Origin of the sequence: Streptomyces sp. AK010 (assembly GCF_014207295.1) — a bacterium.
In the GTDB taxonomy this organism is placed as follows: Bacteria; Actinomycetota; Actinomycetes; order Streptomycetales; family Streptomycetaceae; genus Streptomyces; species Streptomyces massasporeus.
The window spans coordinates 1-57671 of record NZ_JACHCX010000030.1 but is presented as its reverse complement, the minus strand read 5'-3'; the positions used below and the strand labels follow the sequence as shown (position 1 = coordinate 57671).

Here is a 57671-nt window from a genome sequence, read left to right as displayed (position 1 = left end):
CCTTTCCCGAACTCAACGCCCTCGCCGAGCAGGACGCCGCTGCCGTGGCCGGCACCCGTGTCGTGCAGCGCGCCTTCGACCGACTGCTGGGGGAGAACGGCCCACTCGCCCGGACGCTCGCCCGCCCGGGCAGCGACCTCAAGTCCGCCGGCCGCCGACCCGCGCCCCGCACCGCCCCGCCCCCGCAGCTGAGCTCCGCCCGACTGCGCAGCGCCGTCGCCGACACCTCCACCCGTGCGGTGCTCGCCGGAGCCGTCCAGTCCCAGCTGGAGTCCGTGCGGGTGTGGCTGAGGCGGCTGACGAAGCTGGAGATGGTGCCGTTCGGGCACCTAGTACCTTATGAGGAGTTCCTGCCGCAGGAGTCGCTGAAGTTCTTCCACGTCGACCCCGGATGGATCCACGCGGCGGTCGACGGGGCGCTGAGCGTCGGCGTCGGACACGCCCTGGATGCGGAGCTCAACGACCTGGCGCGGGAGATGCGCGGGATCCCGCAGGCCGCCTCGGGGGTGATGATCCGGTCCGAACTCGTCGCCCACTGGCCCCACACGCGTTACATCGCCTTCAGCAAGGACGAGGTGATCCATCCGCTGCGGCACCAGGTCCTCGGCGAGGACCTGCTGATCCTGCTGTACGCGAAGGTCGTCGACCGGTTCGCCCTCGCCGAGCCGGCGCAGGGCCTGCACTTCGGGCTGAACGAGGACACCACAGAACTGCGCTCCCTCGTCGATCCGGTCGGCCAGGCGCTCGGGGACTTCCCCACCAGCGGCGGCTACAGCCAGTTCCTACGGCCCGGTGGGCGTGACGTCCTGGACATCGAGAACCGTCTCGCCCCGGCACTGGCCACAGCCCACGGGGTGCGAGAACTCTCCTCGGCCCAGTTCGCGCTCCAGATGGTCAGGGCGCCGCTGCTCCAGGAGTTCCGGCCGAAGGAAGCCCACTCCGGCGAATCCACCGAGCCCACCGAGCCCACCGAAGGGACGCTGTAACCCATGGCGCTGAACGACACCTTGGTGGTGCCCGTGGAGGTCGCCGCCTTCGCCGTGAACCCCCAGGTCCGCGACACCGACGACTCCTACGTCATGCACCGCTCGCCGGCCACCTTCGTCACGTTCGCCTCCCGTAACGACTCGCCGGAACTCCCGCCGTTCGCCGTTTCGGAGCCCTGGCGGGACCGGCCGGAGCGCCTCGGCGCCTATGTGATGTGGCAGTTGCCGTCCGGGCTCGCGCGGGGCCGGGAGACCGATGAGGGCGTCGGTGACTTCCCGCTGGTGCCCAACAGATGGCTGGTGACCCGCCGCTGGGACGACGGCGTCCGTAGCTGGCTGGTCGAAAGCGACCACGTCGGCGCCACCGGCACTGTCTCCTCCCTCGACCCGCACGCAGCCACCGTCACCCCGACCCTGCTGGGCCGCAAGCACGAACTCACCGCCACCTCACCCTGGCGCGAGCCGGAGGAGCGCCGCGAGCCGTTCCTCACCGCCCTCGGCCCCGGCCTGCTGGCCTTCTCGGTCTACCAGCCGTACAACACCAATGTGTTCTCCCTGCACGACTCGCTGGACGATGTCACCGCCGATGCCCGGGTCAGCTACCGGGTGATCGGCTGGTACGCGCAGGAGGAAAGCGACGTCCTGCGGCGCGAAGGCGAGTTCCGCGACGTCATGGACGACCTGGAGTGGATTCTGCCGCCCGGCAACGGCACTCCGGGGCGCTCCTTGTACGCGGGCAGCGTGCTCGGCATCGACTGGCAGCCGGACGGACCCGTCCCCGAGTCGGACAACCCGCACCCCGACGACGTGGTCGTGGCCATCGGCAACTCCACCGCCGAGGCGTGCGCCGAGCTCGAAGCACAGTACGGCGGCACCGGTGGGCTGGACGCCGACGAAGCCCGACTGTTCAAGGCGTTCACCCTGGGCAGCCTGGAACAGTTGGAGCGCTGCGACGGGGGGCTCTTCACAGAGAGGGCCGCACACCGATCGGGCTTCGGCCCGACTCCCGGCGGCTTCGCCTGGCGCGTGGTGGACCGGGGCAACCCGGACCCCGCAGCCGCACTCTCCGCCGTCGAGGCGGCGCGCGAGAACCGCGCCGAAGCGGACATCATCGCCACCCTCAACACCAAGCAACGCGAGCTGGACGCGGAGGAGAGGAACCTGCGCGGCGCCCAGGAGCACCTCTTCCACCTCTGGTCATTGCGCAGGATGCACAGTAGGCCCGACTTCTTCAACGATCAGATCGCCGGCAAGCTCAACCCCGACGTGGCAGGATCCCCCGCCTACCAGGTCGCCGCCCTCACCACCAAAGTCAACAGCCTGCGCACCCAGCTGCCCTGGTCGACGGACCAGGACGACCTCGAAGCACAGGCACGCGAGTACGCGGCCGGCCAGGGCATGCGCTCCACCCGAGTCCTGCAGCGCGTCCCTCTCGAACCGTACGAGGAAGCCACCGACCCGGTCCTCCTGCTGCGCGGCGCCCACCTGCACGCCCCCCTGGACCGGGACACACTCCTGCCCTGCCGTACCGAAGAACGCCTGGTCAAGGCCGTCGGGCCGATCACCGAACTCACCGTGGCCGGGGACGTCGCCCAGGTGAACACCGCCGGACTTCCCGCGCTCGTCCCCAAACTACTGGCGGAGTTCTTCATCCTGGACCGCGCCCTCGCCCAGGAACTCGACCTGGACCAGGCTCAGGGAGCACTGCCCGAGTACGGCACCCAGCCCTGGCGCCAGCCCTGGCAGCCGCTGTTCCTGAACTGGGCGGCCAGCTATGTGGCCATCCCCTTCCAGGAGCCCGACGGCACCGAGAACTGGGAGTTCAACGGCCATCGCTACCGCTGGACGGGCAACGGGACCCTCACCCACCGCATCGAGGCCACCGGCCGGCAGATCCTCACCCCCACCAGCGGCCACCAGAACGAGGGCCGACTCGCCGCGTACGCCAACGGCCGCACGGACCTGGACCCGGACATGATCCGCTCCCTGCGCTCCCAACTACGCACGGTGGACCACCTGTCGCAGCGTCTGGACGGGCTCTCCGCACAGATCAGCCAGCGGATCACCGGCTCGGGGCTCCGGCCCGACGGCCTGCTCGGCGCGCTCATCGGCGACGGCGACCAGGGCAAACCGCGGCCCGGCAACTTCCCCGAAGAGGACTGGGAGGACTGGGAGGACAGCGATTTCCAGGAAGTGCGCTCCGGGCAACTGGAGTTCACCCGCCTCGCCGTCGTCGACCGGTTCGGGCGGGCGGTCAATCTCATCGACAATCCGCGCCACTTCGACTACGCCAAACCTGACACCTTCGTTCCTGACGAAGAGGTCGGGGAGATCGAACAGGACAGGTTCGCCCAGCTTTCGCCAAGGCTGCTGCAACCGGGCCGGCTCACCTTCCACTTCGTGGACGGCAAGACCGGACAGGAAGTCGATGTCACTGCCGGAGCGAACCCGGTGTGCGCCTGGCTGATCCACAACCGGCTCGACCAGTCGATCGCCTGCTACGGGCCCGAGGGAACGGCGCTCGGCGACATCCGGGTGGTGGTCGACGCCGGCGGACGGCAGAGCGTCGAATGGAACCCTTTGCCAGGCTCGCCCATCCTCCGTCTCGACGACCTCGCCCCTTACTCGCCCCATGCCCACGGCTTCCTCTGCGGAGTGCGCAGGCAGGGACCGGCCGGCTTCGACGCGCTGCGGCAGTATCTGGACGACGCGCTCGCCGTGATCGACCCGGACGGTCCGGACGACACCTCCCTGGCCTACTTCTTCGGACGCCCCCTCGCCCTCGTACGCGCCGAGATCGCCCTGGAACTGGACGGCCCCGCTCGCAGGGACGTCCACTGGCGGACCATCTTCGACCAGCCCACACCCCTACTGGTCGGCTACGAGTGGCGGGTGCGGCTCGGTGAAGCCTCCCAGACGGACGACGGTCTGATCGGATATGTGCGCGACGACGACTACGACCACTTCGAAACCGCTCTGGAAACCAACGAGGACGGCTACCTCAGGTCGATCGGCACCGGGGAACGGCTCAGGCTCCTCTTCGACGGGACCCGCACAGGATTGACGCTCCTGCTGGACGCACGAGCCGCGGTACACGCGACGACCGACATCCTGCCGACGAGCGAGGTCTTCGTGCCGCAGGAGTTCACCGACAAGGCCGTCGCCGCGATGGCGGTGGCGTTCCGAGCCGGCCCCATGCTCGCCTGGACCGAGCCGGGCACCTCCGGACCGGACACCGTGCTGGCCCCGCACCCTGCCACCGTCACCGGCAACTGGTCCTGGAGCGAGAAAGACGGCGACACCTGGCCCAGTTACCCCATGTCGACACCCGACCCGGCCGCCCGGTGGCAAGGAACCCGGCCCCGGATCCGCACCGGATTCGTGGTACTCGACGACGCGGCGGGAGCAAGCCGGGAAGGCACGGACCGACCGTGAGCACACCCCCGTGCGGACCGTCCCTTCCTCCACCGCCCCCACCTGGAGCAACCGCATGACCCAGTACGTCCCAGCCGGCGCACCCCTCGCCACCGACGACCGCGTCGCCTTCCAACTGAACACCGTCCCGGAGGTGGTCCGCGTCTCACCCAGCACCGGCGACACCGAGCGCGCGAACATCAGCCTCGTCGCAACGGTGACCGGCACAGAGCGGATCACCCTCAACGAAATCACGGTCAAAGTCCTGGCCGGAGCCGACTCACCGCACTTCGCCTCCTCGCTGGACGGCGTGGAGCCGGCCGTCGACCGACCCGGCTGGACCTACACCGGCGTGCAGCAGTCCACCTTCTCCTTCACGCCCACCACCGCCGGTGGCGAGACGGTCGAGCCCGGCGCGAGTCTGACCATCGCCCTCGACCGCATCCCCGTCAACCAGGCCATCGGCTCCTCCCAGGTGACCGCAACCGCCCACTGGAACAACGACTCAGGCACCAGCCGGACCATCTTCGAAGTCGCCAAATTCCCCCCCGGCTTCTACGTCAGGGACTTCACCGCCTCTCCCGTCCCGGTGAACAACGGCGGAGACGTCGAACTGCGCTGGCAGGCATCAGCGGGCGCCACCCTGCACCTGCTGTGGGAGGGCGAGCAGCATGACGTAACCGGACGCAGCGAGTACACCGTGCACGGCCTGAGACACACCACCGTGTTCTACCTCCGCGCCTCCCACGGAACAGCCGAGCAGACCCTGGGCACGGTCGTCGGAGTCCCCGACCCGGACATCGAAGTGAACAACCTGATCCTGACGGACACGCTCTACACCAACCAGATGGAAACCCTCACCCTCGACCGGATCAGGATCGTGCCCGCACCGGACTCGGAGGCCGCAGGACGGACCGAACAACTCCCGTCCGAACCGGACCTCCCACCCGATCCAGCGACCACCCCCGCCCCAGCCGCCACCGCCGCGCCGAGCCCCGAGGAGACCTGATGTCGCTCGTCCGCCACGTGGTGGCTCCTCCCGCAGGCCGCACCACCGCCACCGACCCGCTCGCATTCGACCTGCTGGTCAACCCGGACCCGCTACGAATCTCCCCCTCCAGCGGCGCCCCCGCCACAGGCGACCTGATCGTGGTCGCCTCGCTCGCCGCCGAAACACCCGTCGAATGCCAGTCGTTCACCGTCACCGTACGAGTAGGACCGGACGAGCAGGACCTGTGCTCGACCATGTCCGGCGTCACCGCCAACATCAGCCTGGAAGGCTGGCAGGCCACGGTGAACGCGACGGCAGGCAGCGTCACCTTCGCACCACGGCCCGGCACCCCCGCACAGCTGACCTTCGACACCGACACCGGACTGACCTTCCAGCTGATGGGCCTGCCCGTGAACCAGCGCGTCGGCCTCAGCCCGGTGGACATCAGCGCCTCCTGGCGTCCGCCCGCGGGTTCCGGCTGGCAGCAGCAGACCACCCGCCTGGAGGTCGGCAAGTTCCCCCTCGGGTTCCACCTGCGGTCCTTCACGGCCGAACCGCTGAGCGTTCCGCGCGGCGGATCGGTAACCCTGCGCTGGGACGCCAGCGCCGCCACCTATCTCGCACTGCACTACGACGGCCGCATTCACCCCGTGACCGGTAAGTCCTCGGTCACCGTTCCCAACATGGCCCAGACGACGACCTTTCATCTGCGGGCGGTCGCCCAGGACGGGGCGGGCAGTGTGGAACGAACCCTCAGCCTGATGGTGCACGTGCCTGATGCCGCACAGACGGCCGGCCGGGTCATCGTCCACGGGACCGTGCAGACAACACGTGTCGCGCCGCTGTCCGAGGGCGACCCGCTGGTCTTCCCCCAGCCGCTGCCCACTCTCCCAACCCTGCTCTTCGACTTCGACGAGCAGACGTGGACAGAAACCTATTGGGCCCGGAACGCACTCATGGGGCTGAACAGACCAGCAATGATCAGCAAGGATCAGAGGTCTCACCTGGTCTTCCAACCACCCGGATCATCCGGTCTGGTGATGTCGTGGCACGACGGTTACGGCTGGCTGGCCTTGGAGGAGCCCTTGGTCGCCCGCGGAGCCGATCCGGCACTCGCGTACCACCGAGCGACCCCGTGGTGTATCTACCGCGACGACACACAGGTGATGCAGAGCAAAAACCTTGGGAGTGCTCTCCCGAGGTGGCAGGACCCCGTGCCGGTACCGGAAGCGGTCACTTCGCACCCTCATGCCCTCGCCAGTCGCGGAAACCAGCTGTTCCTTGCATTCTTCGCCGGCGGAGGAAACCCGCAAGTACGTCCTCTGAAATACGTAGTACACCACTCGGAGAGCTGGTCCCCGCCGCGGCAGCCGCCAGGGGACTGGGGCCCCTACACCGTAGTGTCAATGGCTGCACTCGGCGACGAACTGGTCTGCTTGTACTATACCGGCGAGAAGATTCAGGTGCTGTATGAGCGCTCCCCGAACGCCTCCTCGGAAAACTGGGTGGTGGGCCCCCGGCTCGACGGATGGGGGGGTGGCGTCATCGAATCGCTCTCACTCCTCGCTGTCGAAGGCCGCTTGTACTGCGCCATCAAGAACAACGGTCCACGTCGAATCCACTTGCTCAGTTACGACGGCACCTCCTGGTCCGATTTCCCCGAACAGATCCCCGACCGGAATCTCGTCCCCCAGCACCCGACGCTGACGCTGTTCAACGGCCGGCTGTGCGTGTTGTGACCTGTACCCCTGCCCGTACAGCGGTCCACCCAGAAAGGGAACAGCCGTGACCACCGACACCACGCCCAGCCCCGCCCCCGCCTCAGCCGCTTCCCAGCAGACTCCTGCCCCAGTCGGCGTCGAACTGCGCTACGCGTTGTCTGCTGAACCCTTCCCCCTGTCGGCGTCCGAGTCCTTCGGGGCATACCGCAAAACGGATCTGACGATCGTCCTCACCCGTCGCGCCGCCGTAGCGCTCGAATGCGGTCCCATCACTGTCTCCGTGCCCGTCGGCAGTGGTTCCGGCGCACTGGCCGCCGAGACAGCCGGGATGAGTGCATTCACCGACCCGCCCGGCTGGGACACGACCATTGCCGCCTCGGGTCTGGTGACCTTCACTCCACCCGGCGGAACGGCGCGGATCGGGAAGGAGAACGGAGTCGCGCTATCGGTGCACAAGGTACCCGTCAACCGCACCGTCGGTCGCGCCGCGCTGACCGTGAATGTGCCCTGGCGGCTGTCCGGCGAGAGCGACTGGGGGACGGAAACCATCGAATTGCCGGTGACCAAATTCCCGCCCTCCTTCAGCCTCGGCGAACTGTATGCCTCGCCCGGCCGTATCGCGCACAATGGCAGCGTGACCCTCACCTGGCAGGCGTCGGGCGGGAGTTTCCGACTCATCTACGGCAAGGCGGATGTCTCCGTCACCGGCCGCGGCACCTACACCGCCCACAACATCACCAGCGACACCCTCTTCCAACTGCGCGGGACGTCTTCGTCGGCATCCGGCGAGCTGGAAGCGGTTCGCTCGGCATGGGTGACGGTGGACATCCCCGATATCGTCACCCAGTCCCTGACCGCGACGAGGGGCATCACCACGGACCGGCTCGCAGGACTCGCGGGAAACTCCGTGCCGGTGTTCCAGGAACGCACCATGGAGCACCAGCCGGAACTGTCCATGCGTACGTACGATCCGTTGCGTCGCACTTCGACGGCACCGGTAAGGCTGCCCTTCTTCGGGCGGGCGGCCTCCGCACCCGCCCTGGCTGTCCACGGCGGGAAGCTTCATATGCTGTTCTGTCCGTACGGCGGTGAACAGTTGACCTGGGCCACGTACGACGGCGGCACCTGGCAGAGGATGCCCAACCCCCCGGGCCCTGCCGCGGCGGCCCCTGTCGCGCTCACCACCTTCGGCACCTCACTGGTCTGTGCCTACGGCACGCCGGATGGTCAGCGTGTGATGCGCATCAGCGCCGACGGCACGACTTGGGGAGCCGCCTCGCCGATGCCGGCACTCGACGGCGGGGGGGTGTCTCTCTGTTCGCGAGGGCCCGAATTGTTCGCAACTATGAGGCCAACGGAGTACAGCGGCATCTCAACCTTCTACCGTTATGAGGCGGCTCGGCAAGAGTGGCGAAGTCTCAACAATATTTTTGTTGCGAACGGCTCCCTCGAACTCGCAATGCGGGGCGAGACATTGGCGATCTTCTACCGCAACACCATTGGGAGGGTCTGGGTGTCCAGGCGCCGCGCAAACCCGCAAGATGATGATACGGACACGCTGCACGTGCGGGCCTCGGACGATGTGCGGGCCGTATCCTACGGACCAAGGGCGCTCGCGGTGTTCCCCAACTCCGACGGTATGCTCCAGGCCATGTCCTCGGACGGCACGGAGCCGCCTGAAGCGCCCACAGTGTGGTCGACGCCCGTTCAAGTCGATGAGTACCCCGTCACGGAGACCCCGGCCCTGGCCTGGTATCGCGACCGGATCGTCGCCATCGGTCGCAGTGGCGCCGCCGTCCCAGAGGGATGACCGCGTGCACGGAGGCGTGCCCCCCTTTTCGCGCTCCTGCACGGCCATCGCGGCGAGGAAGACATGGGCGAGCATGGCCAGCGTGATGTGCCGATACCAGCCCACGTAGCGGCAAACCTCGTACTGGTCCAGGCCGCACTCGTTCTTCGCGCTTTGGAAGCACTCCTCGATCTTCCAGCGGCAACCGGCGACGCGGACCAGGTTGGTGACCGTGGCCTCCAGCGGGGCGCACTCAAGGTAGTAGGCGATCTCGTCGGGCTTGCCGATGCTGCGGCGGGCAAGTATCCACCGCTGTCGGGTCGCCTCGTAGCCGTCGAACTCGGCCGCGGCCGGCAGGCGGGCGGCGGCCCAGTCGCAGGACCGTTCGTGTCATCCAGGATCAACACACCGTCTGACGTGCCGCGAGCTCAAGGGGAGGATGGGCCGTGGCGGGCGGGGAGTGCGGAAGCGATCACCATCCCGGGATGGGGGTGTGCCCGTGACCGTGGTGGCTGGGCCGAGTTTAGTGATGCAGAGGTATCGGGCTCAGCGGAGGTGCTGCGGTGTCGAGAAGGACGGGAACTGCGGTCGATCCTTTGGCGCGCTGGTTCCTGGAAGAGGAAGCGTCGGTCGCTCTCGCTTTCGACTTCTGCGGCCCCACACCCGCCCTCGAACCCTTCGCTGCCCGTGTCTTGGGCCGTGCGGCGGAGTTCCCCGTACTGCACCGACTGCTACCGGACCGCCGCGTCCGGTCCTGGCCAATGTCCGGTGCTCCGCTGGTCGGACCGGTCCATGTGCGGCACCACAGGCCGAGCCGTCACACGGACTTGGACGATGCGACCAACCGGATCCTGCGTGAGGCGTTGCCCGGCGGCGCATACCCGGCGTGGGACGTGTGGCTCATCGAAGATCCGGCTGACGACGCCAGGTTCCGCGTGTGCTACCGAGTGCACCACGGTGTGCTGGACGGGGTCGGTGCCGCCAACGTTGGGCTCGCACTGCTGGCCGACCGAGCGGTCCTGGGTCCGCGTCCCCATCACCCTGCACTCCCCACACCGCGCGGTGCACTGGCGACGGTGGCCGGCGTGGCGTTGAGCCGGCGGCGCGTGCCGCACTGGGCCGAGCTACCCACGGAACGGCCCCCAAACGGTCACTTCCTCTTTCGGGACGTGCCCGAGCAACTCGCTCGAACGCTGGCCGAGGCGTACGGCACCTCCGTGAACGATGTGAGCCTGGCAGCCCTGGCCCAGGCGCTGCGTGCTTGGCGTCTCTCGTCGACAGCTGCCGAAAAGTGCCCCGACATTCTGGTCCTAGTGCCGATGACGCTGCGCGACGACCGACAGGCATATGCCGTCGGCGATCACTTCACCACCATGCGGCTCCGCCTTCCGTGTTCGGCAGGCACGTTCGGCGAAGCTTTGCGCCGTGTCCACCATCAGACAGGAAACTGGCGGCGCACGCGGGCCCGCGACGGTGCGCGTCTGGCCATCAAGGCTCTGCCGAGGCGGTTCGTCGGCCAGCTGTGCGACAGCATGGCAGTGGCGACGACCGCGCCGGTGACGGTCAGCAGCATCAGCCTTCCGACCGCCTTTACATGTCACGGAGCGTCGTTGCATGCGGCCGCCATGCTCAGCAGCTTGCACAGAGGCAGTCCTACCTATGTGTCGCTGACGAGAGCGGCGGGCATCATCCGTTGCGCACTGCATCATGCGGAGTCGCTTCGTGATCCGTCGACCATCACCCGGTGGTGGGAACAGGAGATTAGGAAAGCTTGGGCGTCGCAGACCGCGAGGGCATCGAGAAATGACACCCTTCGGTCTGCCGGGCCGGAGTAGTTACCGATTCCCACCTCCAGGTGGACTCGGTGATCAGGCGGAGAGGAGCAGTTGCTCGACCCCGCCCCGCATGCGCTCGCGCAACACGTGCGGGGTTTCACCGGTCACCGGGTACAGGGGACGGCCCACCCGGATCAGCACCGGCGACACGCCCGGTCGAGGCCAGCGGGTGCCACGCGGTATCACCGTGTGCGCTCCGAGCAGGGCGATCGGGACGGCTGGCACCCCGGCTCCCAGGCATAGGCGGGCTGCTCCCGTCTTGAAGGTTCCGAGGCTGCCGTCGGGGGAGCGGGTGCCTTCCGGGTACAGCAGCAGGTGCCAGCCTTGCCCGAGGAGCGACTCGGCGCCTGCGCGCCAGTGGTGGGCGGCACCTCGCTGAATGGGAAAGGCGTTGAAGAGCAGCGCTGTCGCTGCGCCGGTCAGGGGCGAGGCGAAGAAGTAGTCCGCCGCCGCTCCTACGGCGACGCGGCGGGCGAGCTGCTGAGGCAGAGCGCCAAGGATGAGCGGGGTGTCCAGGTGACTGCTGTGGTTGGCGACGAACACCGCGGGGCCGCGCAGTCCCGTGAGGTGTTCGAGACCGTCGACCAGTGGCCGTGCGTATGCCTGGACGCACAGGCGCAGGAGGGTGCGCCGTACGGCTTCCCGGAGGAGGCCGGCCGCTGGCGTGCGCGCCCAGGCTGCAGGTGTGCCGTGGGGCTGGTCGAGGGGTGTGTCCGCTTGGTGTCCTTTGCGTTCTGGGCTTCTCACTGCACGTCGGCCATGGTGATGGGGGGCGTGTGCAGGCAGGTGATGCTCGGGCTGGAGCCGACGGTGTCGGCGGCCATCTCCAGTGCTCGGGTGAGGTCAGGCGCGGCACGGAAACCCATACGGCTCGCTGTGCCCTGATCGGCGCCGACGAAGATGACGTCACCCAGGTGCTGCATGGCGTGGGCGCCCCAGTACCACATGTAGAACGGGTGCACGCCGTGGAAGGCGTAGCCGGTCCGGTACTGGTGGATGTACCAGGGGTCGGAGGCGAACTTCTCCTCGTACGCGGTTTCCATGGCCTCCGGGTCGGTCGTGGCGCTGAGTACTTCCTCGAAGAAGTCGATGTAGCTCGGGTGGTGCACCGGGTGGAAAACCTTGGGGAGGGGGTGGAAGAAGATCGCCACTCCGCCCCGTCGCACGATGGGTTTGTTCAGGTAGAAGTTGAAGAGGTAGCCCAACGCCATGCAGATCGCCAGCACTGGGTTCATGATCGAGTTGACGTTGTACGGCCCTACGTAGGGCACACCGAACACGCCGACGTCCGCCTGGCCCTCGATCCGCGTGACCTGCTGGCGATGCACGTTCTCCAGGGTGAGCGGATGCACGGCCGTGGGTGTCCCCGCGTTGACTCCCGTCACTCCGTACGGTGCCTTGATTGAGTTCAGCAGGCGACGTCGAAGTGAGGGCGGGAGGATCCGGTTGCCGTGACGCACACCCAGGAAGCCGGCTCGGTCGACGCCGTTCCACTCCCATTCGTGTTTGTTGAGGAATGTCATCGCGGTGGGAAAGGAGTCGCCGTTGACCGTCGTCTCGACCGAGAAGATCTTCACCTGCCCGCCGATGACGTCATGCATGCGGTGAAAGGAATGGTGCAGCGCCGAGTTGGGCGGATCGTTGAACGAGCAGGAGTGGCGCAGTGTGTGCGTGTTGTGGTGATGGCGCAGACTGCGATAGCTGGCGAGGCCCACCGACACGGACTTGGGGCCGCCGTTGAGGGCGATCAGGTTGACGTTGACGTACACCAGCAGGTCGCTCTCGGCCGCTCTGCGGTTGATCTCGACGTCCTCGTGTGCGCCGGTCAGGCCGAGATGGACGAGGTTGTCGTGGTCTTCCGCGTCGTGGTTGCGCAAGTGCTCGGGGAAGTAGGCGGCGAACGCACGTTTGCCTACGACGTGCCGGAGTTCGGCGGGCGTCATCCTGCGGTGCAGGGCGTTCGCCGCGATGAGTTCGATGTCCTCCACGCCACGGCGGGCGGCGATTTCCAGGACGTGCTCGATGACACGGCCTCGGATGTCCGGTCGGCACATCGAGGGCAGCGGAAGGGACACGTCGTCGAAGACAATGGTCAGGCGCATGCCCGGCTTGAGCAGCTCGGGCAACGGCTCGATGCCGTGCGGGTGCAACAGGGCGTGCCGGATCGCGGCGTCCACGTCCGGGATGCCGGGCAGTGAGGCCGGTGGGTAGATCACCCGGCTGCCTGGGGGGAGTCGTTGGACGCGGACGTTCTCGCCCTCGAACAACAGGGTGGGGGCGGTTCGTTCGTCGACCTCGAGGACGAAGCCTGGCTTACTCACTTGGATTCCTTCGGGATGAGGTGTGAGGGACGCTCCGCGGGCCGGTGGGAGCGGGCGTCGGTCAGCGGTACGGCCGCCGCGAGTGCCGACCAGCGGCTGGCGGTGTGGGCGCCCCAGCGGGCTACCGGCCAGCGGTGGCGCAGGGCGTGACGGAGCAGCCGGGCATCGGGGTCGACCGCGCAGGGTCGGCCCACGGCTTCGAGGAAGGCTCGGTCCGAGTAGCTGTCGGCGTACCCGTACGAGAGGCTCAGGTCGAGTCCGTGCTCGGCGGCGTATCGGTTCAGCCACCGGGCGCGTGCTTCTCCGACCGGGGGTGGATCAAGCAGGCTGCCCGTCATGACGCCGCCCTGGGTGTGCAGACGGGAGGCCGCCACATGGTCGAACAGTGGGCGCAGTGGCGCGATCAGGGGTTCTGGGGTGCCCGTGACCAGGATCGTGCGGTGACCGGCGGCCCGGTGTTCCCGGATGCGGCGCACGGCTCCGGGACGGACCCGGTGGAGCAACGCGTCGCCGACCGACCCTCCTACCATCTCCCGAAGGATGGCCTCCTCGGTCCCCGCGTAGCGGCGCAGGAAGGCGTGGACGAAGTCGGACCTGCCGCGTCGCTCGGCCATCAGGTAGCCCGTCGTGCCGCGGGCCAAGGACATCAGCTCTGTCGGCCAGGTCCGACGGGGCAACAGCGCGAGCCGCGTCCACACGTACGACTCGACCAGGTCGGACGCCAGTACCGTGCCGTCCAGGTCGAAAACGGCAATCACCCCCGCCTCCTCGCGCTTGAGGGGCCCGGGCCGTACCGAGAGGGGGGCCCGCTGCGCGACGGGCTCCTCGAGACGCCGGGCCGCCCGAGCCTTTTCGGCTGCGTCGACATACGTACGCCAGTCGATCGAGCGCACGTCGAAGTCGTACCGCCCCGAGGAGGAGGCCGCGTCGCGTAGCGCTGACATCTCGCGGTCGTCGTAGGTGACCTGGGACGGTACGTAGATGCCGCGCGGGCGGGCACCCCGAAGGTGGTGGTCGCGCTGCTGCCCCAGCCTGAGGGGGTTGGCCGTACCGGTGCCGAGATGGAAGTAGTGCGGACTGCCCGGGCTCGGCGCGGTGGCGGCAGCTGCCAGGACCGCGTCGGCCACCAGATCCGCCGGCACGATGTCCATCACCGCGCCGGCCGCCGACGCGCGAGCCACCTCCAGGGGGTATGTCATCGCCTGCCCCTCCGCCCAGCCGGGGTGGGGGCGCCGCAGGGCGTGCCCGATCAGCGAAGGGCGCAGGATCGTCAACCTGCGTTCCCCCCAGAGCTCCTCCGCGGCGCGTTCGGCCAGCGCGGCGACCAGCGCGGTGGTGTCGGGCAGGCCCAGTGCCCGGGCCCGGCTCTCGCCTTGCTCGCGCATACGTCGGCCGACCCAGGCCCGGCGCAGACGCTCCGCTTCCCGCGCGACGATGCGTAACCCCGCCGTGCCGTGGACGCGTCGGGCCGCGCGCAGACGCTTCTGGGTCGGCTCCGGCTGGTGTGAGAGCCGTTCGGCCTCCTCTGCGGCTGCGCGTGCCAGAGCGAGTTCGGTCCGCCAGTCGGCGTCGTGTTCCCACTGGCTCTCCGGCACCGTGCCGTGTTCGGTGCCGCCATAGGCGAGAAGGGACACGTACAGCAGATGGGGCGGGTCAGGCTCTGGCGGCAGACGGCGGCACAGGTCGGCGAGCGGCAGGACATGCGTGTCGAAGGCAGTGACCAGGCACGGGGCGGGACCGTGGGCAGGGGCGCAGTGGACGACCACGTCGAGAGGGCCCGCGGGGGTCGATCCGGATCCCGTCACACTGACGTGGCAGCCGGGGTGTGCCGTGGAAAGGCGTTCCAGCAAGGCGAGTTCGAGTCGCTCGGTGGCGCCGGTCAGCAGCATGCGTGTGCCGTGCAGATCGCGGACACGGTAGGTGCGGGGCATCAGGAAGCGGGCTCCTCGGAGGAGGGTGACACTGCCAGAGGCTCCACGGATGGCCGGGGACGGGGTGCAGCCGTGACGTGGCACTCGCGCCAGGATGCCGTCGCTGCCTCGCTCACCGTGAGGACGGGCCAGCCGAGGGCGAGCGCGGCTCGCTCGGTGTCGGACAGTTCGGGCTGGCAGGAGAGCGTCCCGTCCGGCCGTTCGGCGACTTTCACCTGGACGCGGTGTTCCCCGCCCGGGGGCCCCACGCTGACGGTGACCGAGTGCCGCGGCAGCACCAGGCGCTGGTGGACGGACCAGCGCACACCCAGGGTGGTGGTGTGGCGGAAGAGGGCGTCGGCGACGGCGTCGCGGAGCGGGGCCGTGCACAACGCGGTGACGAGACGACCGGGCCGGCCATGCCGGGCGATGATGCCGCTAGTCCAGCAGTCCCAGGCGCCTGCGGCTCGCAGGGCATCAAGGACGGACGGCCACAGTCGGGGGTCTAGGTCGTCCACGGTGCTCTCCAGGACCAGCACCTCGTCGTGACCGGGACGAGATGCCTCCGAGGAGGTCTGGCCGATGACGACCCGGGTGATGTTCGGACGGTCCGGGACGTCCCGTCGGCCGCCCCCGACTCCGACGGCACGAACGGTCATGGGATGTGCCGGTCGCGGCACGGCCAGCGTGCCCAGGAGCGCGGCGCCGGTCGGTGTGGTGCGCTCGCCCGCCAGGTCGCCGCCCGTCAGCGGCAGCCCAGTCTCGGCCGCGATGTGCAGGACTGCGGGGACGGGAACGGGCACGCGCCCGTGTGCGCAGTCGACGGTGCCGCTGCCTGCGGCCAGCGCGGAGCAGGTCACCGCGGCGTCCGGGGCCAGCAGGCCGAGGTCGTCCAGCGCCGCGGCACACCCGGCGACATCGGCCAGGGCGTCGTAGGCGCCCACCTCGTGGAAGTGCACCTGGTCGGGTGTCGTGCCATGCGCGGTCGCCTCGGCGCGGGCGAGGAGTTCGAAGACCCGCGTGGCGAAGGTGACGGCCGCCGGCCCCAGGCCGGCGGCTGCGGTGAGGTGATCCCGGACGTCGGGCAGGTGCCGGGCGCGGTCCGGAGCGGGCGGCCTGGTGACCTGGACGCGCGCACACGCGAATCCACCACGCCGGGCCCGCTCCACCGCGATGTCGAGTCCCGGCACGCCGAGGGAGCGCACCGCGTCCCGCACGCTCTGCGTGCGCGCGCCCGCATCGAGGAGGGCGCCGAGCAGCATGTCGCCCGCCACGCCGGCGGTGCAGTCGACGTGGGCGACGGCATGGGCCGTCACCGCTCCGCTCCGTGACCGTGCACCGCCGCGACGATCTTCGCCGCGTGGGCGGCCGCCCCGAAGCCGTTGTCGATGTTGACGACGGTCAGCCCGGGGGCGCACGAGGACAGCATCGACACGGCGGCGGCCAGGCCGCCCGATGCGACGCCGTAACCGACGCTGGTAGGGACACCGATCACGGGGGCGCGGACCAACCCGGTCACCACGCTGGGCAGAGCGCCGTCCATGCCGGCCACGACGATGACGCAGTCGGCTTCACGCACCTGGGGAAGCTGTGCAAGGAGTCGGCCGAGACCCGCCACCCCGACGTCGTCGACGAGGTCGCTCCCGGCGCCCAGAGCCGCGAGTGTCGCGAGCACCTCGCGGGCGACCGGCAGATCGGTCGTGCCCGCAGTGAGGACGGCCACCGTGCCTCGCGGTGCGGGGAGGGACCCCACCGTGACGGTGCGGGCGACGTGGTCGACCTGCACCGGTACCCCGGTGAACCGACTGGGTGCCGCCTCCAGGAGGGTGTCCGGGCAACGCGTGGCCAGGGCGGGCGAGCCGGGATCACGCTCGTGCAGCTCAGCGAGCAGCCGCAGGGTCTGCTCCGGCGTCTTGGACTGGGCGAAGATCACCTCGGGCACCCCGGTGCGACGCCGCCGCGAGGTGTCGAGGCGGGCGAAGTCCCCGGCACGGTGGACCTCGCAGTCCAGCAGGGAGGTGAGGGCGTCGGTGTCGGTCACGGCCGCATCGCCTCCCGCCGGGCCTGGTCGGCGAGCGCGGTCGGGGTGCTCACCGCGCCCGAGCGGTACTCGGCGACGACGCCGTTACCGGTGCGCGCGATCCGGGCGACCCGGTCGAGCAGGGCGCTCGCCGTGGGCGGGTGCTGCTCCAGCCACTGGTGGGCCTCGGTGTCGACCTCGATCCGGAAGCCTCCGGAAAGGAGCCGGACCCGCACGTCACGTGCGTGCACAAGATGTTCCCGGAGGAACGTCCGGACGGCCGATTCCGTCTGCTCGATCAGCTCCAGTCGCTCGCGCGTCACCGGCACACCGACCGCGACCCGGGAGGCCAGGCACGGAGACCCGGGTTTGTCGGCCACCGACAGCCCCCAGGCGCGAGCCACCGCCCTGACGTCGGCCTTGCCCAGGCCCGCTGTCACGAGAGGTTCCGCGACACCCAGCTCTTCGGCGGCGCGGAGACCGGGGCGGTGGGGGGAGCGCCGGTCGTCGACGTGGGTGCCGGTGGCGACGTGCGCGAATCCGCGTTCTGCGGCCAGCTCGGCGACACGCGAGAGCACGGTCTGCTTGCAGAAGTAGCAGCGGTCTCCACGGTTGGCCCGATAGCCCGGTACCGCGAGTTCGTCCGTGCCCAGTACGGCGAGCTCGACACCCAGCTCAGCCGTGGTGCGTCGGACCAGGGCGAGCTCGTCCCTGGCCAGCGCCGGGGAGTCGACCGTCGCCGCAAGGGTCCGCTGCGGCCCGAGAGCCCGTACGCTCGCAGCGAGGACGACAGTGGAATCCACCCCGCCGGAGAAGGCGACGACCAGGCTGTCCAGCCGGCGAACGGCCGTGAGCAACGCGTCCGCGAGCTGCTCGGGAGGCACTTCTTCCTGGGACATGTGGGTCATGGTTGTGCGGTGCCTTGTCTGTTCAGGATGCCCGGTGCAGGGCGCGGGCGAGACGTTCGGTGAGGCCGTCGATGCTGCGTGCGGCCATGAGTTCCATGAAGGGCAGGTCGTAGCCGACCACCCGGTGCAGGGCGACCTTCAGCTCCGTGCCCATGAGCGAGTCGAGGCCGAGGTCCGCGAGGTTAGCGGCGCGATCGAGGCGGTCCGGCGTGGTCTGCAGCACCGTCGCCGCCAGGTGGGCGAGCGTGTCGGAGATCAGCGCGGCGCGCTCCTCGGCGCTGGCCGCCCGGGCCAGCCGGTCCCGGAAGTCGTCGGCGCCCGGCCCGTGCGAGGCTGCTTCCCGGCCGGCGAGCTGTGCGGTGAAGCGCGGAGTGCGCAGCGCGGGCAGCATCCGGGCCATCCGGTCCCAGTCCGTCAGACCGACCACGGCCGTCTCCTCCCCCCGGGCCAGCATCCGGTCCAGGGCCGCGCATGCCGTCTCCGGCGGGAGGAGACCCAGGCCCGAGCGGGCCATGGTGTCCCCGAGGCCGTTGCGCGCCACGTAACCCGTTTCCCCGATGCCACCCCAGGCGAGCGCGGTGCCGGGCAGCCCGGCGGCGTGGCGGCCCCGGACGAGTGACTCGAGGTGCAGGTTGGCGGCCGCGTAGGGCGCCTGGTGGAGATTGCCGACCAGCGCGGCGATCGAGGAGTGGACGACGAAGAAGTCCAGGTCGCGGCCCCGGGTCAAGGCGTCCAGTACCGAGGCACCGTGAACCTTCGGTGCGAGCACCGCAGCGAACCGCTCTGCCGTGAGTTCGCCGAGCGGGGCGTCGTCCAGGTGCATGGCGCCGTGGACCACTCCCCTGACCGGGCGCCCCGAAGCGTCGGCGTCTTCGAAGATCCGCCGCATCGTGTCCGCGTCGGTGACGTCGGCGGCGTGGGCCAGGGCGTCGACTCCCTGGCCCGCCAGGTCCTCCAGAAGCGCCGGCGCCTGTGGTGAGGCGCTGCCCCGGCGGCCGACGAGAGCGAGGTGACGGGCACCGCGCCGGGCAAGATGCCGGGCGATGGCCGCGCCGAAACCGCCCAGTCCGCCCGTGACGAGGTAGGTCGCCGACGGATCCAGCGCCGCGGGGGTGTCGGGTTGTTCGACCCGCACCGGCTCATTCGGGTCGAACTCGACCACCACCTTGCCCAGGTGGCGGGAGTGCCGCAGGCTTCGCAGCGCTTCGCCGACCCGGGCGGCGGGGAACGTCTGGTGCGGCAGAGGAACGTAGGAGCCGTCACTCACTCGCTCGATCACCCGCGCGAACGCGGTGGCCGCGGAGAGCGGGGCGTCCGCCACCAGGCGGGTGATGTCCACGCCGTAGTAGGCCAGGTTGTTGCGGAACGGACGCAGCAATAGCGGCTGGTTGGCGTAGATGTCCCGCTTGCCGAGCTCGACGAAACGTCCGCCGGGCCGCAGACACTCCAGTCCACGGGTGATCGCCTCTCCCGCCAGGGAGTTGAGCACCACGTCGACGCCTTCTCCGCCGGTGATCTCCTTCACCGCGTCGGCGAAGGCCAGACTGCGGGAGTCCAGCACGTGCTCCACGCCGAGCGTGCGCAGCAGATCCCGTTTGACCGGCGATCCGGCAGTGGCGATGACACGCGCGCCCGTATTCTGCGCGTATCGCAGCGCTGCGAGACCGACACCGCCCGCTCCGCCGTGGACGAGGAGGGTTTCTCCCGCCGTCAGCCGGGCCAGGTCCTCGAGGCTGTGCTGGACGGTGAGGTAGACGGCCGGCAGGGTCGCCGCTTCACGGTAGGACATGCCGTCGGGGACGGGTCCGCTCTGTTCGGCGCGGACCCGGACGTGGGAGGCCAGTGTGCCGTGTCCGAAGGCGAACACCCGGTCGCCCGGGGAGATTCCGGTCACGTCCGGGCCGACGGCTACGACGTCCCCGGCGCATTCCAGCCCCAGGGCGGGGCCGCCGGGCACCATGGGTTCGGCGCCTGGCGGCAGCAGTCCTGCTGTGAGCATCACGTCGCGGTAGTTCAGCGCGGCCGCGCGCACCTGAACCACGATCTCACCGGGGCCCGGTGCCATAGGCGGTGCCGGTACCCAGACCAGGCTGTGCCCCGCGCCGGGTTCACGCAGGTGCAGTGCGCAGGGCCCCTCCGCAGGCCGTGCTCGGGGGGTGCATTCGGCGAGCCGGGGCACAAAGCGGCCACCCGGTGCGAGAACGACCTCGTCCTCGGCACCACCGTGGAGAATTTCCCCGGCGAGACGCCGCGCGTCGGTCGTCACGTCCGACGTCCGGGCCAGGGAAAGCCGACGTACCGTCAGCCCCGGCAGTTCGTTGGCCACCACTCGTCCCACTCCCCACAGGGCGGCGTTCGAGGGATCGCCCGCCCGGTCGGGAGCAGGGAACAGGCCCGTCTCGCCGGTCACCAGCCACAGGTCGCCGTCCGCCGCTGCGGCTGCCGCGGTGCGGATCAACCCGGCCCGGCGCGTGGTCACTGCGCCCGTCCCGCCCTCCCCCCACTCGTCGTCGAAGAGGAGGACCACTCCGGTCGGACGGTCGTCAGGAAGCTGGATCTCGCCCTGCCAGTCCTCGGCAGCCGTGCTCGTCACGGCCTCGGCCGCACCGGCGGCCGTCAGCGCCTCGGCGAGTGACGCACCGAGCCGACCCGTCTGCCCCTCGCAGACGATGTGCCACCGCGTCCCCGTGCCCTCGGCCGGCTGCTGATCGCTTGAGGTCTGCTGGGACCGATGGCGCGCGAGTAGCACCGAGTAGTCCCCCCGGGCGGCCTCGCACGCGCTGCCCACCTGGGCCACCTCGTCGAACCCGCAGCCCTTGAGTAGAGGGGTCCAGTCCTGCCGGGGCAGCAGCGGTGACGTGCGCACGTCACCGTCGGTGAATGACCAGAAGCCGTCCAGGAGTCCGAAGCACGGACCGACGACCTCTTCGTCGTGGCTCTCCAGCGCCAGGAGGAGGCCGCCGTCCGCGAGCAGGGATCCGACCCGGCGTGAGGTGGCCCGCATGTCGCTGGTCGCGTGCAACACGTTCGCCGCGATGACGACGTCGAACTCCCCGTGTGTGAAACCCTGCTCGCTTGGATCGCGCTCCAGGTCGAGCGTGCGGTACTCGACGAAGTCATAGCTACCGAACCGTGCCTGGGCGCGCGGGAAGAACGCGGCGGAGACGTCCGTGTAGACGTATCGGGTGAGGTGCGGCGGCATCACCGGCAGCAATCCACTGGTGGCACCTCCGGTGCCCGCACCGACCTCCAGGACGCGCAACGGCCTGTCCGCGGGCCAGTGCCGCACCGCCTCGGCCAACAGCGCGCGCGCATAACGGGCCTGCAGGCGCTGCTGAGGGGTGTCCGCGTAGAACGCCTCCACATGGTGCCGATCGGCCTCGGAGAACAGCAGCTCTCGAGGGTCGGCATCACCGCGCAGGATGTCCGTCAGATGCGTGCCGCACCGGTTGTACACGGCGATCGCCGAAATCCACTCCGGGTGACGCTCCACGCAGGTACGCATGAGTTCCAGCGGGCGGGGCGTCCCGGTGCGACGCAGACGCCCTCCGACCGACTCGACGAGCCCCGCCCGCTGCGCAAGGGCCAGCAACAACCCGAGGTAGGAGGCGTACTTCGGTCGGACCCCCGCCGTCAGCAGCGCGGCCACATCGCAGTCCGCCCCGTCCGGAAGGAACTCGTCGAACGCCCGGGCCGCCCAGTGGCCGACCGTCTCCTTGATCAGCGGGACGAACGAGGCGTAGCGGTCGTCGCAGCTCTCCTCCAGTGCCGCTCGCTCCGACCAGGTAGCGGCGGCGATCTGCTCGGGGGCCGGCACAGGGACGGCGCCGCCGGTCGGATCGTCACCGGCACGCGGCGCGGCGCGCAGCACCGGTACGAGTGTCTGCGGGGTCCCAGGGCCACGGTCCGAGGTGATGGCCCGCAGACGGCAGCCGGTCAGCTCCGCCGTCACCGTGCCGTCCTCGTCCGTGAGGGTGATGTCCAGCAGCACGTCCTGCGCGGTACGGGAGACCAGACGGACGTGGACCAGCCCACGCCGGACAGGCGACACCCAGACCCGTACGGCGCCGATGGCCGTGGGCACATACGCTCTCCGTTCACCCGGCAGATGGGCGATGAGGGGCGAGGCCGCCTGCAACGCACCGTCGAGGACGGCCGGGTGTGCCTCCAACTGCTGCTCCCCCTGGGCGGGTTGGCAGGCATAGTCCGCCAGCACCTCCCCGTCTCCGACCCGCAGCCCGGTCAGCACCTGGAAGCGCGGCCCGTATGTCAACCCGGTACTCGCCGCTTGCGCGTAGTGGTGCCGTGCGTCGATCCGAGCTCCCGTGAGCCGGTCGCGCAGGACCCCCACGTCGAGCGGGGCGGGCCGAGCGGGGAGCAGGCGGCGCACCCGTCCGCGGGCGTGGATCTGCCAGTCCGGCGCATCGCCGCCACGGGAGGCGATGCGCACCACACCGTCCTCCTCCGAGAGGGAGATTTGCAGCAGGACCTCATCCGGCTCGTCGTCCCGGGGCAGGACGAGCGGGCGGATGATGTCGAGGTCTGTGACTTCCGCGGCGGCCCCGTAAGCGGACCGGCCGGCGGCGAGTGCGGCTTCCACATAGGCGGTTCCGGGCATGACCACCGCGCCGTCGACCACATGGTCGTACAGCCAGGGAAGCCGCAGCGCGCTCACGGTCTGGTGCCAGGCCGGTTCGGCGACCGCCGCCCGGCGGCCCAGCAGCGGATGGACCAGGGACCTGTCCTGTGGGATGTGCACCCACCAGTCCGGAGAGCCGTTCCAGTGATGCTCCCGCTGCCACGGGTAGGCGGGCAGCGACACGACCTTCCCGGGGCGGGGGAAGTGATGGTCCTCGACTTGGACGCCCATGGCCAGCAGCCGCGCGACCGCCGTGCGTACGCTCCTTGTGCCGTTCTGCCCGCGGCGACACGTGCCCAGCGGGCTGCCTGCGGGCACCATCCGGCGCAGGTACGGAGTGAGCACCGTGTGCGGGCCGATCTCGACGAAAATCCGGCAGCCGTCTTCGACCAGATGACGCACGGCGTCCGCGAACAGCACCGGCTCACGGACGTTGCGCCACCAGTAGTCGGAGTCGAGCAGCTCTCCCCGGACCGGGCCGCCCGTGACCGTGGAGACGAAGGGGACGCGGTGGGCCGTGGGCGCGAGTCGGCCGAGGGCGGCCCGCAGTGGTTGCTCCGCGCGGTCCATGGCCCTGCTGTGGAAGGCGTAGTCGAGGTCGAGTTGCCGGAAGAAGACCTCACGCGCAGACAGCTCACGGCCCAGTTGCGCCAGGGCCTGCGCATCACCGGCGAGCGTGACATCCGCCGGACTATTGACGCCGGCGATCTCCAGCCGCCCCGCGTAGGCGGCGATCTCCTTTTCGGCCTCCTCGGGTGACAGGCCCGCGGCAGCCATCCGGCCCAGGCCGGCCGTGAGCGCCTGTGCCCGGCTGCGCTCGGCGACCACCCGGCAGGCGGTCGGGAGGTCGAGGGCACCGGAAACATGAGCGGCGGCGATCTCACCGACGCTGTGCCCGACCACGGCGTCGGGGCGGATGCCGTGCGACGCCAGCAACCGGACCAGGCCGACTTGGACGGCGAACAGCAGAGGCTGGGCGACCTCCGTGAGCCGCAGCCGGTCCCCGTCGCTCATCAGCTCGTCAGCGACGGACCAGCCGAGCAAGGGAGCCAGTGAGGCGTCGGTCTCCTCCACCGAGGTGCGGAAGACCGGTTCGTTCCGCAGGAGGTCTGCGGCCATGCCGTGCCACTGGGAGCCGTTTCCGGAGAACGCGAACGCCACCTTGCCCCGCACCGCCTCAATGGGGGACTCCGCACCGCTCGCCACCGCGTGCAGTCCTTCGACCGCCTCCGCCGCGTCCGCCGCCAGTACGGCGGCACGGTACTCGTGGCGCCCGCGGCGCACCGCCGAGGTGTACGCCACGTCGTAGAACTCGTCAGGCTCCGCGAACTCCAGCCGCTGCGCCATCCGGTCGGCCGCGGCGCGCAACGCGTCGGCGGTGCGTGCCGAGACGACGACCGGCACGCGTCCGGTCGGCGCGGCGGACGCGCCGTCCTGGATCTCGGCAGGAGCCGCCAGCACCACATGTGCGTTGGCCCCGCCGAAGCCGAAGGAGTTGACGCCCGCGTACAGCCGGCAGCCGGCAGCCAACGGCTCTGGTCGCACCACCGGGCGGATGTTGCATGCGCCGAAGTCGATGGCAGGGTTGAGGGGTTCGGCGTGCAGAGTCGCCGGAACTGTGCGGTGCCGGAGCACCAGCATCGCCTTGAGCAGTCCGGCGATACCCGACCCGGCCTCCAGGTGACCGATATTGCTCTTCACCGACCCGATGGGCAGGACGTTCGCACGGACGGCCCCCAGAGCCCGACCGATCGCCTCGCACTCGATCGGGTCACCCACCTGTGTGCCCGTGCCGTGCGCCTCCAAGTAGGCCAGCTCATCAGGTGCCACGCCGGCTCGTGCGTACACCTCGCGCAGCAGTGCTTCCTGGGCCGCGGCGCTCGGAAGAGCGAGGCCCGGCGTCCGGCCGTCGTTGTTGGTGCCGGTGCCCACGATCACGCCGTGGATCCGGTCGCCGTCGGCCAGCGCGTCAGCCAGCCGCTTCAACAGCACGAGGCCGCCGCCTTCCGCTCGGACGAAGCCGTCCGCGTCGGCAGAGAAGGCGTGGCAGCGACCGGTGGGCGAGAGCATCGACGCCTGGGAGAAGGCAGCGAACCCCTGTGGGTTGATCAGGATGTTGACACCCCCGGCGACCACGATGCGCGAGCGCCCGGTGAGCAGGTGCTCATACGCCTGGTGCACGGCCGTCAGCGCGGACGAGCATGCGGTGTCCACCACGACGCTCTGCCCGTGCCAGTCGAAGAGGTGGGACACCCGGTTGGCGGCGTTGCAGCCGGCCATGCCGGTAATGGTGTACGCGTTACCGGACTCCGGTCGGCAGGACTGGAGTTCGCCGTAGTCCCGGCTGGAACAGCCGATGAACACCGCGGTGTCCGATCCTCGGGCGGAGGCGGGGTCGATCCCGGCATCGTCCAGGGCCTCGACCGCGAGCTCCAGCGACAGGCGTTGCTGGGGATCCATTCGGGATGCCTCCCGGGGGGAGACACCGGTGAAGTAGGAGGTGTCGAAGCCGGTGATGTCGTCCAGGAAGCCGCCGGCCATCGTGTAGCTCCTGCCCGGGCGCCGCCGGCGGACATCGACGAAGTCGGCGACGGCGAAACGTTCTTCGGGGACCTCGGTCACCACATCACGGCCCACGGCCAGCGCGGTCCAGAGGTCTTCCAGAGAGTGGATGCCGCCGGGGAGGCGGCACGAGGCACCGATGATCGCGACGGAGGTCGCGGTCTCGTAGAGCGGCTGGTGGGGCTGACGCACGTGCGGTCTCCGGTCAGAGTGGGGCATATGGCGGGGGCGGTGCGATCAGGTGACGGGTGCGGGATCGGGCAGCCGGCGGTCCCGGACGGCATCGCAGCCGCCCAGTGCGCGCACGAGGTACCGGCGGTCCACCGCTGGAGGGTCGGGGAGACCGCCCGTCAGGGCGAGGGTGCCGCCGCGTCCGTAGGTCCGGGTGTGACGCGAGTAGCTGAGAAACCCCGTGAGCCCGGTCGCGACGTACCGCTCCGCTGCCGTGGGATCCGGCAGATCATTGACACACGTGATCGTCAGCCCGGGATAGCGGCTCTCCACGGCCTCCGTGAGGAGGCGCACCGGGGTGTCCGACGGGTGCACGACATGGCAGGTCCGTACGCCCTGGGCCGGAGGCGGGGCGTCCTGCCCGATGCGCAGCATCGCCTCCGTGGCGTAATCGTCTTGCACGATGTTGATCGAGGCATCGACGGGCAGGTAAAGCCGCAGCCGCATTCCGTCCCGGTGCCGTGCCGCCGTAGTCGGCATTCCGGGGCCGCCGCCGGCCGCCACCGCGTCCAGCAGCTTTCCGAACACCTCGAGCGGGTGCCCGGGAGCCCCGGTGGGCAGGGCGGCATCGGACGCGACGACGCTCGGGCGCAGCACGACGGCGGATCGGCCGAGCCGCCGCGCCCAGTCGCGTACGAGCACCTCCGCTCGGTACTTGGACTCGTCGTAGTGCGTTTCGAAGCCGTACGCGTCGGTGAGGTCGTCCTCGCCGACGTGTCCGACGTCGCGCCTGCCGGCGACCGCGATCGTGCTCATGTGGATCAGGCGGCATGACGCAGCGGTCGCTTCGGCGAACTCCAGGACGTGTGCGGTTCCCTGCACGTTGGCATGCAGCAGCCGGCCCCGTTCCCCGGTGAGCGCGATGTCCCCCGCGCAGTGCCACACGGCCTCGGCTTCACGCGCGAGACGTCCGTAGAGAGCCGGCGGCAGACCGAGCCAGGGCTGGGTGATGTCGCCGCCGACACAGCGCAGACGGGCTGCGTCGTCCGGCTCGACAGCGCGTCCCGCTACGGCCTCCAGGGCCGCCCGAACGCGGGTGCGCAGTGAAGAGGAAGAGCCCCGGCCAAGCACGGTGACGTGCTGATTGCGTGTTAACAGGCCAAGAAGAAGTCTCGAACCCAGGAAGCCTGTGGCTCCGGTGAGGAGTGTCGTCACGGGGGAAGGATGAACTACATTGCGCAGTCACGCAAATACTCTTTGCATACAATTGATTACTTTGCGTGTCTGTCGTGTGGTGTGTAGCGTTCCGGGTCGTGAAGCGTGCCGCCTCCTCGGACAAGAGCCCGCGTTCGGTTCGGTGGGCCGTCGCGGTGCTGATCGTGTTGGCCTCCTGTCTGTGCCTTCCGCTCACCCTTGCGGCAGGAACACGCGCCAGCAGCGGCGGATACCTCAACGCGGCAAGTGAATCCACCCGCACCGAGACCCAGTTGGAGAAGGACTTCCAAACAGGAAGCCCGCAGTTCCTGCTCGTTCTGCGCACTGACCGCTCGGTCCGGGATCTCGACGCTGAGCGCGAGGGCCGGCGTTTGACGACCGAGGTCGCATCCGCGCCTGGGGTCGTGTACGCCCGTTCCTGGTGGGGAACCGGTGACACGCGGCTCAGTTCCCGTGACGGGCGCGCAGCACTGGTTCAGGTGCGATTGCGTGGGTCCGACGCGCAGGTGGAGCGGCGGGCCGAAGAGCTGGCGGACCGCTTCTCGGGATCCCGTCCCCCCTTCCGGGTCACCGCGACAGGCCGTGGAGTCGTCGACGCCGACCTGGCCGAACGGAGCCGACGGGAACTCGTGCGCGCCGAGCTGGTCAGCATCCCGCTGCTGGCGCTCGTGCTATACCTGGCATTCGGCTCCCTCATGGCGGCCGCGATTCCACTCGGCGTTGGCGTGCTGTGCATCACCGGTACCCAAGCGGTGCTTTACGGCCTGACCGGCGTCATGCAGGTGTCGGTCTTCGCGCCGAACCTCGCCACCGCCCTCGGGCTGGGGCTGGCGATCGACTACAGCATCATCATGATCAGCAGATTCCGGGAGGAACGCGAGGCAGGACTGGACTCGCGCGACGCCGCACGGGTCGTCTCCCGAACCACCGGGCGGACCGTCCTGTGCTCGGCGGCCACCGTGGCACTGTCCTTGTCGGCTCTGCTACTCGTTCCCCTTCCCTTCCTGCGTTCCTTGGGTGCAGCGTCCGTCGCCGTCGTGATCCTGGCCTGTTCGGTGGTCCTGGCGTTCGTACCGCTGGTTCTGCGATTTTTCGGCCAGCACCTCGAATACGGGCGGCTGGGCCCTCGACGTCACGGCACGGCGACTGACGGAGCGCGGCACAAGGGCATCGCCGCTGTGCTGCGCCGTCCCGCCACGGTGTTCCTCGTGTCCACGGGCGTACTGGTTCTTCTCGCCCTGCCCTTCCTTCGTGTGCAATGGGGACTCATCGACGAACGCTGGCTGCCTGCCAAAGCACCGGTACGGACCGAAGCTCAGGACGTGCGCCGGGACTTTCCGCTGGCGGCGGGCTCGACCCCCCTGGTGCTTCTGCCCACCGTCCAGCCCGGCGCCCCGAAAGCCGCCCGCCTGGCCGCCGACCTCTCACAAGTCCGAAACGTCGAGTTCGTGTCGGGCCCCAGCGGCACCTACCGCAAGGGTGTGCGGCAGCCGGAAGAAGGACGCCACAGGGAAGGGACCGCATCCGGTGCGAAACCTTCCCACGCGGCTGCCTCAGCGACACGCGGCACCTGGTTGCAGGTCGTCACGCGCCTCGACCCGAGCAGCCCGGCCGCACAGGACCTGGTCCGCCACATCCGCTCGGACCAAGGCACCGGCCCGCTCATGGTGACCGGCGAGACGGCAGTACTACTCGACATCCTGCACACGCTGCGCCAAGCAGCCGTGCGCTCCGCCATCGTCATCTGCCTGGCCACCGGGGTCCTGCTCGCCTTTTTCACCCGAAGTCTGTTCATCCCCGTCAAGGCCCTGTTGACCAACCTGCTGAGCATGACCGCCGGATTCGGTGCCATGGTCTTCCTCTTCCAGGAAGGACGGTTCGCCCACTGGCTCGGCGGCACCGCGACCGGAGTCACTGATCCGCTGCTCCCCATGTTGATGTTCTGCATCGTCTTCGGCGTCAGCATGGACTACGAGCTGTTCATCGTCGCCCGCATCAGGGAGGAGTATCTGCTGCACGGGGACAATCGGCGGGCCGTGGCAACCGGCCTGGTCCGCACCGGCCGCGTGGTGACGGCTTCCTGTATCGCCTTGATCACGGCCATGGCGCCGCTCCTGGCCTCCTCAGTGACGGTCATGCAGCTACTCGGCACGGTGCTTGTCATCGGCGTCCTCGTCGACGCGACGGTCGTTCGGTGCCTGCTTGTGCCGTCGGCCATGACGCTGGCCGGTCGGGTCAACTGGTGGTTGCCGTTCGCTTCGGGCCGCCGCACGGCCGCCCGTCCCTCTCCGGCCGGTGAAACGGTGTGAATGTGCTAATCGGGAGGTTTCCGTGCCCCTTGCCCTCGTGACCGGCGCCACGTCCGGCATCGGCCGTGCCTTCGCCGAGCGGCTCGCCCGCGACAGCCACGATCTCATCCTCGTCGCTCGGACGCGTGACGCCCTGGAGGACGTGGCCGAACCACTGCGCCGACAGGCGAACGTGTCGGTACGGACGGTGGCGGCGGACCTGTCGACCTTAGACGGTTGCAGGCAAGTCGAGGAGCATCTCGGCGCCGTGGATCTGCTGGTGAACAACGCGGGAACGATGCTGGCGGGGGCCTTCCTGCGCAACGGGGTCGAGGCCGAGGAACAGGCGCTGGATCTCAACACGCGCGCGGTGCTGCGGCTCACGCACACCGTACTGCCGGGGATGATCGAGCGGCGGAAGGGCTGCGTGGTGAACGTCGCCTCCTTCAGTGCCCTTGGCCCGGGTGGCCTGGCCACCACGTACCCCGCCAGCAAGGCATGGGTACTCTCCTTCACCGAGGCGATCGGCAGATCGGCCCAGGTAAGGCGATCCGGTGTGAGGATGATGGCGCTGCTGCCCGGCTTCACGAGGACCGAACTCTTCCGGCGGACAGGGATCGAGACGTCTCCCATGCCGCGTTGGATCTGGCTCGAGGCGGACCGAGTAGTGGGCGATGCGCTTCGAGACCTCGCCAGAGGATGTCTGGTGAGCGTGCCCAGCATGCGTTACAAAATCGCCGGCTGGGGCCTGCGGTACTTGCCGAGACCCTTGCTGAAGCCTCTGTCCTGGGACTTCTCTGCCCCTGGCCGGCTCTGGCCACCGGCATACGGCCACCAGGAACACACTGAAGACGCCTAAGCGTTCCGGTCAAGAAGCGCACGACGCCCAGCCGGACATGGTCTAGAGAGCTGGCGCTCTCAAAGAAGAAGCGAGTAGCGTCGGCACTCGAGCGGCAACACATTAAGAGCTTGTCTCACGTGGCGTGAGTTGGATGCGGCATGATGCCTGGCCATGGGTGTCGGTCTGTCACAGCGGTTGGTTCCTGACGAACTCTGGGCGCTGGTTGCTCCGTTGCTTCCGCCTTTCGCGTCACGTCCGCAGGGCGGTGGGACCGCCCCGTGCGACGAGCGGGCCGTGTTCACCGCTGTGGTGTACGTGCTGACCAGCGGGTGCGCATGGCGGCATCTTCCCGAGACATTCGAGGTGTCTCCCGCTACAGCGCACCGCCGGTTCTCCGCCTGGACCGAGGCTGGGCTCTGGAGACGGTTGCACCGGGCGGTCCTGGACGAACTCGGTGCCCGCGGTGAAGTGGACTGGACCTCGGCGATCGTGGATGCGGCCTCGGTGCGCGCGAAAAGGGGGGATTGCTGACCGGGCGCAATCCGGTCGACCGGGGCAAGAAGGGCAGCAAGCTGCACGTCCTGTCCGACGCCCAGGGATTACCCCTGGCGCTGGGTGTGTCCGGGGCGAACGTCCATGACAGCCAGGCTCTGCTGCCGCTGGTCCTGGGCATACCCGCGATCCGGTCGCGGCGTGGGCCGCGCCGACGCCGACCCGGCAAGCTCCGCGCGGACAAGGCCTACCACTCCGCCGAGCACCTGAGGTGGCTGCGCAGCCGCGGCATCGTCCCGCGCATCGCCCGCCCGGGCATCGAGTCCAGCGAGCGACTTGGCCGGCACCGCTGGAAGATCGAACGGTCGATCTCGCGGCTCTTCGGCTACCGCCGCCTCACCGTCCGGTACGAGCGGAAGGGCTCGCACTTTCTCGGCTTCCTCGGACTCGCAGCCGCACTGACCTGCTACAAGAAGCTGACCCAACCTGCCACGTGAGACACACTCTAAGCCCGAAGTATTCCGATACTGCCGGAGCGCTCGGTTGCGCCAGCGGCCTTCACCCGGCATTCAGCATGCCTTCGCGCAGACGCGACAGAAGGCGTGTGATCAGGTATCCGCTGCCTGCCGTGCGTATCCGGCGCGGTGGCGCTCGGTGGCCAGGGCGGCCGTGGCGGCCGGGACGACGCGTCCAGCACAGCGTACCGACAGTCCAGCGCCATGTGCATACGCACGATCAGACCCGACGGAGGCGTGCGCATCTCGACCAACCACGAGGCGAGTCGACCGTGCCGGCTTCGCCGTTCCCGTTCCTTCCGGCGCGGCCACGGCGTGCGCAAAGTGGTGCTGCCGGCCCGCGGGACCGGGGGCAGGGGGAGTGCCTGTGGGCGCCTCCTGCCCCCGGGGTGCGGCTGGGTGCTATGGCAGCGGGGCGAGGGGGATGTCGAGGTAGGACTCGTCGCCTTGCGGGGAGGTGATCTCGAGGGCGGCCGGGATGGTGGTGTCGTCGGCGAAGAAGGGGTCGTAGCCGGTGATGACGAGCTGCAGTTGGCGGCCCTTGCCCAGGACGTAGTGGGCGGGCTGCAGGCGGAAGGTGACGGTGGTGGCCTGCTGGTCGGTGAGGGTGTAGGGGGCGTGGGTGATGATGGCGGCGCGGCCGGTGCTGGGGTTGCAGTCCAGGAGGTAGGCGACGAAGGTCGCGTTGTCCGTCTGCGGCTTCACGGTGACCCTGACCTCCAGGTCGCCCTGGACGCGCATGGGGTGCTCCAGCGGCGCGGTCGTCCAGATGGCGGCGACGTCGCGTTTGATGTCGGCGGTCCGGTAGACGTGGGGCAGTCCCGCACGTTCTTTCATACCGGTCTGGATGAGCTTGGGGGCGACGACGATGCCGGTGTCCTGGCCGGCGGGCTGCAGGGAGCGGGTCCAGCCCGGCTGTGGTTGGCCTTGTGCCATGGGCGCGTCCTGCTGACCGTCGGGTACGGCGCTGAGGTGGAAGCGCTGCGGGGGCAGCGCGTAGTCGGCCCAGTCGCGGTGGCTGAGGTCGGACAGCAGGTTGTGCATGTACTCCGAGCGGATGCCGAAGTGCGGCTTCGCACCGTCGCCGGCGCTGCCGCCGAGGTGGTGGTCCATCCAGCGGTAGGTCATCTCGGTGGGCTTGGAGATGGCGCCGAACAGGCCGGGCAGTTCGCCGTTGCCGTGGTCGCCGATCTGCACCAGCAGCGACGTGGGGCCCTGCAGCTGGGTGAACAAGTCGATGACGGCGGGCACCGAGAAGATCGTCTCGTGCCAGTAGGTGGTCATCAGGATCGGCAGCCGGCGCTCGTTGTAGGTCTTCAGGTGCTGCATCGGCGAGCGCAGCCGGGCGAACTCCTTGACCTCGTCGTCGATGACGTTGTCGCGGATCTTGGCGATGACATTGCGGAACTCTGTCGAGCAGCGCTCCTCGTGGAACAGTGCCACCAGCGCCTCGAACGCCCATACGTGCCGGGTGCCGTTCTCGAAGAGGGAGGTGAACAGGTCGCCCCAGGCGCTGGCGCCGGCGACGGCCTTGACGCGCGGGTCCTCCGCGGCCAGCAGCAGGCTGGTCCCGGCGCCGTAGGAGGCGCCGAAGCACCCGATCCGGTCGGCGTCGACACCTTCCAGCGCGGTGAGCCAGTTGAGGATCTCGACACCGTCGGTGACGTCCTGGGGGCCGGCGACCTGGATCTCGCCCTCGGAGCGGGCCAGGCCGCGCTGGCTGTAGGTGAGGACGGCGTAGCCGCCGAGCGTCCAGCGCGGGATGGTGCCGAAGTAGGCCAGGCGGCCGAGGTCGTTCAGCGGGGCGGGCATGACGACGGCGGGGCAGGTCTGCCCCGGCGCGAGGCGGCGCGGCATGCTCAGTCCGGCGTCGATGCGGGTCCCGTCCGCCATGACGATCGGGAACTCCCGGTACTCGGCGACCTCCGCCTGGACCTCGTAGGTGTCGGCGAGGCCCCACTGGTCGAGCATGCCGATCCGGCGCGGTGACGGGTCGAGCAGCGCCGCCCGGATGGCCTCCAGCCGGGCGACGTCGTCGGGGCTGAGAGCGAACGGGTTTTCCGTGGATCCGTTGACCGGCATGAAGATGCCGCCTTTCGCGACGAGGGTGTGACGGAATGCCAGAGACATGTTCATCGCTCGTGCGATCTCTTCCGGCGAGCACATCGCGGCCACCACCCGAACGAGTGGTGCGCCACCTGCCACCCACCCGTACCCCCGACCGCCTCGCACCGCTTCTGCCGGCAAGGCCAGGACGCTGCCCGCTTACCTTTACCTGGACCCACGAGCGTCCGGACGGCCCGCCGGTCAGCTCGGCCCCTGCCAAACAGCACCTCGAGAACTGCTGGCTCCAGGCTCCACGCCGGAACACGACCGTGCGGGTCTGTCAAATGAACGGTGTAACCAGGGTGGTTGGGGTTACTGACGGGCTGCGGAGAGTCGGCCGTCGAAGGTGATGTCGAAGGCGTTCAGGGCGGTCTTCCAGCGCATGGTCCAGCGGGCCTGGCCCTTGCCGGTGGGGTCCAGCGGCATGATGGCCATGTAGACGCACTTCAAGGCCGCGGTCTCGTTCGGGAAGTGGCCGCGGGCCTTCACCGCCCGCCGGATCCTGGCGTTCACGGACTCGATCGCATTGGTGGTGCAGACGATGCGGCGGATCTCGGTGTCGAAGCGGAGGAACGGCGTGAACTCCTCCCAGGCGTTCTCCCAGAGCCGCACGATCGCCGGGTACTTCTTGCCCCAGGCATCGGCGAACTCTGCGAACCGCTCGAGCGCGGCCTCTTCGGTCGCCGCGGTGTAGACGGGCTTGAGGAGCTTAGCGATCTTGTCCCAGTCCTGGCGGGCGGCATAGCGGAAGGAGTTCCGCAGCAGGTGGACCACACAGGTCTGGACCGTGGTGCGGGGCCAGACGGTCTCGACGGCAACGGGCAGGCCCTCGAGACCGTCGCAGACGAGCATGAGGACGTCGTTGACGCCGCGGTTCTTGATCTCGGTGAGGATGTGCATCCAGTGCTTGGCGCCCTCGCCTCCGTCGCCGGCCCAGAGGCCGAGGATGTCGCGGCGGCCCTCGACGGTCACGGCCAGGGCCATGTAGATGGGCCGGTTCGCCACCGCGCCGTCGCGGATCTTCACGTGGATCGCGTCGATGAAGATCACCGGATAGACGGCGTCGAGGGGACGGTTCTGCCATTCGGCCATGCCGTCCATGACCTTGTCGGTGATGGTGGAGATCGTCTGACGGGAGACTTCGGCGCCATAGACCTCGGCCAGGTGGGTCTGTACCTCACCGGTCGTCAGGCCCTTCGCGGACAGTGAGATGACCATCTCGTCGACGCCGGACAGACGCTTCTGCCGCTTCTTGACGATCTTCGGCTCGAACGAGCCTTCACGGTCGCGGGGCACGGCTATCTCCACCGGGCCGACGTCCGTGAGCACGGTCTTGGCCCGGGTCCCGTTGCGGCTGTTGCCGCCGTTCTTCCCGGCCGGATCGTGCTTGTCATAGCCGAGATGGTCGGTGATCTCGCCTTCGAGGGCGGACTCCGGCAGCCGCTTCGTCAGCTGCTGCAGCAGCCCGCCCTCACCCGTCAGCTGCAGGCCCTCGGCCTGGGCGCGGCCCACCAGCTCGTCGATGAGCTGGTCGTCCACCGCCTTCGCCGCCTGCAGCTCAGCCGCCTCGACGGACTCGGCCTCGGTCACGTTCTCACTGGTCATCGATGCATCTTCCTTGATCAGGAGTTACACCGAACGTTTTACAGTCCCCCGAAGCCCCACCGTGGCCTGACCCAGCCATTCCAGCGCAGCCCGGTGTCCGGAGTCAGGTGCTGCTGGGGGCCGGGGTGTCGTCGTCCTGGCCGGCGGGCGGGTTAAGGAGGGAGCGGCCGTACTGCGTGAGGCGGTCGACGGCGCCTGGGTCGGGTGCCTCGCGGTGGGTGAGGGCGTTCTTGATCTCCCGGTAGACGGCGGCTTCCAGGCCGCAGCGGCGGCAGTCCTCCAGATGGACGGCCACGCGGCGCACGGTGGTCTCGTCGGTCTCGCCGTCGAGGTAGGACTGCAGGACGCGCTGGACCTGCAGGCAGTTCATCCGGCGGCGTTCGGCGTTCTTGTGCCAGGGCCAGCGCATCACATCATCCCTCGCTTGGGCGCCAGTCCGGCTGCGGCGAGCCGGCTCCTTATCCGTTTGCGGGCCCGGTGCAGGCGGCTCATCACCGTGCCCTCGGGGACGCCGAGCAACCGCGCGGCGTCCGCGTAGGTCAGGCCGTCGACGTCGATTAGCCGCACCACCTGCTGGTGCTGCTGCGGCAGGGCGGCGAACGCGGAGTCGACGACCTCGTCGAACTGCTCGCCGACCACGACCTCCTCGGGGGTGGGCGGCACGCCGGCCGGGGCGACGGCGAGTCGGTCCAGGTCGGCGTCGGGGTCGTCCAGCAGGTGCGGGCGCCGCCTGCGGTGCCGGTTGACCTCGACGTTGCGCATGATCGTCAGCAGCCAGGCGCGCGGGTGCTTGCCGTCGAAACGGTCCGCTGACCGATAGGCGCGCAGCAGGGTGTCCTGGACCAGGTCCTCGGCGTCGGCGGGCTGGGAGGTCAGCGACAGCGCGACCCGCAGCAACACCTCCACCTCGGGCAGCACGTACCGGGTGAACGCCTGCTCGCGGGCGGATTCCAACGACGCCACTTCCTCTTCCACGGGCCGGAAACCCGGCGACCCGCCACGGTCATTCCCTTCATCACTGCCAGATCGATCCCGCTCGGTTGTTGTCGACCGCCGGATGACTTCGGCAAGGGGAATGCTGCCGCGTCGGGCGTGGGTTCCCCCTGCATGACGTGGCAGGCGGGCTGGGGACGGTTTCGTGAGATCAGGGTGCAGTGCCGCGAGCAGCTGCGCCACCTTCGCCTGCACGGCAGTGTCGGCGCGTACGTCGACGGGGAGCTGGCCCCGGCCCGGCGCGCGGAGCTGGCCGCGCACCTGGTGCGCTGCTGGGCCTGCAGTGTCCAAGCCGAGACGCTGCGTCTGGTCAAGCGCTCGCTTCGCGGCGGCCCGCTGCGGGCCCCGGTATCCCTCAGTGAGATTCGGATCAGGCGCTTCGCGGCCCGCCTGGCGGCCCCGGAAGGCAGTGGCCCGAGCGGCCCACGCTGACCCCACCTGGCCGGTTGTGTGTCCTGGGGCGGCGGCCCCAGGCCCGTGGCTGCGCATCACCGTGGTCCTCATCGGCGGTGCGCTCGCCTACGGCCTGGCCCTGTGGGTGCTGAACATCGAAATCCTGGGCCGTACCGTCTTCCCCTTCTTCACCAACCCGCAAGGACCCGACCAGCTCTTCGAGTTCTTCATCCATCCGCTGATCTTCGGGCTGCTGCTGGTCCCGTTCTTCCTCGGCCGAACCGGGCAGAGCGGACACCACCGTGCATCTGGCAGGCAGCACGCGACGTCCGCGACCACGGCCACCCCCACCCAGCCGTCCCCTAGGGCCCGACCTCCCCATAGACAGACCCGGATGCCTCCGCCCCACCGGAGTACTGGGGCGAACCGGCAGCCACGCCGTTGCACGCCGGTTCGCCCCGAACCACATACCCACGGGACTGCGGATGCCAGGGGTTACCTCGGATCGGCCACCGGCCGGTGACCCGGCCATCGCCCCAGAGACTCCCTGCGCGCAAGCCTGAGGTTCCCCCGGCGTGCGGGAGGTGCTGATCAGCTGGTCAGGGCGGGTTTACGGGGTTTCAGGTTCGTTCGTTCGGCCGTTGCCTGGTTGGCGTAGTGCTTCTCCTCGAACTCGACCGGACTGAGGTAGCCGAGCCGCTTCTGGATGCGCCGAAAGTTATAGAAGCCGTCGATGTACTCGAACAGAGCGAGGTTCGCCTCGGCCCGGGTGGCGTAGACGCGGCCGCGGATGCACTCCGTCTTGATGATCATCCACAGGTTCTCCGCGAGAGCGTTGTCGTAGCTGTCCCCGACCGAGCCCATGGATGCTTCAACTCCCGCTCGCAGCAGTCGGGTTGTGAGCTTCACGGATGTGTATTGACAGCCGTGATCCGCATGGTGGATCAGCTTGCCCGGTTCGACTTCCCGGCTCGCGAGCGCGTACTCGAGGGTGGTCAGGACCAGGTCGGCGTCCGCGCGGGCGGAGGTCTCCCAGGCGACCACCCGGCGGGAGAACGCGTCCCGGATCGAGAGAGCCACAAGGGCCCCTCACTGGTGGTGATCATGGTGAGGTCGGTGACCCACAGCCGGTTCGGCGCCTGTGCGGTGAAGTCCCGCTCGACCAGGTCCGGGGCGAGTGTGGCCTAGGGATCGCGGCGCGTGAAGCCGCCCCGGCGTGGGCTGACACCCGCGATCTCGGCCTCGCGCATCAACCGCTCGACCCGCTTGCGCCCCACGTGGACGCCCTCGCGCTTGAGCACGGCGTGCACACGCGGTGAGCCGTAGATCCCGCCCGAGTCGGCGTGGATCTCCTTGATCTGCTCGGTGAGTTCCACGTCCCGGCGCCGGCGTTCGCACGGCTCGCGCTCGGCACGACGTCAGCGGTAGTACGTCGAGGAGGCGATGGAAAGTTCCCGGAGTACGCACTCGACCCCCAGGTGCGGGTGCTCGTCAACGAGCGCAGTCACCTGGGCCGGGTCGGGTCGAGCTGCGCCGCGAAAAAAGCCGAAGCCGTCCGCAGAACCTCGTTGGCCCGCTTGAGCTGGACGTTCTCCTTGCGCAGAGCGGCAAGCTCGGCGCGCTCGTCGGTGGTCAGCCGGTCGTCACGCTCCCCGGCGTCCGCCTCGGCCTGGCGGATCCAGCCGCGCAGAGCCTCCGGATGCACGCCGAGGTCGACTGCGAGCTTCTTGATCTGCGGCTTTGGATCGGCGGTGCGGTACATCCGTACCGCACGCTCACGCAACTCCAGCGAGTACTTTCTGGGGGCAGCCATGGTCGATGTTCCTCTCATGAGTCCCATCTGACCCCCTGTCAACTCACTCCGCATCTCGGGGGAAGCTCGGCCCTCGACAGCCTCCCGAGCCCCGACACGGACACCGACGCCCCGCTGCCTTTGCCGACCGAGCCGGCCAGAAATCTGGCCGCGGCCCGGCTCAGGTCAGCATGGCCGCGAGGTCGGCCAGGCCGTCGGCGATGCGGTCCGGCGGCAGCATCGACACCGGATACCGGGTCGCGCCCCGGCGCAGCCACGCCCCGCTCAGTCCGGCGCGCTGCGCGCCGTCGATGTCCCAGGGATGCACGGCGACCAGCAGCGCCCGCTCTTTCCTGACGGCCAACCGGTCGACGGCGAACTGGTAGGCGGCCGGTCCGGGTTTCCAGCAGCGCGGTGCCGCGACGTCCAAAACGGCCTCGAACAGGTCGCTGATGCCTGCCCGGTCGAGTAGCTGCCGGGTGTGGGCGGCGCTGCCGTTGGTCAGCGTCGCCAGCCGGAACCCGGCCTGGTGCAGAGCACGGACGGCGCCCGGCACCTCGGCGTGCAACGACAGCCGGTCGAAACCGGCCAGGATGTGGTCGGCCGCCTGCTCGGGGTTTCCTCCCCAGTCGTCGAGCCGGTCGGTCAGACTCAGGAGCTGGTCGCGGGCCAGGTCGGCGAAGGGGGCGTAGCCGCCCGCCGCGGTCAGCGCGAAGCCGTCGCGCAGCACGGCGCTGAACCAGGTGGCCTGCAGGCCGGCGGGCAGCCGGCAGTCGGTAAAGCGGGTACGCAGTGCGGACAGGTCGGCGAGAGTCTCGTTCACGTCGAACAGCACCACGTCCGGGGTCGTGACCGGCATGACGGGTCGCTCCTTTTCTGTTCAGGCTCAGCGCAGGGCAGCCAGGGCGTCCTCGACGGCGCGGTGGAAGGTCGGATAGGCGTAGATCATGTGTCGCAGCCTGGTGACCGGGACTTCAGCCTGGACGGCGACGGCGAGCCCGTACAGGACTTCGCCTCCGGTCGGGCCGATGCTGGTGGCGCCCACCAGGACGCCGCGGTCGGCGTCCTCAACCAGTTTGATCAGGCCCTCGTTGCCCGCCTTGTGGATCCAGCCGCGGGTCGAGGAGGGCAGCTGCGTGAGGCCGGTGCGCACGTTCAGGCCCTGCTCGCGGGCCTCGGCCGCGGTCAGGCCGACGGAGCCGATCTCGGGGTCGGTGAAGGTGACCTTGGGCAGCGCCCGGTAGTCGGCGTCAGGGCCGGGGCTGCCGAGGATGTCGCGGACGGCGATCTCGGCCTGGTACATCGCCACGTGCGTGAACGCGCCCTTGCCGGTGATGTCGCCGACCGCCCACAGGCCCTCACCGGCGCGCATCTGCCCGTCCACGGCGACGGCCCGCGCCTGTGGGTCGAGGCCGACGTGCTCAACGCCGAGTCCGGTCAGGTCGACGCGCCGGCCGGTAGCCACCAGCAGCCGCTCGCCCGTCAGCCGGGTTCCGTCGGCGAGCTGCGCCGTGAACCCCGTGGCCGGGTCGTGGTGGATGCGGGTGGCCGCGACGCCGGTGTGGATCTGGATGTCCTGGGCTCGCAGGACGTGGGCGAGGAGCTCGCCGGCCTCCGGTTCCTCCGCCGGAACCAGGCGGTCGAGGGCCTCGATCACGGTGACGCGGGTGCCGAAGCGGGCGAGGGCCTGCGCGACTTCGACGCCGACGGCGCCGCCGCCGAGCACGATCAGCGACGCCGGGGGCTCCTTGATGGCGATCGCGTCCCGGTTGGTCCAGTACGGGGCGGCTGCCAGGCCGGGCACCGGCGGGATCGCGGGGCGGGTGCCGGTGGCCAGCACCACGCCGCGGCGCGCGGTGAACTCGTGTCCGGCGACGCTCACCTGACGCGGCCCGGTCAGGGTGCCGCGGCCTCGCACGAGGCGGCCGCCCTTGCCGGTGAACCGGTCCACCGCGACCTGGTCGTTGAAGTCGTCGGTCGCCTCGTTCCGGATCCGGTCGGCCACCGGCGCGAAGTCGGGCACCACGGTGGCACGGCCGGCCATACCGGGGATGCGGTGGGCTTCGGCGAGCAGGTTGGCGGCACGGATCATCATCTTGCTGGGCACGCAGGCCCAGTACGGGCACTCGCCACCGACCAGTTCTCTCTCGACCCCGATGACGTCCAGCCCGGCGTCGGCGAGACGTTCGGCGACATGCTCGCCGCCGGGGCCCATCCCGATCACGACCACGTCAGTGTGCACAGTCATCTGCGGATCTCTCCTCGTCGGTGCGCAGGGCGTGGCGTCCGCCCGCCCTGGAAACCCGGCGGCACCACCGTGCCTTCCCCCGGACGCCGCCTCCTCCCACCCGCGCGGTCCCTGGCTGCCGCGATTGCCGGCTGCTGCGGGAAGGGCGGGGCGGGATCGGCGGGTTTCCCCGGGGCGGCCCGGAGCGGCCGGCCGTGTACGAGAGGACCGACGCCATGGCCGTCTCCCAGCCCGCCCTGGCCCAGCCCCGGCCGCAGCGCCACCGGGTGTTCTTCGCGGTCATCGTCGCCGCAGTGGTGGCGGCAGACCAGGCGGGGAAGGTATGTGCGGTCGCCCTGCACCAGCGAGCCGGTCACGGGATGGGACTGTTCGGGTCGTCACTCCTGCGCAACCGCGGAGCCTTGTTCGGCGTCGGTGCCGCCTGGACGCTCGCGATCACCCTGCTCACGCTCGCGGCACTGGTGGGACTTGTGGCAGCCGGCCTGCGGGCATGCAGCCGGGGCGCGGTGGTGGCGCTGCTGGCGGGCGGGGCCGCCGGGAATGGGTGGGACCGTCTCGCGCGGGCACCGGGCCCGCTGCGGGGCGCTGTCGTCGACTGGATCCAGCTCCCCGTCTATCCGGCGGTGTTCAACATCGCGGACCTGACGCTGCGGGCGGGCGCGCTGGTGACGGTGGTGCTGGTGCTCCGCACGGCGCGGCCCAGCCCGCCAAGCCACAGCGTCTCCACTGCCGGGTGACCGAGGCCGACCGCTGCTCAGGTGCGGGGCCGGCCCGGCGTCGCCACCAGTCGAGCGAGCCCGGCGGGAAGGTGTGGTTGCCCTCCGGCTTCACGGTGCTCTCGCTCTCGGAGAGGACCTGACCGTTCCAGACGGCGAGGTAGACCTTCGGCTTCTCCTCACCGGGTCGGCCGCGGCGCATCCAGGCGGGACGAAGGAATCCGGCACCCGCCAGTCGTCATTCCCGCCGAGCGCTGGCCAGTGCCCGCGATCGGATGCGCGCTGAGGGGAAGGGTGGAGGTCGGCGACCGGGTTTCCCTGCCCGAGCACCTGACAGCCGGTAGCGAAGGGAAGAGGGCCAGACCATGATGCGAGCGGTGTGGAACGGGGCGGTGATCGCCGAAGCCCCGCGGACCCGGGTGGTGGAGGGCAACCACTACTTCCCCCAGGACGCGGTGCGCCAGGAATTCCTGCGCGGCAGCTCCACCAGGTCGCTGTGCCCCTGGAAGGGCGTCGCCCGTTACTACACGCTCACCGTCGACGGGATGGAAAACCCGGACGCGGCCTGGTACTACCCCGGCCCATGGCCCCTGGCCCGGCTTGTGAGGATCAAGGACCACGTGGCGTTCTGGAACGGCGTAAGGGTTGAGGGAACCCAGGAGCCGAAGCCATGAGGGAGGGCTACGACCTGGTGGTGGTCGGTGCAGGCAGCGCCGGTCTGACTGGGGCCCGCACTGCCGCCCGCCTCGGCGCACGCGTGCTGCTGGTGGAGCGGGCCCGGATGGGCGGGGACTGCCTGTGGACCGGCTGCGTGCCCTCCAAGGCCCTGCTGCACACCGCTGCCGACGTCTCCGCCGCCCGCCGCACCGGCGACTACGGTCTGAAGACCGACCCGGGGCCCGCGGACCTCGCCCTCGTCATGGCCCGGGTCCGCGCCGCGATCGCGGCGATCGAACCGCACGACTCCCCGCGTCGCTGACCCCGCTGGGCATCGACACCCTCTTCGGCCAGGCCCGGTTCACCGGCCCGCGCACGATCGAGGTGGACGGCCGCCCGATCGCCTTCCGCTTCGCGCTGATCTCCACCGGCTCCGCCCCGGCCCTGCCCCCGGTCGAGGGCCTCACCAGCGCACATCCGCTGACCAGCGACACCATCTGGGACCTCCCCGAGCTCCCCGGGCGGCTGGCGGTGCTGCGGCGGAGCAATCGGCTGCGAGCTCGGTCATGCGTTCGCCCGACTCGGCGCCAAGGTCACGATCGTGGAGATGACCGACCAGCTGCTGCCCCAGGAGGAAGGCGATGCCGCCCGCCTGCTGCGCACGCGCCTGGAGACAGACGGTCTTCGTGTGCTGACCGGGGTGGCCGCTGAGCGCGTCGAGCCCGGCGTGCTGCACACCGGGAGCGGACCGGTGCCGTTCGACCGGCTGCTCGTCACCACCGGCCGCACCCCGCGCACCACGGACCTCGGCCTGGCGGAGGCCGGCGTCGAGACCACCACACGCGGCCACGCCAAGGTCGATGCCCGGCTGCGCACCGGCAACCCGCGGATCTACGCCGCCGGCGACGTCACCGAACTCTCGGCGTTCACCCACCTCGCCGGCGTCCAGGCCGCCGCGGCCGTCACCGACGCCCTGCTCGGCGTGCGCCGCCCGATCGACTACCGGGCCGTCCCGGTGGTCACGTTCACCGACCCGGAGGTCGCCCGCGTCGGACTCACCCACGCCCGGGCGCGAGAGCGGTACGGCAGCCGAGCCAGGATCCGAACTTTGCGCCATGACCGGGTGGACCGGGCGGTCTCCGACGCGCGTCCCGACGGCTTCACCACCCTAGTCCTGGGCCCGCGCGACGAGATCGTCGGCGCGACCGTTGTCGCCCCCCGTGCCGGGGAGACCATCGCCCATCTGGCCAGCGCCGTTCGCCTGGGGTGGACGGCATCGACGTACGCGGCCACCGTCCACCCCCACCCCACCTACGCCGACATCTTCTGGGGACTGCGGCTGTACCTGGTGTGCACTCCCGCCGGGATGCCGGTCCTGTGGGCGCTGGCCGATCCGAAGCTCGGCGAGCGCGAGGTGCTGGCCGCGATGCTGGAGGTCGATGCCGAGCTGGTGCGGGTGCGGCCGGGCCTGCTGCTGATCGGCGACAAGGGCTTCGCCTCGAAGTCCTTCGAGCGGTCACCGTCCGCACAGGGCGTCACGCTGCTGCGGCCGTCGAGGAAGAAGGAGATCCTGCGGCCCGGCGAGCCGATACTCAAGAAGGTCCGCCAGCTGATCGAGTCGGTCAACGACACCCTCAAGGGCCAGCTCCACCTGGAACAACACGGCGGGCGCACCGTCGAGGACGTAGCTGTCCGCGTCGCTCAGCGCGTGCTGGCCCTGGCCGCCGCGATCTGGCACAACTTCCCAGCAGCGCGGCCACGGCGAGGAAGCGGAAGCCGGCCGGCTCCCGGTCCATGAGCAGCCGCCAGAGCCCGCACAGGCCGAGCACCATCCCCAGGACCGGCCCCAGGCCCAGGGCCATCAGCGCCAGGTTGCCCGCCTGCCCGTCCCGCTGGGCGACCTCCGCGGCGATCGCCTCGCCCATCCGTAACTGCGGCCAGCCGTGCCGGTGCTGCCACACCAGCGCCGGCGCGACCGACAGGGCCGCAAGCCCCGCGCCCGCCCAGAGCGGCGGCCGGGTGAAGAGCCCGCGCGGCCCGCACAGCAGCGCCGCCACCAGCAGCGCCAGGCAGAACACCACGATCTGGAACTTGATCTGCATCGCCGCCACGACGACGGCCCCCGCGGCGAGCAGCAGCCGGTCGCATGTCACGCCCTCCCGGCGCAGCCGCACCCAGCGCACCACCAGCCACGTCAGCAGCGTCCACAGCGGAACGTCGAGGGCGGCCGTGGACAGCAGCCGCCCCAGCGCGCCGAGGGCCAGGGCGTGGGCGGCCGCGGTCAGCCACTGCGCCCGCCGGTCCCCGCCCAGCTCCCGGGCCAGCAGCGCGGCCAGGACGGTCCCAGCCCCGGTGGCGAGGATCGCCGGAAGCCGCAGCACGCGCAGCGAGCCGGGGTTGAGGGTGTCGGCCAGCAGCGCCAGCAGCGGCACACCGGGCGGCTGGTCGGCGTACCCCCAGTCGAGGTGGCGGCCGGCCGCGATGAAGTACAGCTCGTCGCCGTCGTAGCCGTGGCGGTCGGCGAGCAGGAGGAGCACCGCCGCGGTGCCGGCCGCGATGCCGAGGACCGGTGCCCATGCCGGTGGGGTTCGCGGGGCCGGTGCGGGCGGCCGTGTACGGGGGCGGGTTCGTGTGGGGGTGGTCGCCATGGGTCACCGGTCCGGGAGGTCGCCCTCGCCGGTCTCCAGCCAGTCGCGCTCGGCGTCGGTGAGCCGGTGGGCCGCGGCGGCCAGGGAGTCGCGGACCTCCTTGGGCAACCGGGGCCCGATGAGGGCGACGACCGGGAAGGGCTGGGAGAGGGTCCAGGCGAGGGCGATGCCGGTGGCGGAGATCCCCGTGCGCCGGGCGAGCAGGCGGGCGCGGTGGACCCGGGCGGCGTTGGTCTCGCTGTACCAGCTTTCGGCGAGCGAACTGGTGCGCAACTCGCCGGGGTCGGCGAGCGCGTGCGCGCCGCGGCCCTGGCTGGCCCAGGGGTACAGCCGGACGGCCCCTTCGGCGAGCCAGTCCCGCCAGGCGGGGTCGTTGGAGGTCACGGTGCCCGGGTAGATGGGGTGGACCATGTTGATCAGGCTGTACTGGTTGCTGATGCCGGCGGGCAGCGGCAGGCCGTGCACGCGGGCGTAGGCGACGGCCTCGACGACCCGTTCGAGGGTCCAGTTGGACATGCCGTACGCGCCGATGAGGCCGCGGCCCACGAGGTCGGCGAGGACGGTGACGAACTCCCCTACGGGGACGTCGGTGTTGTCGCGGTGGAGCATGTAGAGCGCGGCGTCGTCGCGGCCCATGCGCTCGAAGCTCTCGGTCAGTTGGGGTTCGACGCGGTCGGGTAGGCACTCCGGGGTGTGCGCGCCCTTGGCCAGCACCCAGACGTCCTTCTCGACGCCGCGCGACCGGGCCCAGGCGCCGAAGGTGCGTTCGCAGCAGCCAGGGCCGTAGGCATGGCCGTAGAGCCAGGCGGTGTCGAAGGCGCGGCCGCCGCCCTCCCAGTACGCGTCGTAGACGGGGAAGCCGCGCTCGTTCTGGCCGAAGGCGGAGGTGCCGAGGAGCAGCGGCGGGCCCTCGGGGCCGGGGGGCGGCGCGGAGGCGGGCCGGGGGGCGGTGGTCATGTGGCTCTCCTGGTGTGTCGGGTTCGTCGGGAGGCGGCGGGCGCCGCACCGCGGTGGTACGCGGCCGGTGCGGCGCCCGTGGGTCCGTCGGCGGACGGGGCGCGAGTCACACCGTGACGGCGACGGCCCGGCGGACCTCGTCGGCGATGTGGTCCAGGTGCCCCTCGGTGAGCCCCGGGTGGGACGGCAGCGCCAGCAGTTCCTGGGACAGCCGCTCGGCGACGGGGAGGGAGACCCCCTTGTGTCCGGCGAACGCGGGCTGCTTGTGCAGCGGGAAGGGGTAGCGCAGCAGCACCGGGACGCCTCGCGAGCGCAGTTCGGCCGCGATCTCCCCGGCCGGGCGGCGGCCGCCGCCCGGCGCCACGCGCACCGCGTACTTCCAGAACGCGTGGGTGGTGCCCTCCGGCTCCACCGGCAGTTCCAGGCCCTCGACACCGGCCAGCCGCTCCGAGAGGCGTGCGGCGTTGCGGCGGCGGGCCTCGACCATCTCGCCGAGCCGCTTGTGCTGGGCCAGGCCGATGGCGGCCTGGACCGAGGTGAGGCGGTAGTTGTAGCCCACCTCGTGTGCCCAGATCATGCCGGGGCGGCCCTCGATGGGGCCCTCGCCGTGGCTGCGCAGGCGGCGCAGCCGCTCCGCGTGGTCCGAGTTGTCGGTGAGCACGGCGCCGCCCTCGCCGCCCGACGTGATCACCTTCTGCTCGAAGAGGCTGACGCAGGCGAGGTCGCCGAAACCGCCGATGGGACGGCCGCCGATCTCGGTGCCCAGCGCCTGCGCCGCGTCCTCGACGACCGGGACGCCCGCCTCGGCGGCGACGGCGGTCAGAGCGGCCATGTCGGCGGCGATGCCGTTGATGTGGACGACCACGATGGCCTTGGTCCGGTCGGTGATCAGCGACTTCACCGAGTCCGGGTCCAGGCAGTGGGTGTCCGGTGTGACGTCGGCTAAGACCGGGCGGGCGCCGAGGTACACGACGGGGCTCGCCGAGCCGATGAAGGTGTGGGCGGGCACGATGACCTCGTCGCCGGGCCCGACGTCCAGGACGTGCAGCGCGAGGTGCACGGCCGCCGTGCCGGTGGACACCGCGACCGCGTGCTCCACGCGCTGGCCGGCGGCCAGGGCCGCCTCGAATTCCTGGACGGTGCTGTTGCCCTGCCCCACCAGGCGGTTGGAGCGCAGGGCCGCCACCGCCGCCTCGATGTCGTCGTCCGTCAGCTGGGGCCACCGCGGTAATTCCTGGAAGGAGCTCAAGGTATGACCTTTCGATTCGGAAGGGGAACGGTCGGGAATGGTCCGGGGGCCGTCGGGCACGGCCGTGGTTCATCGCAGTCCGAGCGCCGCGCACACGGTGCCGAACAGCTCGGTGTTCTCGCGGAGGCCGAGCACCCGGTGCGCGAGCGGACCGCGGGCGGCGACCGGCACGGTGACCCCGGTGTGCTCCTGCGTCCCGCCGGGTCCGGCGGTGGCATACCCGAGCAGCATCCGGCCGCCCTCGTCGGTGACGAGGGTGCTGGACAGCCCGGCTGGCCTGGCGTCCTCGGGCAGGATCTGGGTCGCGTGGCCGTGGTCGGCGGTGACGATCACGAGGGTACGGGGGTGGTGTCCGGCGTACGCGAGGGCGACCGCGACCGCCCTGTCGAACGCCACAGTCTCGCCGATCTGCCCGCAGGGGTCGGCCTCGTGCGCCCGGTCGTCGATCGAGGCGCCTTCGACCTGGAGGAAGAAGCCCTTGCCGGTGGCCCGGTCGCGGCGGGCCGTCAAGTGGCCGAGCGCGGCGCGGGTGGACTCGGCCAGGGTGGGTGTGCCGGCGGGCCGAGCGGGGTTGTGGACGGCGCACCGCTGGGGCGCGGTGCCACCGGGCGCGGCCGGTGTCCCGGTCCATTCCACGGGTAGGTAGTCGGGCGCGAACAGCCCGAGCACGGGCCGGTCGGTGCGGGCCGCCGTCAGTTCCGCCCGGTCGCGCACCACCTGGTAGCCGGCCGCGCGGGCCTGCTCCAGCACCGTACGGCCGCGGTACGGGCCGTCTGTGACGGTCTGTGCGAAGTGGTCGGCACCGCCGCCGAGGAGGACGTCGGGGCGGGCGGCGACCGTCTGCTCCACGACGGAGCCGGCGCCGCCGGCCGCCCGGGTGTCCGCCGGGCACTCGGCCATGTCGGCGGGGCCCTTGCAGGACCGGTCCGTGACGTGGGCCGTCAGGGCGGCGGGGGTCGCGTCGGCGACCGAGGCGGTGGTGACGCTGCCCGTCGCGTAGCCGTGGCGGCGGGCCTTCTCCAGCAGCGTGGGCAGCGGCCGGTTGGTGCCGGGGGTCTTGGAGACCCGTCCGTTGACGGTCCGCCGGCCCGTCGCCCAGGCGGTGGCGCCGGCGGCGGAATCGGTGACGTAGACCGGCCGCCCCCGCTCGTCCACGGAGAAGGTGGTGCGCCGCCCGGTGGTGTCCAGTGTGTCCAGGGCCAGCCTGCCGGCCGCGCCGACGGAGTAGTCGCGCGCCGCGGTGACCTCTGCGTCGCCCATGCCGTCGCCGATGAGCAGGATGACGTTGTCCGCCGGTGCGCGGCCTTGGACGGTGTCCGTGGGTGCGCGGTCCCGGTCCGCTCCGCCCGCCCCGTCGGTGGTGGAGGCGGCGGCGGGCAGGGTGACGAGGACCAGCAGGGCCGCGGCCAGGGCGGCGCCGCGCCGTCCCGGGCGGCGTCCCCGGCGGGTGGACGTGCGGCTCATCCGGCCCGGCCCCCCACGGGCGTGGCCGCGTCGGCGGCCGGTGCGGGGTCCAGGACGACACGGGTGCCGGTCGCGGCGGCACGGCCGGCGGCCGCGGCCACTTCCTGCGCGCGCAGCGCTTCCTCGGCGGTGCAGGGACTGGGGGCACCCCGCGTCACCATGCCGATGAAGTCGTGGATCTCCTGCCGGTAGGCGGTCGCGAAGCGGTCGGTGAAGTCCTGGTACGGGGGACCGGGGGCGGGCGGGCGGCCCGTGCCGTCCTGGCCGAGCAGGCGCAGCGGGGTCCGCGCGTCGAGCCCGACCGCGTAGGAGCCTTCGGTGCCCAGCACCTCGACCCGGTGGTCGTACCCGTGCGGGTCGAGCCGGGACGCGGTGAGCACCGCGCGGGCGCCGTCGGCGAGGGTCAGGGCGGCCGTGGCCACGTCGTACCCGGCGCCGCCCAGCAGCCGGGCCCCGTCGGCCTGCACGGCCACGGTGGGCTGTCCGGTCAGCCAGTGCACGGCGTCGATGTCGTGGATGAGGCAGTCGGTGAAGATGTCGCCGGCCGTCCGTTCGTACGCGCCGGCCGGCGGTTCGTGGTCGAAGGCGGTGCACCGCACGAGCAGGAGGCGGCCGAGCCGGCCCGAGACGATCCTTTCGCGGAGTGCCCGGTAGGCGGGGTCGCAGCGCCGCTGGAAGCCGACGTGCACGCGGGCGTGGGCGAGAGCGCCGACCAGCTCGCGGGCCTCGGCCACGTCGGCGGTCAGCGGTTTCTCGCAGAACACCGGCACACCCGCCCGTGCCGCGGCCAGCAGCGGGGCCCGCCGCTGTGTCGCCGGGGTCGCCACGACCAGCGCGTCCACGCCGGCGACGACCTCGGCGAGTGTCCGCCGCACCGTCACGCGGGACCCGGTCTCCTCCGCCAGGGCGCGGGCCAGCCGGTGGGCGCCGTCGGGGTCGACGTCGTGCACCACCACGGCCGGTGGGTCGGGAAGCTTCAGGAGCGTACGGGCGTGCAGTTGGCCCATGCGGCCGGCCCCGACGATTCCCACTCTCATCGAAAGTCTCCGTAACAGCCCGTCGGCGCCCCCGGGAGGAGTGCCGGTATGAGGTCCTGCGTCAGTCAAGTACGGCGGCCCACCGGGGGTCGGTCACGTCCACGCCGGAGGAGGTGAGCTTGGTGCGCAGCTCCTCGCGCAGCCCCGCAAGGTCGGCCTTGGACTGGCGCAGACTGGCGGCGAGCCGGGTGCTGCGGGTCCGGTAGCCCGAGGGGGCGTCCGGCCGTTTGTTGAAGTCCTCCAGCAGGAGGGCGTCGACATGCGCCGACCAGGGCAGCTCGTGGATGCCCGCGGCTATCTCACTGGGCCGCAGCCGGTGCCAGTAGGAGATGCCGCCGGCGTGGACCAGCTGGGGGGCGAAGACCTTGGTGCCCGGGTAGTGGTGGAAGTGGGCGATCCTCAGGCCCGCGGCCAGGGCCATCAGCTGGTAGAACATCAGCCCGTCGAAGACGACGCGGATCACCTCGTTGCCGTTGTGGAGGTGGTGATGGCGCTCATGGCTGCGCACCTCCCGGCCGTCGTCGAGGACGTCCACCACTCCGCCCTGCGGGAAGGGCAGCCGGGGACCCTCCAGGGCCATCACCCGGGCCAGTGCCCGCTCGTGGTGCGGCTCGATGAGCCGTACCGTCGCGCCGTCGATCTCCTTCTCCGGCCCCGGGGGGACGTACGCGTACGCGGCGGGCGTGACGGGGCCGCCGATGGCGCGCTCGATCTCGGGGCGCGCCCGGGGGTCCAGGGCCAGGAAGGGCGGCGCGGCCAGGGGGATGGGGCCGTAGCTGAGCGGGCCGCTGACCGCCACGCCCGGCTCCAGTCCGTCCGTGCAGCGGTCGAACCAGTCGGTGTCGGTGACGAAGCAGTCGACGTCGACGATGCCGAACGGCCGGTCCACGTTGCGCAGCAGGAGCTCGAAGATCTCGTGGCTGCCGACCCGGTCGTCCATGTCGAAGACGGGCAGGCCACCGCTCATGCGGTCGCGCAGCTCGGTCTCCTCGGCGTTGAGCGCGGAGCACACGAAGACGCAGTTCAGCCGCTCGGGGACGAAACGCAGGAAGTGGTGGACGACGTGCAGCAGGCCGGAGGAGAAGAAGCAGAACCACGGGGGGCGGTCGGCCGGGAGCCCGGCCAGGAACTCCCGGAAGCGGTGGTCGAGGTGTGTCAGGGACTCCCCGGGGCGTGTGTCGCCCGGGGGCTTCCCGGTCGGATCGGAGGTCATCACCATGTCAGGGCCATTTCGTCGTGGCGCGGGAGCCGGCCGGGGTTCAGACGACGTCCCAGTACTGGCCGAGCAGGAAGGGCAGTCCGTAGGACACGGACGTCTTGCCGTTGGGCTGGTACGCAGACCGGGGCAGCGTGCGGAAGTCGATGCTGACCCGGCTGATTTCGGTGTCGTTGACGACGTTCCCGTGCCAGGAGTTGGCGCCGTCGAAGACGATCACCTCGCCGTACTCCGCGTGCACCGGCTCGTTGTCGATCCACAGGGTGTTGTTGCCGAAGGCCCGGGTGACCGGCACCCAGTAGTTGACCTCCGCCGGGTCGTGCCCGAAGTCGCGGTCGCGGTGCCAGGAGCCCACGGCGACGGAGTTGCGCAGGTGCACGCGGAAGGTGGGCACCCGCTGGAGGTAGACGTCGTCGACCGTGTCGCCGAGCAGGTGCCGTGCCAGCGTGCGGTACGCGGGCGAGACGATGTCGAAGTTGTCGTAGAAGTGCTTGTGGTACGGCGTGCTCTGGTCGGTCTCCCGGGTGGCGAGCCACTCACTGGCCGCCAGGCCCTCCAGGTCGTCCACCTTCAGCACCTCGCGCACGAGGTCGGCGAGGGGGATCTGGGTCACGTCATAGCAGAGCCTTGTGTACTTGGCCATGTGTTCTCCTCACACCAGCATGCGGCCACGCAGGCGCTTGCACCGCCGGTACCAGCCGCCGACCAGTTCGTCGATCACCGGGTCGCCCGTCTCCCCGTCGCTGACCTCGTGGGCCCGGCCGGCAGCGCGCACCGCCAGCCGGCGGGCGGCGAGCCGCAGGGGGATGGTGGGGATGGTGAGCCGCTCCAGGTGGTTGCCCAGCCGCTCGAGCGTGCTGAGGTCGAAGAACTCGCGCTGCCAGCGCAGTTCGTTGTGGCGCCAGTCCTTCAGACCGTTGAACCCGCGGCCGTCGTTGTGGTGCATGACGTCCTGGAGGTCCTGGACGATCACGCGCTTGCCAGCGGCACGGACCAGGGTGGCGAGGATGACGCCGAGCCCCTCGAAACCGCGGTAGTGCCCCTCGGGGAAGCGGATGTTTTCGATGGTCCAGCGGTTGACGCACAGGATGACGTCGTCCACGGCGTGGACCTCGTAGCGGTCCGACCCGTAGTCGTGGACCTTGTCGTAGTCGGTGACCCGGCCGCGTCTGGTCTCCTTCTCGTTCCACCAGGCCAGCGAGACGGTGTCGGAGCCGCCGACCGAGCCGAGCATCCCCACGGAGTCGTCCTCGAACACCGGCTGTGCCACCTCGGCCGGGTTCTTCCGCAGCTCGACGTCGTCGTGGAGCATCACCAGCCCGGTGATGTCGGAGTTGGCGGCCGCCTGGTCGAACATGGCGTTGTACGCCGAGAACAGTGAACGCTGGTTGCGCATGGTGAACACCGGGCTGCCCGGTGTCCGGACCCGCTCGATACCCGGCAGGCAGATGCGCTCGAACAGATTGCCCGGGCCTACGCAGACGCCGTAACCGATCACGTGGTCAACCTCCCTTGGCGGTAGCGGACGTGGCGGGACATCAGAACCGGTAGGTCTCCAGTGAGCCGGTGCGGCGGACGTCGAGCGTGGCGCAGTGGAAGCCGCCGCCGAGGGTGCGCGAGTGGGTGAGCTGGAGCGGCAGCACGTCCATCCCGTGCTTCTCGAGCAGCTTGATCAGGCCGGTCTGCCGGCGGTCCACGACGGCCAGGTCGGGTCGCACCACCAGCAGGTTCATGCCGATCCACACCGAGCAGTGCGGCTTGTCGCCGGTGAAGCCGATGTCCACCAGCTCCGGGCAGGTGATGGTCTCCCACGACCGCAGGAAGTCGGGCATGTTCCGGTCGTTCACCCGCGAGGGGTTGATCAGCACGAGGCCGGGCCGCAGCGGCACGATGGTGGAGTCCACGTGGGTGGACGCGTACAGCCCCCGGCAGGGGTGCACCGTGTAGGTGTCGCCGACCGCCGACTGGAGCCACTTGGCGCCGAGTTCGTTGCCGCTGTCGGACACCAGGTAGAGCAGGTCGGTGCCGAAGCGCAGCACGTTGGCGGCGTCGAACACCGGCTCCACGTCGGTCAGCCGCTCACCGGCCGGGGCCTGCGGGTCGTAGGAGGCGTCGGTCAGCCGCGGCTTGGGCGCGGACAGCCACCGGGCCCCGCTGGCGAAGTAGTCCAGCAGGATGTCCTTGTAGGCGAGCGACTCCAGGAAGCGGGCGCGCAGCGCCATCGGGGTTTCGATGACGGTCCGGCCGATGGACAGCAGCCCGTCGCGCGGGCAGTAGTCGTGGAAGCCGTCCGTCTCCCAGTCGGGGGTCCTGATCAGTGCCGCGTTGTCGCGGGCCTGGGGCCGGCGCACCGTGACCCCGAGCTTGGTCAGCTCCTCCACCAGGATCTGGAGTTCCTCCTCGGTCTCCTTCACCACCCGATCCGGGTAGGCGCCGGAGGGAACCTGGTCCTGGCTGTCGTACTCGCTCGCGTACTCCACCGCGAAGACGCTGCGGTCGGCGCGGGGGACACGGGCGCCCACCGCCGTGCCGACGATGATCTCCTCCAGCGGGTCCCATTCGTTGTGCACGTTGACAAGGCTCATGACACTCCTCACGTGGATGGGCAGGGGGTGCGACGACCGGTGACCGGTGCGGCGTGGACCGGCCCGCGGCGTGGGCCGCCGGCCCCGGGGCGCGGCGGTGGGGCGGAAGACGGGCCGGGACGTGTGCCGGCCGCCGGGAACGGCCCGGCAGGCACGGCGTACGACGGGAGGTACGGAAGGAACGGCGGGAACGGCCTCGACGGTGCCGATGGGCGTTCGGGCCCCGCTCCGGGGAACCGCGCGGGATTCCGGTGCGACGTTCCTCAGCGGTGCCGCCCGGACCACCGGACCGCCTGAAGGCTAACAACCGCCGCCTCGATCCGCGACCGTGTCCAGCGCCGCTCCGCGCTGTCTCGGACGAGATCGCCACCTGGGCTTTCCCGGGCACGCGGTCAACGCCCGCGCAGCGCGCCGCCTTCCGCACCGGCGGGCGGCGCGCGGTGCACGGGGGTCCGGGCGACGCGATTGGGGAGTCCGGGCAACGCCAAGTACGCGACGCGCACCCGGGTGGGTGCGCGTCGCGTTCAGCGGCGTACGGCTCGTGCGGCCGGTGTGCCGTGGGGCGTGTGCCGGGTCAGCGGCGCGACAGCGCGTCGGCCACGGCGGTCTGCGACGGGTCGATCGTGGTCCGCCCGTCCTCGATGTCCCACAGCGTGTTCTGGAGCAGCCGGCCCAGGGTCCAGCCAGCCGCGCGTTCGCGGTCCAGTCCCAGCGCCTCGGTCAGCAGGTCGAAGCGCCGGCGGACCACCCGCAGGGGGTCCCCGGCCGCCACGAGTTTCTCCCAGCCCGTGTCCAGCGCGGGCCACAGGTCGAAGCCCGGGTCACCGGCCAGGGGTTCGGGGTCGATGGCCAGCCAGGGTTCACGCTCGGCGGCCAGCACGTTGTCGTAGTGCAGGTCCCAGTGCAGCATCCGGCCCCCCGGCTCGCCCACCAGCTCGGTGACGACCGACGCCCAGGCGCGCAGGCGCTGCCGGTCGGCCGGGTCCGCCAGCGAGCCGACGGCCTCGGGCACGGCCTCCAGCATCTCGCGAGCGATCCCGCCGAGACCGCGCAGCCCGTCGGGTGCCGGGACGGAGTGCAGCCTTTCCAGCAGGCCGGCCAGGGTGCGCATGGCCACGTCGTCGTCCTCGACGGACGCCAGGGTGCGCGAGGCGTCCAGGCGTTCCAGCAGCATGGCGCTGCTCACCGGGTCGTGGTCGAGCAGCCGCACGACGCCGTTGCCGTTCCAGGCGCGCAGCCCGGTCAGCGCGGCGGTCGTCTCCTCGCGGGGCATCTGGAGCTTGAGCGCGGCCCGGGTGCCTTCGGCGCGCCGTACGGGCACCACGAGCGAGGCCTCACCGGAGGCGACGCCGCCGTCCCGCTTCAGCTCCCACCGGCTGAGCAGTTGCGCGACCAGGGCGGGCAGGGCGGTGATCCAGGCCCGTTCCTCCTCACCACCGTTCCTCGTCAGGGACGCGGCCAGGGCGTCGGGGACTTCGATTGTTTCCGGCGTACTCATCGGTCTTTCCTTCACGGGGGAGTTGCCCGCCGCGGCCCGGCCGTGGTGACCCGAGCGGGCCCCCGCCGGCAGGGCCGGGCGGTCTACAGGGTCGCGCGGTGTGCGCGTGGCCGGCCGCGGGGCCGGGGTTCTCGGGGACGCCGTCCGTGGCCGTGCCCGAACACCTCACCGTAGGCCGGCCCGGTGCAGGGGGGCGTCCGTGTCGCCGTCGGTGACGTCCGGAGCCCGCTCGTCGGTCCTGTCGGCGTCGGCCCGCTCGAGCTGTTCGGCCACGCGCTGCCATATCTCGGCGCAGCCCCGGGCGAGTTCGGCGATGACCTCGGCGCGGTGCGGCGGCACGTTGCCCAGCAGCCGGTCCCAGTCCTGGCTGCGCACGGCCACCACGTTGAGCCAACGCAGCAGCACCCGGCCGTCCTCGGTGAACCGTATGGACGGGTCGCGGCTGAGGTGACGCAGCATCAGGGCCCGTGAGGGGGCGGTCTCCTCGGCCCGCTCGACGCGGGCCGGTGGCTGTTCGGCGACCGCCGGCCTCTCCCGCGCACGGTCGCGTCCAGGCAGCGGGCTCTCGCCCCGGCGCAGCCGCTTGCGGACGTCGGAGGCGGTGCCCAGGGACACCCCGGCCTGGGCGGCGATCTGACGCAGCGGCGCCGTGGGGTTCTCCTGGATCAGACGGCCCGCCAACTGCCGTCCCTCCGTGGCGTCCAGGGGGCGGGTCCGCCCGTCTCGGCCGACCCGTACGTTCGACTGTGTAACTCCCGCGGTCGAACAGGACCGCAGGGTTCCCACCGTTTTCGCCGAGAGGCCGGTCGCCCGTCCGATGGCCCGGTCGGACCAGAGCGGATGGCTGGTGAGGATGCGGCTCGCGGCGGCCTTTCGGTCGTCGAGGGAGAGCGGCAGGCCGTGGGCGATGTTCGCTTTGACCGCGAGGACGAATGCCTCTTTCTCCTCCCCCTCGAAGTACCGGACCGCGATCTCGGTGGCGCCGCGGAGTCCGGCGGCCCGCAGCCGGTGCATGCCGTCGATCACCCGCAGCGTGGAGCGCATCACCACAATGGGAGGAAGTTCCGCTCCGGATTCTGCGAGAGTGCGAATGTGTTCGGCATCCTCGCCGGAGCTGCGGGGGGAGTCGGAGGCCCGGAGCGAATCGATCGGCACCATGACCACGTCGGACAATTGGAAGCTGTTCTCGTCGGATTCTCCCAGGCATCCCATTGGCTGGTCACGCGCTTGAACAGGACTGTTACCTAAAACAGGCTCCACTACCTATCCTTTGGTCGCCGGCCATTCACGGCAGCACGGGTCCGGGCCTTCTCTCTTTCGCCCGGCATATGCTTAACATCCATGAACGTTTGAGTAAAGTAGCCCTAAGCGGCCGAAAGGCGACCCCGGGGCGGGCGGGTCACTCACCGGCGCGGGCACCGTCGCCGCAGGGCGGACCGGCAAGACAGGGGGTGCCGGACAGGGCCGCGGGGACGACGGCCCGGGTCATGCACTCCTTTCCGGCCACTGCCGACGATCGATCAGTCGTCCTCGTCAACGCCCTCTTAACGCAAAAGGATTCATCGCGCGGCGGGAAAACGTCACACCGTCCGCCGCCCCCGCCGCTGTCCGGCGGCGCGACCTCTCCCGCGGCAGCGCCGCGCACCCGTGTTCCCACGCCCCCGTGTTCCCAAGACCACACAGGGAGAACGACATGAAAGCGCTCGTACTGGCCGGCGGAGCGGGCACGCGCCTGAGGCCCATCACGCACACGTCCGCGAAGCAGTTGGTGCCGGTGGCCAACAAACCCGTCCTGTTCTACGGGCTGGAGGCGATCGCCGCGGCCGGCATCACCGATGTCGGTATTGTCGTCGGCGACACCGTCGGTGAAATCACCGACGCCGTCGGGGACGGTTCGAAATTCGGTCTCGACGTGAGTTACATACCGCAGCCGAAACCCCTGGGACTCGCGCACGCCGTCCTGGTCGCCCGTGATTACCTGGGCGAGGACGACTTCATCATGTATCTCGGCGACAACTTCGTGGTGGGGGGCATCGAGAAACCCATCCGGGACTTCCGCGCCGCCCGGCCGGACGCGCATCTGCTGCTCACCCATGTGTCCGACCCCCGGTCCTTCGGCGTGGCCGAACTGGACGCCTCGGGGCGGGTGTGCGGGCTGGAGGAGAAGCCCACCCACCCCAAGAGCGACCTGGCCCTGGTCGGGGTGTACCTCTTCTCCCCCGCCATCCACGAGGCCGTGCGGGCCATCAGGCCCTCGTGGCGCGGGGAGTTGGAGATCACCGACGCGGTGCAGTGGCTGATCGACGCCGGCCGGGACGTGCGCTCCACGCAGATCACCGGCTACTGGAAGGACACCGGCAACGTGGCCGACATGCTGGAGGTGAACCGGCTCGTGCTGGAGGCGACCGAGCCGCGCTGCGACGGCCTGGTGGACGAGCACAGCAACCTCATCGGCCGCGTCCGGGTCGAGGAGGGCGCCGAGGTACGCAACTCCCGGGTGGTGGGCCCCGCCGTGATCGGTGCGGGCGCGGTCGTGGCCGGCTCGTACGTGGGACCGTTCACCTCCATCGCCGAGGACTGCCTCGTGGAGGACAGCGAGGTCGAGTTCTCCATCGTGCTGCGCGGCGCCTCCATCAGCGGGGTGCGGCGCATCGAGGCGTCGCTCATCGGCCGCCATGTGCGGGTGACGTCCGCGCCGCCGGTGCCGCACGCCCATCGCCTCGTGCTCGGCGACCACAGCAAGGCGCAGATCTCCTCCTGATGCCTCCCGACCCCGACCCGTTCCGACCGGAAGGCGGAAGCCCGTTCCCATGACCACACATCTGCTCGTCACCGGGGGAGCCGGTTTCATCGGTTCCCACTACGTCCGCACCCTGCTCGGCCCCGACGGCCCGCCCGATGTGGTGGTGACCGTGCTGGACGCCCTGAGCTACGCCGGCAATCCGGCCAACCTGGCAACCGTGCGCGACCACCCCCGGTACCGGTTCGTGCACGGCGACATCTGCGACGCGGCGCTGGTCGACCGGGTGATGGCCGGCCAGGACCAGGTCGTGCACTTCGCCGCCGAGTCCCACGTGGACCGCTCCCTGGTCGACGCCGCCGCCTTCGTACGCACCAATGTGCACGGCACCCAGACGCTGCTGGACGCGGCGCGGAGGCACGGGGCGGCGCCGTTCGTCCAGGTGTCCACCGACGAGGTCTACGGGTCCATCGAGCACGGCTCGTGGACCGAGCACGAACCGCTGCGGCCCAACAGTCCCTACTCCGCCTCCAAGGCGTCCGCCGACCTGCTGGTGCTGGCCCACCACGTCAGCCACGGCCTGGACGTGCGGGTGACCCGCTGCTCCAACAACTACGGGTCCCACCAGTTCCCGGAGAAGCTGGTCCCCCGCTTCATCACCCTGCTGATGGACGGACACCGGGTGCCGCTGTACGGGGACGGGCTGCACGTGCGCGAGTGGCTGCACGTCGACGACCACGTACGGGGCATCGAGGCGGTCCGCACCCGCGGCCGGGCCGGCCGGGTGTACAACATCGGAGGGGGCACCACGCTGAGCAACAGGGAGCTGGTGGGGCTGCTCCTCGAGGCGTGCGGTGCCGACTGGAGCAGCGTGGTGCACGTCGAGGACCGCAAGGGGCACGACCGGCGCTACTCGGTGGACTCCACCCGGATACGGCGGGAACTGGGCTTCGCGCCGGCCACCGGCCTGGCCGAGGGGCTGGCCGCCACCGTCGCCTGGTACCGGACGAACCGCTCCTGGTGGGAGCCGCTGCTCCCGGCCGGCTCGCTGCCCGCCTAGTACTCCAGTGCGGTTTCGTGATCTATCCAGCGGGTTCGTCGGTGGACCGTCGTTGGTAGTGGCTGCGTCGGGCTGTTGCCTGGTGGCGT

Annotated in this window: 43 protein-coding genes and 1 pseudogene (1 of these 44 running past the window's edge); 16 read left to right on the top strand and 28 right to left on the bottom strand. The window is 70.5% G+C overall.

All coding sequences use genetic code 11. From position 1 onward, the window contains the following. The 6 genes from HDC93_RS35085 to HDC93_RS35060 form a co-directional block, all read left to right on the top strand. Positions 1 to 986 carry the 3' end of a hypothetical protein gene (locus HDC93_RS35085; RefSeq protein WP_185014868.1) on the top strand. Its footprint begins 1204 nt before the window's first position, so 986 of the gene's 2190 nt are visible here — the last part of the coding sequence; the start codon falls outside the window, past its left edge; its stop codon occupies positions 984 to 986. Between the two features lie 3 nt (positions 987 to 989). Beyond that, positions 990 to 4421 carry a hypothetical protein gene (locus HDC93_RS35080; protein WP_185014867.1) on the top strand — a complete coding sequence of 1144 codons (3432 nt, stop codon included), beginning with the start codon at positions 990 to 992 and terminating at the stop codon, positions 4419 to 4421. Between the two features lie 55 nt (positions 4422 to 4476). After that, positions 4477 to 5409: a hypothetical protein gene (locus HDC93_RS35075; RefSeq protein WP_185014866.1), complete on the top strand. Its 933-nt coding sequence runs from the start codon at positions 4477 to 4479 to the stop codon at positions 5407 to 5409. Then, entirely contained in the window at positions 5409 to 7130 is a 1722-nt protein-coding gene (locus HDC93_RS35070) for a hypothetical protein (protein WP_185014865.1), read from the top strand. Before HDC93_RS35075 ends, HDC93_RS35070 begins: the two co-directional genes overlap by 1 nt. Before the next feature lie 46 nt (positions 7131 to 7176). Next, entirely contained in the window at positions 7177 to 8922 is a 1746-nt protein-coding gene (locus HDC93_RS35065) for a hypothetical protein (RefSeq protein ID WP_185014864.1), read from the top strand. A 740-nt stretch (positions 8923 to 9662) separates the two neighbouring features. Continuing rightward, entirely contained in the window at positions 9663 to 10736 is a 1074-nt protein-coding gene (locus tag HDC93_RS35060; protein WP_260419941.1) for a wax ester/triacylglycerol synthase domain-containing protein, read from the top strand. 33 nt (positions 10737 to 10769) lie between these two features. On the opposite strand, the gene HDC93_RS35055 is transcribed toward HDC93_RS35060, so the two are convergent. Genes HDC93_RS35055 through HDC93_RS35020 form a run of 8 tightly spaced genes read right to left on the bottom strand, consistent with a single transcriptional unit; the run spans position 10770 to position 26482 of the window. After that, on the bottom strand, positions 10770 to 11483 hold the full coding sequence (locus tag HDC93_RS35055; protein WP_185014862.1) for a lysophospholipid acyltransferase family protein: 714 nt from the start codon (positions 11481 to 11483) through the stop codon (positions 10770 to 10772). Next, the gene (locus HDC93_RS35050) at positions 11480 to 13057 is read right to left on the bottom strand and encodes a lactate racemase domain-containing protein (protein ID WP_185014861.1); all 1578 of its coding nucleotides are present in this window, start codon (positions 13055 to 13057) and stop codon (positions 11480 to 11482) included. The genes HDC93_RS35055 and HDC93_RS35050 overlap by 4 nt, the downstream gene beginning before the upstream one ends. Beyond that, a complete protein-coding gene (locus HDC93_RS35045) occupies positions 13054 to 14988 on the bottom strand; it encodes a haloacid dehalogenase-like hydrolase (RefSeq protein ID WP_185014860.1) in 1935 nt (644 codons plus the stop codon). The genes HDC93_RS35050 and HDC93_RS35045 overlap by 4 nt, the downstream gene beginning before the upstream one ends. Further along, entirely contained in the window at positions 14988 to 16283 is a 1296-nt protein-coding gene (gene larC / locus HDC93_RS35040) for a nickel pincer cofactor biosynthesis protein LarC (protein WP_311774713.1), read from the bottom strand. Before larC ends, HDC93_RS35045 begins: the two co-directional genes overlap by 1 nt. Continuing rightward, positions 16280 to 17008, bottom strand: coding sequence for a nickel pincer cofactor biosynthesis protein LarB (gene larB, locus HDC93_RS35035; protein ID WP_185014859.1), 729 nt, complete (start codon positions 17006 to 17008; stop codon positions 16280 to 16282). Before larB ends, larC begins: the two co-directional genes overlap by 4 nt. Further along, on the bottom strand, positions 17005 to 17886 hold the full coding sequence (locus HDC93_RS35030; protein ID WP_185014858.1) for an ATP-dependent sacrificial sulfur transferase LarE: 882 nt from the start codon (positions 17884 to 17886) through the stop codon (positions 17005 to 17007). The genes larB and HDC93_RS35030 overlap by 4 nt, the downstream gene beginning before the upstream one ends. 31 nt (positions 17887 to 17917) lie before the next feature. Continuing rightward, positions 17918 to 25288 carry an SDR family NAD(P)-dependent oxidoreductase gene (locus HDC93_RS35025; protein ID WP_311774712.1) on the bottom strand — a complete coding sequence of 2457 codons (7371 nt, stop codon included), beginning with the start codon at positions 25286 to 25288 and terminating at the stop codon, positions 17918 to 17920. Positions 25289 to 25333: 45 nt separating this feature from the next. After that, positions 25334 to 26482: an SDR family oxidoreductase gene (locus HDC93_RS35020; protein WP_185014856.1), complete on the bottom strand. Its 1149-nt coding sequence runs from the start codon at positions 26480 to 26482 to the stop codon at positions 25334 to 25336. 98 nt (positions 26483 to 26580) lie between these two features. Between HDC93_RS35020 and HDC93_RS35015 the strand changes: the two genes are divergently transcribed. The 3 genes from HDC93_RS35015 to HDC93_RS35005 all read left to right on the top strand — a co-directional run bounded on the left by HDC93_RS35015 (position 26581) and on the right by HDC93_RS35005 (position 30600). Continuing rightward, positions 26581 to 28791 carry an MMPL family transporter gene (locus tag HDC93_RS35015; RefSeq protein ID WP_185014855.1) on the top strand — a complete coding sequence of 737 codons (2211 nt, stop codon included), beginning with the start codon at positions 26581 to 26583 and terminating at the stop codon, positions 28789 to 28791. Positions 28792 to 28828: 37 nt separating this feature from the next. After that, positions 28829 to 29629, top strand: a complete 801-nt coding sequence (locus HDC93_RS35010) for an SDR family NAD(P)-dependent oxidoreductase (RefSeq protein WP_311774711.1) — start codon at positions 28829 to 28831, stop codon at positions 29627 to 29629. A gap of 165 nt (positions 29630 to 29794) precedes the next feature. Then, positions 29795 to 30600 (top strand): IS5 family transposase gene (locus HDC93_RS35005; protein ID WP_221517518.1). Its coding sequence is split into 2 segments (ribosomal slippage): positions 29795 to 30125 and positions 30125 to 30600, totalling 807 coding nucleotides; the frame shifts between segments, so codons are not numbered across the junction. A gap of 420 nt (positions 30601 to 31020) precedes the next feature. On the opposite strand, the gene HDC93_RS35000 is transcribed toward HDC93_RS35005, so the two are convergent. The 4 genes from HDC93_RS35000 to HDC93_RS34985 form a co-directional block, all read right to left on the bottom strand. Continuing rightward, positions 31021 to 32748, bottom strand: coding sequence for a CocE/NonD family hydrolase (locus tag HDC93_RS35000; RefSeq protein WP_185014852.1), 1728 nt, complete (start codon positions 32746 to 32748; stop codon positions 31021 to 31023). 288 nt (positions 32749 to 33036) lie between these two features. After that, positions 33037 to 34329, bottom strand: a complete 1293-nt coding sequence (locus HDC93_RS34995; protein WP_260419940.1) for an IS256 family transposase — start codon at positions 34327 to 34329, stop codon at positions 33037 to 33039. Between the two features lie 103 nt (positions 34330 to 34432). After that, positions 34433 to 34738, bottom strand: a complete 306-nt coding sequence (locus tag HDC93_RS34990) for an anti-sigma factor (RefSeq protein ID WP_260419939.1) — start codon at positions 34736 to 34738, stop codon at positions 34433 to 34435. Beyond that, positions 34738 to 35292, bottom strand: a complete 555-nt coding sequence (locus HDC93_RS34985) for an RNA polymerase sigma factor (protein WP_185014851.1) — start codon at positions 35290 to 35292, stop codon at positions 34738 to 34740. Before HDC93_RS34985 ends, HDC93_RS34990 begins: the two co-directional genes overlap by 1 nt. Before the next feature lie 144 nt (positions 35293 to 35436). Between HDC93_RS34985 and HDC93_RS34980 the strand changes: the two genes are divergently transcribed. Next, on the top strand, positions 35437 to 35754 hold the full coding sequence (locus HDC93_RS34980) for an anti-sigma factor (protein ID WP_185014850.1): 318 nt from the start codon (positions 35437 to 35439) through the stop codon (positions 35752 to 35754). Between the two features lie 552 nt (positions 35755 to 36306). On the opposite strand, the gene HDC93_RS34975 is transcribed toward HDC93_RS34980, so the two are convergent. From HDC93_RS34975 to HDC93_RS34955, 5 genes are all read right to left on the bottom strand, one after another. After that, a complete protein-coding gene (locus HDC93_RS34975) occupies positions 36307 to 36795 on the bottom strand; it encodes an IS3 family transposase (RefSeq protein WP_185014849.1) in 489 nt (162 codons plus the stop codon). Positions 36796 to 36899: 104 nt separating this feature from the next. Continuing rightward, entirely contained in the window at positions 36900 to 37091 is a 192-nt protein-coding gene (locus HDC93_RS34970; protein ID WP_185014848.1) for an IS3 family transposase, read from the bottom strand. A 128-nt stretch (positions 37092 to 37219) separates the two neighbouring features. Then, positions 37220 to 37528, bottom strand: a complete 309-nt coding sequence (locus tag HDC93_RS34965; RefSeq protein WP_181802966.1) for a transposase — start codon at positions 37526 to 37528, stop codon at positions 37220 to 37222. 160 nt (positions 37529 to 37688) lie between these two features. After that, positions 37689 to 38366, bottom strand: a complete 678-nt coding sequence (locus HDC93_RS34960; RefSeq protein WP_185014847.1) for a haloacid dehalogenase type II — start codon at positions 38364 to 38366, stop codon at positions 37689 to 37691. A gap of 27 nt (positions 38367 to 38393) precedes the next feature. Then, positions 38394 to 39755: an NAD(P)/FAD-dependent oxidoreductase gene (locus tag HDC93_RS34955; RefSeq protein ID WP_185014846.1), complete on the bottom strand. Its 1362-nt coding sequence runs from the start codon at positions 39753 to 39755 to the stop codon at positions 38394 to 38396. A gap of 194 nt (positions 39756 to 39949) precedes the next feature. On the opposite strand from HDC93_RS34955, the gene HDC93_RS34950 reads away from it, so the two are divergent. From HDC93_RS34950 to HDC93_RS39475, 4 genes and pseudogenes are all read left to right on the top strand, one after another. After that, the gene (locus tag HDC93_RS34950; protein WP_185014845.1) at positions 39950 to 40492 is read left to right on the top strand and encodes a signal peptidase II; all 543 of its coding nucleotides are present in this window, start codon (positions 39950 to 39952) and stop codon (positions 40490 to 40492) included. Between the two features lie 344 nt (positions 40493 to 40836). Beyond that, the gene (locus tag HDC93_RS34945; protein WP_185014844.1) at positions 40837 to 41145 is read left to right on the top strand and encodes a DUF427 domain-containing protein; all 309 of its coding nucleotides are present in this window, start codon (positions 40837 to 40839) and stop codon (positions 41143 to 41145) included. After that, positions 41142 to 41450, top strand: coding sequence for an FAD-dependent oxidoreductase (locus HDC93_RS39480; protein WP_185014843.1), 309 nt, complete (start codon positions 41142 to 41144; stop codon positions 41448 to 41450). The genes HDC93_RS34945 and HDC93_RS39480 overlap by 4 nt, the downstream gene beginning before the upstream one ends. Positions 41451 to 41675: 225 nt before the next feature. Continuing rightward, positions 41676 to 42395 (top strand): annotated as a pseudogene (locus HDC93_RS39475) (FAD-dependent oxidoreductase); the annotation flags it as partial. Positions 42396 to 42762: 367 nt separating this feature from the next. On the opposite strand, the gene HDC93_RS34935 reads toward HDC93_RS39475, so the two are convergent. From HDC93_RS34935 to HDC93_RS34885, 11 genes are all read right to left on the bottom strand, one after another. Further along, positions 42763 to 43776, bottom strand: coding sequence for a glycosyltransferase family 39 protein (locus tag HDC93_RS34935; RefSeq protein ID WP_221517512.1), 1014 nt, complete (start codon positions 43774 to 43776; stop codon positions 42763 to 42765). A gap of 3 nt (positions 43777 to 43779) precedes the next feature. Next, positions 43780 to 44733: an aldo/keto reductase gene (locus HDC93_RS34930; protein WP_185014842.1), complete on the bottom strand. Its 954-nt coding sequence runs from the start codon at positions 44731 to 44733 to the stop codon at positions 43780 to 43782. 106 nt (positions 44734 to 44839) lie between these two features. Beyond that, the gene (locus tag HDC93_RS34925) at positions 44840 to 45982 is read right to left on the bottom strand and encodes a DegT/DnrJ/EryC1/StrS aminotransferase family protein (protein ID WP_185014841.1); all 1143 of its coding nucleotides are present in this window, start codon (positions 45980 to 45982) and stop codon (positions 44840 to 44842) included. A 69-nt stretch (positions 45983 to 46051) separates the two neighbouring features. After that, positions 46052 to 47446 (bottom strand): alkaline phosphatase, encoded by a 1395-nt coding sequence (locus tag HDC93_RS34920; RefSeq protein WP_185014840.1) that lies wholly within the window; start codon positions 47444 to 47446, stop codon positions 46052 to 46054. Next, positions 47443 to 48483, bottom strand: coding sequence for a Gfo/Idh/MocA family oxidoreductase (locus tag HDC93_RS34915; RefSeq protein ID WP_185014839.1), 1041 nt, complete (start codon positions 48481 to 48483; stop codon positions 47443 to 47445). The genes HDC93_RS34920 and HDC93_RS34915 overlap by 4 nt, the downstream gene beginning before the upstream one ends. A 61-nt stretch (positions 48484 to 48544) precedes the next feature. Further along, complete coding sequence (locus tag HDC93_RS34910; protein ID WP_185014838.1) at positions 48545 to 49702, bottom strand: dTDP-dihydrostreptose--streptidine-6-phosphate dihydrostreptosyltransferase; 1158 nt, start codon at positions 49700 to 49702, stop codon at positions 48545 to 48547. A gap of 40 nt (positions 49703 to 49742) precedes the next feature. Further along, on the bottom strand, positions 49743 to 50342 hold the full coding sequence (locus tag HDC93_RS34905) for a streptomycin biosynthesis protein StrG (protein ID WP_185014837.1): 600 nt from the start codon (positions 50340 to 50342) through the stop codon (positions 49743 to 49745). Positions 50343 to 50351: 9 nt separating this feature from the next. Then, entirely contained in the window at positions 50352 to 51197 is an 846-nt protein-coding gene (locus tag HDC93_RS34900; RefSeq protein WP_185014836.1) for a glycosyltransferase, read from the bottom strand. 40 nt (positions 51198 to 51237) lie between these two features. After that, complete coding sequence (locus HDC93_RS34895; RefSeq protein ID WP_185014835.1) at positions 51238 to 52284, bottom strand: inosamine-phosphate amidinotransferase 1; 1047 nt, start codon at positions 52282 to 52284, stop codon at positions 51238 to 51240. A 574-nt stretch (positions 52285 to 52858) separates the two neighbouring features. Next, positions 52859 to 53782 carry an APH(6)-I family aminoglycoside O-phosphotransferase gene (locus HDC93_RS34890; protein ID WP_185014834.1) on the bottom strand — a complete coding sequence of 308 codons (924 nt, stop codon included), beginning with the start codon at positions 53780 to 53782 and terminating at the stop codon, positions 52859 to 52861. Positions 53783 to 53947: 165 nt separating this feature from the next. Beyond that, positions 53948 to 54940: a ParB N-terminal domain-containing protein gene (locus tag HDC93_RS34885; protein WP_260419938.1), complete on the bottom strand. Its 993-nt coding sequence runs from the start codon at positions 54938 to 54940 to the stop codon at positions 53948 to 53950. Positions 54941 to 55475: 535 nt separating this feature from the next. Here HDC93_RS34885 and HDC93_RS34880 point away from each other — a divergent pair. Beyond that, positions 55476 to 56543 carry a glucose-1-phosphate thymidylyltransferase gene (locus tag HDC93_RS34880; protein ID WP_185014832.1) on the top strand — a complete coding sequence of 356 codons (1068 nt, stop codon included), beginning with the start codon at positions 55476 to 55478 and terminating at the stop codon, positions 56541 to 56543. Positions 56544 to 56592: 49 nt separating this feature from the next. Then, on the top strand, positions 56593 to 57582 hold the full coding sequence (gene rfbB, locus HDC93_RS34875) for a dTDP-glucose 4,6-dehydratase (protein WP_185014831.1): 990 nt from the start codon (positions 56593 to 56595) through the stop codon (positions 57580 to 57582). The last annotated feature ends 89 nt before the right edge of the window (positions 57583 to 57671 follow it).

What these genes read in the sequence shown, in the direction of transcription:
- HDC93_RS34885 (WP_260419938.1), bottom strand. Translation starts at nt 54,940, where the DNA reads ATGGTGCCGATCGATTCGCTCCGGGCCTCCGACTCCCCCCGCAGCTCC.
- HDC93_RS35060 (WP_260419941.1), top strand. Translation starts at nt 9,663, where the DNA reads ATGTCCGGTGCTCCGCTGGTCGGACCGGTCCATGTGCGGCACCACAGG.
- HDC93_RS35045 (WP_185014860.1), bottom strand. Translation starts at nt 14,988, where the DNA reads ATGCCCCGCACCTACCGTGTCCGCGATCTGCACGGCACACGCATGCTG.
- HDC93_RS34880 (WP_185014832.1), top strand. Translation starts at nt 55,476, where the DNA reads ATGAAAGCGCTCGTACTGGCCGGCGGAGCGGGCACGCGCCTGAGGCCC.
- HDC93_RS34945 (WP_185014844.1), top strand. Translation starts at nt 40,837, where the DNA reads ATGATGCGAGCGGTGTGGAACGGGGCGGTGATCGCCGAAGCCCCGCGG.
- HDC93_RS35075 (WP_185014866.1), top strand. Translation starts at nt 4,477, where the DNA reads ATGACCCAGTACGTCCCAGCCGGCGCACCCCTCGCCACCGACGACCGC.
- HDC93_RS34935 (WP_221517512.1), bottom strand. Translation starts at nt 43,776, where the DNA reads ATGGCGACCACCCCCACACGAACCCGCCCCCGTACACGGCCGCCCGCA.
- HDC93_RS34965 (WP_181802966.1), bottom strand. Translation starts at nt 37,528, where the DNA reads ATGGCTGCCCCCAGAAAGTACTCGCTGGAGTTGCGTGAGCGTGCGGTA.
- HDC93_RS34915 (WP_185014839.1), bottom strand. Translation starts at nt 48,483, where the DNA reads ATGAGAGTGGGAATCGTCGGGGCCGGCCGCATGGGCCAACTGCACGCC.
- HDC93_RS34890 (WP_185014834.1), bottom strand. Translation starts at nt 53,782, where the DNA reads ATGAGTACGCCGGAAACAATCGAAGTCCCCGACGCCCTGGCCGCGTCC.
- HDC93_RS34910 (WP_185014838.1), bottom strand. Translation starts at nt 49,702, where the DNA reads ATGGTGATGACCTCCGATCCGACCGGGAAGCCCCCGGGCGACACACGC.
- HDC93_RS34995 (WP_260419940.1), bottom strand. Translation starts at nt 34,329, where the DNA reads ATGACCAGTGAGAACGTGACCGAGGCCGAGTCCGTCGAGGCGGCTGAG.
- HDC93_RS34895 (WP_185014835.1), bottom strand. Translation starts at nt 52,284, where the DNA reads ATGAGCCTTGTCAACGTGCACAACGAATGGGACCCGCTGGAGGAGATC.
- HDC93_RS34980 (WP_185014850.1), top strand. Translation starts at nt 35,437, where the DNA reads ATGACGTGGCAGGCGGGCTGGGGACGGTTTCGTGAGATCAGGGTGCAG.
- HDC93_RS34955 (WP_185014846.1), bottom strand. Translation starts at nt 39,755, where the DNA reads ATGACTGTGCACACTGACGTGGTCGTGATCGGGATGGGCCCCGGCGGC.
- HDC93_RS35030 (WP_185014858.1), bottom strand. Translation starts at nt 17,886, where the DNA reads ATGTCCCAGGAAGAAGTGCCTCCCGAGCAGCTCGCGGACGCGTTGCTC.
- HDC93_RS34905 (WP_185014837.1), bottom strand. Translation starts at nt 50,342, where the DNA reads ATGGCCAAGTACACAAGGCTCTGCTATGACGTGACCCAGATCCCCCTC.
- HDC93_RS35000 (WP_185014852.1), bottom strand. Translation starts at nt 32,748, where the DNA reads ATGTCTCTGGCATTCCGTCACACCCTCGTCGCGAAAGGCGGCATCTTC.
- HDC93_RS34920 (WP_185014840.1), bottom strand. Translation starts at nt 47,446, where the DNA reads ATGAGCCGCACGTCCACCCGCCGGGGACGCCGCCCGGGACGGCGCGGC.
- HDC93_RS34990 (WP_260419939.1), bottom strand. Translation starts at nt 34,738, where the DNA reads ATGCGCTGGCCCTGGCACAAGAACGCCGAACGCCGCCGGATGAACTGC.
- HDC93_RS35070 (WP_185014865.1), top strand. Translation starts at nt 5,409, where the DNA reads ATGTCGCTCGTCCGCCACGTGGTGGCTCCTCCCGCAGGCCGCACCACC.
- rfbB (WP_185014831.1), top strand. Translation starts at nt 56,593, where the DNA reads ATGACCACACATCTGCTCGTCACCGGGGGAGCCGGTTTCATCGGTTCC.
- HDC93_RS39480 (WP_185014843.1), top strand. Translation starts at nt 41,142, where the DNA reads ATGAGGGAGGGCTACGACCTGGTGGTGGTCGGTGCAGGCAGCGCCGGT.
- HDC93_RS34960 (WP_185014847.1), bottom strand. Translation starts at nt 38,366, where the DNA reads ATGCCGGTCACGACCCCGGACGTGGTGCTGTTCGACGTGAACGAGACT.
- HDC93_RS34930 (WP_185014842.1), bottom strand. Translation starts at nt 44,733, where the DNA reads ATGACCACCGCCCCCCGGCCCGCCTCCGCGCCGCCCCCCGGCCCCGAG.
- HDC93_RS35080 (WP_185014867.1), top strand. Translation starts at nt 990, where the DNA reads ATGGCGCTGAACGACACCTTGGTGGTGCCCGTGGAGGTCGCCGCCTTC.